The sequence below is a fragment of the Candidatus Poribacteria bacterium genome (assembly GCA_026706025.1).
Classification (GTDB): Bacteria; Poribacteria; WGA-4E; order WGA-4E; family WGA-3G; genus WGA-3G.
Genome location: JAPOZO010000030.1, coordinates 1 through 57,671, shown reverse-complemented (window position 1 = coordinate 57,671; position 57,671 = coordinate 1). Strand labels below are relative to the sequence as shown.

The 57,671-nt window shown below is 47.3% G+C and carries 49 protein-coding genes (1 of these 49 running past the window's edge); 11 read left to right on the top strand and 38 right to left on the bottom strand.

The annotated features are described in order from the left end of the window. Positions 1-314, bottom strand: partial view of a cyclase family protein gene (locus OXH00_06560; GenBank protein ID MCY3740662.1) — the start only. 643 nt of this gene lie to the left of the window's left edge; the window shows 314 of its 957 coding nt (coding positions 1-314); it begins with the start codon at positions 312-314; the stop codon falls past the left edge of the window. A 172-nt stretch (positions 315-486) separates the two neighbouring features. On the opposite strand from OXH00_06560, the gene OXH00_06555 reads away from it, so the two are divergent. Then, entirely contained in the window at positions 487-1,377 is an 891-nt protein-coding gene (locus OXH00_06555; GenBank protein ID MCY3740661.1) for an EamA family transporter, read from the top strand. Between the two features lie 30 nt (positions 1,378-1,407). Here the strand turns inward: OXH00_06555 and OXH00_06550 are convergent, their stop codons facing one another. The 11 genes from OXH00_06550 to OXH00_06500 all read right to left on the bottom strand — a co-directional run bounded on the left by OXH00_06550 (position 1,408) and on the right by OXH00_06500 (position 14,089). After that, the gene (locus OXH00_06550) at positions 1,408-2,382 is read right to left on the bottom strand and encodes a zinc-binding alcohol dehydrogenase (GenBank protein ID MCY3740660.1); all 975 of its coding nucleotides are present in this window, start codon (positions 2,380-2,382) and stop codon (positions 1,408-1,410) included. Positions 2,383-2,451: 69 nt separating this feature from the next. Beyond that, positions 2,452-2,793 (bottom strand): type II toxin-antitoxin system PemK/MazF family toxin, encoded by a 342-nt coding sequence (locus OXH00_06545; protein MCY3740659.1) that lies wholly within the window; start codon positions 2,791-2,793, stop codon positions 2,452-2,454. Continuing rightward, on the bottom strand, positions 2,780-3,130 hold the full coding sequence (locus OXH00_06540) for a hypothetical protein (protein MCY3740658.1): 351 nt from the start codon (positions 3,128-3,130) through the stop codon (positions 2,780-2,782). The genes OXH00_06545 and OXH00_06540 overlap by 14 nt, the downstream gene beginning before the upstream one ends. A 575-nt stretch (positions 3,131-3,705) precedes the next feature. Further along, positions 3,706-5,184, bottom strand: a complete 1,479-nt coding sequence (locus OXH00_06535) for a WD40 repeat domain-containing protein (protein ID MCY3740657.1) — start codon at positions 5,182-5,184, stop codon at positions 3,706-3,708. A 93-nt stretch (positions 5,185-5,277) separates the two neighbouring features. After that, positions 5,278-7,773 (bottom strand): CehA/McbA family metallohydrolase, encoded by a 2,496-nt coding sequence (locus OXH00_06530; GenBank protein MCY3740656.1) that lies wholly within the window; start codon positions 7,771-7,773, stop codon positions 5,278-5,280. Positions 7,774-7,893: 120 nt separating this feature from the next. Continuing rightward, on the bottom strand, positions 7,894-8,889 hold the full coding sequence (locus OXH00_06525; GenBank protein ID MCY3740655.1) for a Gfo/Idh/MocA family oxidoreductase: 996 nt from the start codon (positions 8,887-8,889) through the stop codon (positions 7,894-7,896). Between the two features lie 18 nt (positions 8,890-8,907). Next, the gene (locus OXH00_06520; protein ID MCY3740654.1) at positions 8,908-9,681 is read right to left on the bottom strand and encodes a phytanoyl-CoA dioxygenase family protein; all 774 of its coding nucleotides are present in this window, start codon (positions 9,679-9,681) and stop codon (positions 8,908-8,910) included. Further along, on the bottom strand, positions 9,681-10,394 hold the full coding sequence (locus OXH00_06515) for an ABC transporter ATP-binding protein (GenBank protein MCY3740653.1): 714 nt from the start codon (positions 10,392-10,394) through the stop codon (positions 9,681-9,683). Before OXH00_06515 ends, OXH00_06520 begins: the two co-directional genes overlap by 1 nt. Before the next feature lie 55 nt (positions 10,395-10,449). Continuing rightward, complete coding sequence (locus OXH00_06510) at positions 10,450-11,451, bottom strand: Gfo/Idh/MocA family oxidoreductase (GenBank protein ID MCY3740652.1); 1,002 nt, start codon at positions 11,449-11,451, stop codon at positions 10,450-10,452. Positions 11,452-11,453: 2 nt separating this feature from the next. Then, complete coding sequence (locus OXH00_06505) at positions 11,454-12,674, bottom strand: carboxypeptidase-like regulatory domain-containing protein (protein ID MCY3740651.1); 1,221 nt, start codon at positions 12,672-12,674, stop codon at positions 11,454-11,456. Between the two features lie 386 nt (positions 12,675-13,060). Then, positions 13,061-14,089, bottom strand: coding sequence for a carboxypeptidase-like regulatory domain-containing protein (locus tag OXH00_06500; protein ID MCY3740650.1), 1,029 nt, complete (start codon positions 14,087-14,089; stop codon positions 13,061-13,063). A 301-nt stretch (positions 14,090-14,390) separates the two neighbouring features. On the opposite strand from OXH00_06500, the gene OXH00_06495 reads away from it, so the two are divergent. Further along, positions 14,391-16,748, top strand: a complete 2,358-nt coding sequence (locus OXH00_06495; GenBank protein MCY3740649.1) for a TonB-dependent receptor — start codon at positions 14,391-14,393, stop codon at positions 16,746-16,748. A gap of 140 nt (positions 16,749-16,888) precedes the next feature. Here the strand turns inward: OXH00_06495 and coaD are convergent, their stop codons facing one another. The 5 genes from coaD to OXH00_06470 form a co-directional block, all read right to left on the bottom strand. Beyond that, positions 16,889-17,401, bottom strand: a complete 513-nt coding sequence (gene coaD / locus OXH00_06490) for a pantetheine-phosphate adenylyltransferase (GenBank protein MCY3740648.1) — start codon at positions 17,399-17,401, stop codon at positions 16,889-16,891. A gap of 22 nt (positions 17,402-17,423) precedes the next feature. Then, a complete protein-coding gene (locus OXH00_06485) occupies positions 17,424-19,391 on the bottom strand; it encodes a M12 family metallo-peptidase (protein ID MCY3740647.1) in 1,968 nt (655 codons plus the stop codon). A 126-nt stretch (positions 19,392-19,517) separates the two neighbouring features. Then, positions 19,518-21,575 carry a hypothetical protein gene (locus OXH00_06480; GenBank protein MCY3740646.1) on the bottom strand — a complete coding sequence of 686 codons (2,058 nt, stop codon included), beginning with the start codon at positions 21,573-21,575 and terminating at the stop codon, positions 19,518-19,520. Beyond that, a complete protein-coding gene (locus OXH00_06475) occupies positions 21,565-22,857 on the bottom strand; it encodes a hypothetical protein (GenBank protein MCY3740645.1) in 1,293 nt (430 codons plus the stop codon). The genes OXH00_06480 and OXH00_06475 overlap by 11 nt, the downstream gene beginning before the upstream one ends. 10 nt (positions 22,858-22,867) lie before the next feature. Next, complete coding sequence (locus tag OXH00_06470) at positions 22,868-24,931, bottom strand: hypothetical protein (protein MCY3740644.1); 2,064 nt, start codon at positions 24,929-24,931, stop codon at positions 22,868-22,870. A 245-nt stretch (positions 24,932-25,176) separates the two neighbouring features. On the opposite strand from OXH00_06470, the gene OXH00_06465 reads away from it, so the two are divergent. From OXH00_06465 to larB, 6 genes are all read left to right on the top strand, one after another. After that, positions 25,177-25,809, top strand: coding sequence for a ThuA domain-containing protein (locus tag OXH00_06465; GenBank protein ID MCY3740643.1), 633 nt, complete (start codon positions 25,177-25,179; stop codon positions 25,807-25,809). A 162-nt stretch (positions 25,810-25,971) separates the two neighbouring features. Next, on the top strand, positions 25,972-26,652 hold the full coding sequence (locus tag OXH00_06460; protein ID MCY3740642.1) for a RecX family transcriptional regulator: 681 nt from the start codon (positions 25,972-25,974) through the stop codon (positions 26,650-26,652). A 115-nt stretch (positions 26,653-26,767) separates the two neighbouring features. Continuing rightward, the gene (gene alaS, locus OXH00_06455) at positions 26,768-29,425 is read left to right on the top strand and encodes an alanine--tRNA ligase (protein MCY3740641.1); all 2,658 of its coding nucleotides are present in this window, start codon (positions 26,768-26,770) and stop codon (positions 29,423-29,425) included. A 90-nt stretch (positions 29,426-29,515) separates the two neighbouring features. After that, positions 29,516-30,073, top strand: a complete 558-nt coding sequence (locus OXH00_06450) for a hypothetical protein (GenBank protein ID MCY3740640.1) — start codon at positions 29,516-29,518, stop codon at positions 30,071-30,073. Between the two features lie 236 nt (positions 30,074-30,309). Next, entirely contained in the window at positions 30,310-30,720 is a 411-nt protein-coding gene (locus tag OXH00_06445; GenBank protein MCY3740639.1) for a YtxH domain-containing protein, read from the top strand. 93 nt (positions 30,721-30,813) lie between these two features. Further along, entirely contained in the window at positions 30,814-31,563 is a 750-nt protein-coding gene (gene larB / locus OXH00_06440) for a nickel pincer cofactor biosynthesis protein LarB (protein ID MCY3740638.1), read from the top strand. A 10-nt stretch (positions 31,564-31,573) separates the two neighbouring features. Here the strand turns inward: larB and OXH00_06435 are convergent, their stop codons facing one another. Next, positions 31,574-32,167 (bottom strand): hypothetical protein, encoded by a 594-nt coding sequence (locus OXH00_06435; protein MCY3740637.1) that lies wholly within the window; start codon positions 32,165-32,167, stop codon positions 31,574-31,576. A gap of 405 nt (positions 32,168-32,572) precedes the next feature. On the opposite strand from OXH00_06435, the gene OXH00_06430 reads away from it, so the two are divergent. After that, complete coding sequence (locus tag OXH00_06430) at positions 32,573-33,250, top strand: FtsX-like permease family protein (GenBank protein MCY3740636.1); 678 nt, start codon at positions 32,573-32,575, stop codon at positions 33,248-33,250. A gap of 14 nt (positions 33,251-33,264) precedes the next feature. Further along, on the top strand, positions 33,265-33,999 hold the full coding sequence (locus OXH00_06425) for an ABC transporter ATP-binding protein (GenBank protein MCY3740635.1): 735 nt from the start codon (positions 33,265-33,267) through the stop codon (positions 33,997-33,999). A gap of 7 nt (positions 34,000-34,006) precedes the next feature. Here OXH00_06425 and iolG read toward each other — a convergent pair whose 3' ends face one another. From iolG to OXH00_06375, 10 genes are all read right to left on the bottom strand, one after another. Continuing rightward, positions 34,007-35,026, bottom strand: a complete 1,020-nt coding sequence (gene iolG, locus OXH00_06420; protein MCY3740634.1) for an inositol 2-dehydrogenase — start codon at positions 35,024-35,026, stop codon at positions 34,007-34,009. Between the two features lie 36 nt (positions 35,027-35,062). Continuing rightward, on the bottom strand, positions 35,063-35,956 hold the full coding sequence (locus OXH00_06415; protein ID MCY3740633.1) for a TIM barrel protein: 894 nt from the start codon (positions 35,954-35,956) through the stop codon (positions 35,063-35,065). 90 nt (positions 35,957-36,046) lie between these two features. Next, positions 36,047-37,816 carry a DUF262 domain-containing protein gene (locus tag OXH00_06410; protein MCY3740632.1) on the bottom strand — a complete coding sequence of 590 codons (1,770 nt, stop codon included), beginning with the start codon at positions 37,814-37,816 and terminating at the stop codon, positions 36,047-36,049. Between the two features lie 74 nt (positions 37,817-37,890). Continuing rightward, positions 37,891-38,469: an HNH endonuclease gene (locus OXH00_06405; protein MCY3740631.1), complete on the bottom strand. Its 579-nt coding sequence runs from the start codon at positions 38,467-38,469 to the stop codon at positions 37,891-37,893. After that, positions 38,450-39,253 (bottom strand): site-specific DNA-methyltransferase, encoded by an 804-nt coding sequence (locus OXH00_06400; GenBank protein ID MCY3740630.1) that lies wholly within the window; start codon positions 39,251-39,253, stop codon positions 38,450-38,452. Before OXH00_06400 ends, OXH00_06405 begins: the two co-directional genes overlap by 20 nt. 146 nt (positions 39,254-39,399) lie before the next feature. Continuing rightward, entirely contained in the window at positions 39,400-39,978 is a 579-nt protein-coding gene (locus OXH00_06395) for an HNH endonuclease signature motif containing protein (protein ID MCY3740629.1), read from the bottom strand. After that, positions 39,962-40,339, bottom strand: coding sequence for a tetratricopeptide repeat protein (locus OXH00_06390; GenBank protein ID MCY3740628.1), 378 nt, complete (start codon positions 40,337-40,339; stop codon positions 39,962-39,964). The genes OXH00_06395 and OXH00_06390 overlap by 17 nt, the downstream gene beginning before the upstream one ends. Before the next feature lie 44 nt (positions 40,340-40,383). Then, positions 40,384-42,360 (bottom strand): tetratricopeptide repeat protein, encoded by a 1,977-nt coding sequence (locus tag OXH00_06385; protein MCY3740627.1) that lies wholly within the window; start codon positions 42,358-42,360, stop codon positions 40,384-40,386. 20 nt (positions 42,361-42,380) lie between these two features. Next, positions 42,381-42,587, bottom strand: coding sequence for a hypothetical protein (locus OXH00_06380; protein MCY3740626.1), 207 nt, complete (start codon positions 42,585-42,587; stop codon positions 42,381-42,383). A gap of 21 nt (positions 42,588-42,608) precedes the next feature. Then, positions 42,609-43,079: a hypothetical protein gene (locus OXH00_06375; protein MCY3740625.1), complete on the bottom strand. Its 471-nt coding sequence runs from the start codon at positions 43,077-43,079 to the stop codon at positions 42,609-42,611. Between the two features lie 458 nt (positions 43,080-43,537). Between OXH00_06375 and OXH00_06370 the strand changes: the two genes are divergently transcribed. Continuing rightward, complete coding sequence (locus OXH00_06370; protein ID MCY3740624.1) at positions 43,538-45,430, top strand: hypothetical protein; 1,893 nt, start codon at positions 43,538-43,540, stop codon at positions 45,428-45,430. Positions 45,431-45,452: 22 nt separating this feature from the next. Here OXH00_06370 and OXH00_06365 read toward each other — a convergent pair whose 3' ends face one another. The 10 genes from OXH00_06365 to uvrA form a co-directional block, all read right to left on the bottom strand. Next, positions 45,453-46,913: a CoA-acylating methylmalonate-semialdehyde dehydrogenase gene (locus OXH00_06365; GenBank protein ID MCY3740623.1), complete on the bottom strand. Its 1,461-nt coding sequence runs from the start codon at positions 46,911-46,913 to the stop codon at positions 45,453-45,455. Positions 46,914-46,938: 25 nt separating this feature from the next. Next, positions 46,939-48,384, bottom strand: a complete 1,446-nt coding sequence (locus OXH00_06360) for a S41 family peptidase (protein ID MCY3740622.1) — start codon at positions 48,382-48,384, stop codon at positions 46,939-46,941. 93 nt (positions 48,385-48,477) lie between these two features. After that, positions 48,478-48,993, bottom strand: coding sequence for a hypothetical protein (locus OXH00_06355; protein ID MCY3740621.1), 516 nt, complete (start codon positions 48,991-48,993; stop codon positions 48,478-48,480). Between the two features lies 1 nt (position 48,994). Next, a complete protein-coding gene (gatA, locus tag OXH00_06350) occupies positions 48,995-50,470 on the bottom strand; it encodes an Asp-tRNA(Asn)/Glu-tRNA(Gln) amidotransferase subunit GatA (protein ID MCY3740620.1) in 1,476 nt (491 codons plus the stop codon). 143 nt (positions 50,471-50,613) lie between these two features. Next, positions 50,614-50,946: an Asp-tRNA(Asn)/Glu-tRNA(Gln) amidotransferase subunit GatC gene (gene gatC / locus OXH00_06345; protein MCY3740619.1), complete on the bottom strand. Its 333-nt coding sequence runs from the start codon at positions 50,944-50,946 to the stop codon at positions 50,614-50,616. 21 nt (positions 50,947-50,967) lie between these two features. Then, positions 50,968-53,169 carry a DNA helicase PcrA gene (pcrA, locus tag OXH00_06340; GenBank protein MCY3740618.1) on the bottom strand — a complete coding sequence of 734 codons (2,202 nt, stop codon included), beginning with the start codon at positions 53,167-53,169 and terminating at the stop codon, positions 50,968-50,970. Between the two features lie 688 nt (positions 53,170-53,857). Continuing rightward, positions 53,858-54,025: a hypothetical protein gene (locus OXH00_06335; protein MCY3740617.1), complete on the bottom strand. Its 168-nt coding sequence runs from the start codon at positions 54,023-54,025 to the stop codon at positions 53,858-53,860. Between the two features lie 42 nt (positions 54,026-54,067). Continuing rightward, positions 54,068-54,430 carry a type II toxin-antitoxin system HicB family antitoxin gene (locus tag OXH00_06330; protein ID MCY3740616.1) on the bottom strand — a complete coding sequence of 121 codons (363 nt, stop codon included), beginning with the start codon at positions 54,428-54,430 and terminating at the stop codon, positions 54,068-54,070. Between the two features lies 1 nt (position 54,431). Next, the gene (locus tag OXH00_06325) at positions 54,432-54,665 is read right to left on the bottom strand and encodes a type II toxin-antitoxin system HicA family toxin (GenBank protein ID MCY3740615.1); all 234 of its coding nucleotides are present in this window, start codon (positions 54,663-54,665) and stop codon (positions 54,432-54,434) included. 16 nt (positions 54,666-54,681) lie between these two features. Further along, complete coding sequence (uvrA, locus tag OXH00_06320; protein ID MCY3740614.1) at positions 54,682-57,552, bottom strand: excinuclease ABC subunit UvrA; 2,871 nt, start codon at positions 57,550-57,552, stop codon at positions 54,682-54,684. Between the last annotated feature and the right edge of the window lie 119 nt (positions 57,553-57,671).

Below are 57,671 nucleotides of genomic sequence, written 5' to 3'. Positions count from 1 at the left end.
CACGTTGTTTTGTTTTCACCGAGAGGTCCTGACATCGCCGGAATTCGTAAACTATAGTGCCGCGTCCCAAAGACAGGAATACCACTCTCATAAACTCTACCGAGTTGAAAGACTTCACCGGTTTTAATCAGACTCGCTGCTTCCAATACTTTCTCTGGTGTTAGACGGTTGACGGCACCGCGCCGATCATCCGCCCCCCATTCGGAAGGGAACCACGATTCTTGTGTGAGGGTAACGGTTGCTGTGAGGGCAAGTACGCCAAAGACAAGCCCAAACAGAATAAAAGGCTGGTATTTTTTCCATTTTTTGAACATAATTACCTCCTGAAATAGTAGTCAGCAGTCAGGGCGGATTTTTTCAAAAATCCTTTCAGCAGTCAGTTTCAAGAGATTAATACTAAACGAACTCCTCTTAACTGATTACCGGTGGCTGACAGTTATTAACGAACAGATACAGACCCTGTATCTACAAATAACGAAAGGTCCCATGGCATTTACTTCAATTGCTTTAATTCTGTTGTCAGCATTTTGCCACGCTTTATGGAATTTCTATAGCAAATCCAGCAGAGACACACGCATCCTCTTTTTTTGGTGTGGGTTTTACACCGTAGCGATAGCACTCGTTGCCTTTGGTATCAAGCAACCGGTAATTCCCAAATCCGTATGGGTCTATATTGCTGGTTCCGCACTGGTTCATCTGTTCTACCGTCTGTTTTTGACGCATGCCTATACAGTTGGCGAGATTTCGTTTGTTTATCCGATTACGCGCGCTGCACCAGCATTCTTACCACTATTTGCCTTTATTTTTCTCAACGAACGCATTTCCGCACAAGGCTTGATAGGTATCCTATGTGTGATGGCATCCATAGTACTCTGTCAACAACGCGAAGCACGTATCCAATTCAAAACGTTCCTTCGCTTCCTTCGCGAACCGGATGCGCTCTGGGCTTATGCAACCCTGGCAAGCGTCATTGGATATTCACTGATAGACAAGCAGGGGATGTCCGAATTTCATCGCTATTCTACGGATGTTCCTTTGTGGCGAGCCGTGACCTACTATTTAATGGAGAACAGTATCTCGCAAGTCTTTTACGGTCTGTCCTGCCTCGCCCGGTTTCCACACCAGCAGATTGCAGAGATTGGACGAACAGAATGGAAGCGGAGTCTTGTTGTTGTTGGACTTTCATTGACCTCCTATTCGCTCATCCTCTACGTTTTGATGACAGAAAAGGTTAGTTATGTGACCGCGGTTCGGCAGTGTTCTGTCATCTTCGTTGTCTTGCTCGGTGGGTACGCCTTGAAAGAGGCGTATACAAAACGCCGCTTGATCGCAGCTGTCGTGATGGTACTTGGCATTTTTTTGATTGCATATCAGTAGCCCATCAACGGACAGGCTGCTTCCGTATATCTACCCAAAGGACACTCCCAATTTGACACTCCGTTCGGGGTGATTGTCCATCTCTATGTATGCTTCAACGGAATCTTCAAACGGTACGACCGGGTCAACGACACCTTCACAGTCAAATCGCCCTTCTTCAAGCCATTTCCAGCAAGTATCAACAATACGTCTGAAATTCCAACGTGGATGATCGCGGTTCGGGTCGCTGTTAGCACGCGCAAAGATGATATTCGGAATGTTAACGTGCGCGACAGCACCGAGGTCGAGTCCACCTGTGCATTCTTTTGCGCGTCCAGCGTAGACGATTGTTCCTTCAAAAGTGACGCTGCGGAGCGCGTCATCAAGTGCTGGGTAGACTGCACTGGTTTCTACAGCCACATCAACGCCAAGCCCACCCGTCGCTTCTTTGAGCACTTCGCCAGTATTGGAGGCAGTGGGATCAATAACAAGTTCCGCGCCGGTCTTTTCGGCGACTCTCCGCCGTCTTTCGAGCGGGTCCACAGCAGCGACGAAATCAGCCCCTGCGACCCGTGCCATCTGCACCGTCATCAATCCAATGGCACCCAATCCAAAAACAGCGACCCGCTCACCAACGCGGACTTTTCCATCACGAATCGCAGACATGGCAAAGTGTAATGGATCATAGCAGACCGCCTCTTTCCATGTCATGTGGTCGGGCATCTTGAGGACGCTACCTGCGCGCCAGGTATGCGTTTCTTTGAGGTGCCCGTGGCTGGTGATGCGTTCCCCAATCTCAAAACCTTCAACCTCGTCCCCGATTTCAATAATTTTTCCGACGCACATATTCCCCAGTCCCATCGGAAAATTTGCGCTGTTGTATCCGTAGTATGCTGTCAGTTCGGTGCCGCGTTTGGGTGCGCCGAATTCGACTTGAACGCGGACGCTATCCGCGGGGACGGGACCATCCTCGTACTCCCTCAAGACGGGTTGCCGAGGGGCGATAGCTACTAATTCTTTTGGCATGTTGGTCTCCTATGTTTCAATCAGCACGGTTAAGAACAAGGTCATAATCCAAGTCTACCAGGCTATCCATCATTCGCTCACTTCTTCGAGATAATCGCTCAATTTTTTCAACAGCCGTTTGTGCCGTTCCTCCGAAATAGAGCCGATGTGTCCTACGATCTCATCCATCTGTATTTGACTTAGAAAGCCAAGTCGAATTAGGGAGGTTTCCCTAAGCCTCTCGAGATTATCGTCTTGAGGCGTGACAATTTCGTCGAAACCTTCAACACAATATTGTAATCTCGTCGTTAGGCCACAAGCAATGAAAGCGTGATAATTGTGTGGCAACTGTCGTAGGCAAACCGCTGGTCTCAGCTTTAGCTGGCCCTCGGTATCCTTTAAATAGACAACAATTACATCACGCTCCTTCATTAGGTTTCCTTTCTGTTGTACACTCGCGTTTCTCGGAAGCACATTTCTTATCAGTGCCTTCATAGTCAGGGTTTAGTGCAGCGATCATATCGAGTGTATATTCGGGTTCGTCATCATCATAAGCACCTTCCAAACCACGCGCGGGGAGGTGTGATGTGGCGTTACACTTCTCGGGAGAGCCTTTATAGTCAGGATTTACTGCGATGAGCATATCGAGTGTATATTCGGGTTCGTCATCATCATAAGCACCTTCCAAGCCGCGCGCAGACGCGCGCTCCTCAAGGGGCTGTTTTGCTTCAACTTCCTCTTTCTTCAACTTTTTAGTAGGGGTACCCATATCAAATTCCTCCGTATAGGTCTCAATTCGTCCGCTTGTGTAATCTATCAATGACACCGAAACGTGGTTTTCACTGCCACACGTCGAGCATACAAGGACCACGAAACCTCAGTTATTATACCATACACAGAATTTAGATAGCAAACGGTATCATCTTGAAGGTCAGGACGATTTAGTTTTCTGTTTTTGAGTCCAATTTTGGACACCCAGGCCCGGTAGGTTCGGTTTCCTAACCGAACCGGGCTTGAAAAAGAAAAATCAAAAATTTAGAGAATCCGATAATTTATTTAAAACTAAATAACCCTGTCTTGAAGGGTGTCAGGTAATACCAACACAGAACTGGTAGAAAATAGGATTTATGCGGCGGACAGAATGCCCACCGCATAAATCCACCTCTGTATCAACACTTTGCCGGTAGCCGTGAAATCACCTGCCGTGAGGGTATAGAAGTAGATACCACTGGCGATAGGTTCACCCACTGCGTTCTTGCCATCCGAATACGCCGCACGGCTCCGAGATTCATATATCCTGACAGGTTAATACTCTAATGTCAACCTTGGAACCAGTCTTTTCTCCTACTCCACGAGTGTCGGCGCGAGTTCCCACAGCAGCACGGTTCCGTCCCTACTCCCTGATGCGAGCGTATTTCCATCGGGACTAAAGGATACGCTATTGATATCATCCGTATGCCCAGTGAGTATCAGTATCTCTCTGCCAGTGGCAGCGTCCCATAAACGAATAGTGTCGTCATCACTCACCGAGGCGAGTGTGTTTCCATCGGGGCTAAAGGATACACTATTGACATCATCCGTATGCCCAGTGAGTGTTTTCAGTTGCTGCCCCGTGTCAACGTCCCACAAACGGATCGTACCTTCCGAACTCCCGCCTGCGAGCGTATTTCCATCAGGGCTAAACGACACGCTCAAGACTTCACCTCGGCCCGCATGTCCAGTGAGTGTCAATATCTCTCTACCAGTAACAACGTCCCACAAACTAACGGTAGGCTCAAAAGGCAATAGGTCGTCAAGAAGAGAATATTGTGAAAATGGTATTTGCGAATAAGCCGCGTCAAAATGCCACAGCCGCACGATATCAGACTTATACACTGATGCGATCATCTTGCCATCAGGACTGAACGCTACGCTCTCAACATCACTCGTATACCCTATAAGAGTTTTTATCTCTCCACCGGTATCAACGTCCCACAGACGGATGATATCGTCCTCATTCGCGCTTGCGATCATTTGTCCGTCGGGGCTAAACATCACGCTCCTGACCCTATCCGTATGCCCAATGAGTGTTTTCAGTTGCTGCCCTGTGCCAACATCCCACAGACGGATCGTGTCGTCCTCACTCGCGCTTGCGATCGTTTGTCCGTCGGGGCTAAACGATACGCTATTGACCGCACTTGTATGCCCAGTGAGTGTTTTCAGTTGCTGCTCTATGTCAACGTCCCACAGATGGATCGTGTCGTCATCCCAATCCCCTATGCTTGCGATTGTCTGTCCATCAGGACTAAACGACACGCTCCTGACCCTATCTGCATGCCAGATGAGTGTTGTTTTCAGGTTCCGCCCTGTAGTAACATCCCACAGACGGATGGTACCGTCCTCACTCGCGCTTGCGATTGTCTGTCCATCGGGGCTAAACGATATGCTATTGACATCACCCGTATGCCCAGTGAGTGTTTTCAGTTGTTGCTCTATGTCAACATCCCACAGACGGATCGTGTCGTCATCCCAATCCCCTATGCTTGCGATTGTCTGTCCATCGGGGCTAAACGCCATGCTACTGACCTTATTCGTATGCCCTGTCAGCAGCGACACCTCTTCACCACTCTCGGCATCGTAGAGCCAAATTCCGATACTACTCGCTACTGCCAGCGTGGCACCATCTGGTGAATACTTAATCTCATGTGTGCTTCCTTTCCCGAGTCGTGCTTTAGCCCCTTCAGGTAAAGGCCATTGCGGCGAATCCTGGACACAACCGATATTTGTGAAGGAAAGTGTCATAAACAGGGTTATTAAGATTGGGTAGAAGCGGTTTTTCATCATATTACTTTTGAATCGCGGATGATCGCGGATTAGTTGAAGTGTAGACTTTTCTCATACATCCGTCTAAAACGCCTATTTCGCAAATTCGGTTAACTAATGCGGGATACCCAAGTGATGCATCCGGCGGTGGATTGCCTCTCGTGCCTCTTGGAACGGACGAGAGAGGAATTCCAGATGGTCATCCTCGCCGTGGTGGTGTGTCACAGTGCCGTGTTCATGATGGCGTGCTGTCTGCTGAATATAGGACAATCCACCTTCAATCAAGGTCAGCATATAGTTTGCTGTTTCTGGGTCAAACATCCACCATTCACCGCCAACAGCAATATAGACCGGCGAGGTATGCGCAATGATACCGCGTCCCCATCCGTCGTGGTGTGGAACCGCTTGGGCGTAGTTAGGTCCACCGCATCGCGCCGCAATCCAGGAGTGTTTGTCCACTTTCAGATTCGCTTTCAGGCGTAGATGCGCTTTGCCATCTTTCTCCTCAGTGGAAGCGACGACCTGCCCTGCCTGAATAATCTGCAAGGTATGGATCGGGAAGATAGAATCCGCGGCGGCTTCCACTTCCACAGTGCCGCCGTTACCGGGTAGGTTAATCGTGCTACCGATGGGTTGTCCATCAACAGTAAGCCGTATCATGGGACCGCCGCTGAGGAAAGTGTTTCCGGCACTCATGTATTTGCACCAGTTATCGTAATTGAATTCTTCGTTGTCAGGGATGTGAACGTAGGTGCGATAAACACCTACCGGGACATCGCTACTCATTTTATCCGTGCCACCGACGAGCGGCAGTTTATACCCACAGTTGAGATAACGATAGTACTCAAGGTGCCCATACATGGCATTGGTGAGGTATTCGACGGCATCTACACGTCCAGTAGCGATGAGTGTTGCTGGTTCGCAATTTGGGTTCGGAATGTGCGGTAAGACGACGGTGCCACCCTGCGCGTGACATGCATCCGCCCAGTGCGAGAGTGTGACTTCCATGTTCCCACCGAGTTCGGCTTCTCCGGGACCATCTGAACACCACGGTGCGACCTGTTCTTTTAAACCGAGGAGCGTGAGATGCCCGAGAAGGTGCTGACGGTTTTCCTGCGTCGCATAGACAATGCTTCGTCCATCGGCGGAGGTCGTAGGTCTTCCGATAAATTCCTCTGTATTCGTGAAGAGATGCCCCCATTGCGAGAGGAGAAGATTCACAACGCCGAGGTCTTCGCCTTGCGCTTCGGTATGCGCGCCCTGCGTAGAAAGAAAATGGACGTGTGTATCGCCGCTGAAATAGCGTTCGGCGTTCATATTGCACCACCGCTTTAAGCGGAGCGTCAACTCACGTTGCCCCGGTTTTATGTTGACGGTGGTTCGCAAAGGCGTGTATTCAAAACCGCGGGCGACATCAACAATAACGTCTCCGCGAGGCAGCCATCCTTGACACGTGCCGTCAATGTAGGCGTAGCTAATCTGTCCGAGTCGTACATCACCGCCAACATCGACGTGCCATGTGCCCATGTTTGAGTTGACGTGTGCGTGGTGTCCATGTGGTGCGTAAGGCACGCCGTGTGGGGAACGGAAGTGGACGCGACACGGCACGGGTTCGCCTGTGTCTTCATCAATCACGGTGGTATGCACCCAGTTCCTGCCAGAGTCGATAACCTCTACCTTGACGCGTTCGTTGGGTTGAACGACACCCTTTTCTTCTACTTCTCCCCAATTGACCGTGCCGAGTGTCTCACCTTGGTTCTTAACTTCAACACTGGCGGAGGGAGTCGCGGACACTTCAACATAGGCAGGGCTGCTTTTGTTGTTTTGGGATTCGCCCCAGCCTTTGAAATCATCGTTGATAAAGGCATCCGGGGCGTTCTCCGGTAACGGATACGGATAAGTCGCAACGCCCCGGTCAACATTGACTTCCATATCAAACGGTTTGTCGGCATCATCAGACTGAGGAAGCGTGATCTTGACTTCGCGGCGGGGACGACGCGGTATCGGGTCTTCGTCGAGAGAACCGAGCGTGATTGCCGCAATAATAAAACGCCGTTCCTGCGGTTGGATTTCAATTGAGGCGACCTCAACGCCGTCCCTCGGATTCTTCCAGATCCACAGATAGTAGTCGCGCGGTGTTCCTTGGCTCACCTCGGTTTGCCGGTTGCCCGCGGATCCCCAAGGTCCCTCGTGCCGAGATGCCAAACTTTCCTGCCGGTCAGGTATCGCAAGGAACGTCTGTTGTCCCCATCCCTGTGGCACACTGCCAATCTCAAAGCGTTCGCGAATCGGTACACTCTCGGTTTCACCATCGGTATAATGGAAAACATAATTGGCAATGAGCCTACCGATCGGTTCGCCTTCAGGGATGCGCGACTCAAGCAGCCGATGCACAAAAATCACCCGCTTCGGACTTGCACTGACAGAGACTTGAATGGGGTCGGTGTTAACACCTTCGCCGAATCCTAAGAAACAGGTTGCCCCTTCAGCAATTTCAAAAGGAAGCCCGTGGAATGTCTGTGCCCCGACACTTGGCGTTGCGTTCTCGCCGATAATCTCTGTACCGACATTGCACAAAGCAGAAAGTGAAATAGGTTGGTAGTCTTGCATAATGCACCTCAATTTTGGCCATCAGCGGTCAGCCATCGGCTGTCAGTAAGAACCGTTCGTGGCGGCCAAAACGATAGCAACAGCCACACGTCCTGCTGAAAGCCGATGGCTAATGGCTATTTAGAGTGGGAAATCGACTGACTCTCCCTGTTCAGAGGAGATGTAGAATGCCTGCATTAACTCCGTGAGGTTACGTCCATCTTGGATCGTAATCGTCATCGGTTCGTCGCGAAGGATCGCGTTGATCCACTGTTGCATCGGTTCGGGAGGTGCAGCTGGTGCGTTGGCGATGTATTCTGCCTTTTCTTCATCAGAGAGTTTTCGGGTTTCAAAATGCATTTCGCCGTGCCCTGCAGCAAACGAACCTTCTGTGCCGTAAATCTCAAGCATATTTGGACCGGAGCGGTGCGTCCACGCAACATCAATCACACCGAGTGCTTTGTTGGCGAATTCAACAACCGAAACGCTGTTGTCGTCGATCGGGAAATTGCCTGTAAAGTTGTTAATTTTGGCGATAGCACTCTTAGGTTCACCCATTAACCATCGGATAACATCAACGCGGTGACACCCTAAATCGAAAAGTGCGCCGCCACCGGCACGTACTGGATCTGCGAACCATGCGCTCGTGCCGCTGAACCAACTGTCCAGTGCAGCGGAATGTGCAATCCGTCCTCTACCGAATGTGATGTCACCGAGGAGTCCGTCGTCGATTGCCTTTTTCGCAAACAGGATTTCGGGGTTCGCGCGAGAAGGCAGCGAAATCATGAACTTTACACCGGCTTTCTCAACGGCTTCAATAATCGGATCGCACTCCGCGACGGTAATCGCGAGTGCTTTCTCGGTGAAGATGTGTTTACCGGCTTCAGCTGCGGCGATCATTACCCGCGGATGGTCGGATGTGATTGCGTCAACAGCGACTGCGTCTATGTCGTCGCGGCTGAGCATCTCATCAAGATCGGTGTAGAATGGAACCTCGTATTGTTCCGCTGCACTTCTACCGCCGTATTCTTCTTCGTCCCAGACAGCGACAAGTTCAGTTTCAGGGTTTTCGTGGATTCTTCGGGCGTAGCCACCAGCGTGGACATGCGCCATACTAATCTTACCCACTCTAATCATTTATTAATTCTCCTTTTGTTATATAATTCTTCCAACAGAGGATCGGGTTGCGAGATGGTTCCAGCCACGAAGCACCAGTTTGACATTGGTGTGTCGGTTTTCACCTTCAATTTCATCGTCACCAGCGAGCATCTGAACGAGTACACTTTTTCGGGTTTTGTTGGAATGGTTCGGCATCGAACCGTGGAGCGTGAAGTAACTAAAGAAAAGCACGTCTCCGGGTTCCGCCTCCAAAACGGTTGCGTTCTCAATCGGGTATCGGTCCGTAACTTCAGCGTTTTTCCCACTGCCCATCATGCCATCTGTGCGTCCGAGCTGCTTGTGGGAACCGGGATAGACGCGTACACACCCCATTTCATCGGTAGCCTCCGAGACGTAGATAATCGCGGCTATCATGCTGTCTTTGACAGACGGAAAATATTGCCAATCTTGGTGCATCGGGAAGGGCGCGCCTGTTTCCGGTGGCTTACAGAAGAGTTTGGAATGGTGGAGCATAATATCCGGTCCGAGGATGGCTTCTGTGGCATCAAGAAACTTCTCCTGCAAGAACGCCTGCATCCAGACCCCAGAGAAACTCTGGATATTGTGGGTATGGATGATAACAGATTCGCCACCGTCAAGGGCATCCATCAATCTGCCACCCCACCGTGCGTTGACATTCTCATCGCTTTTGAGGAGCTGGTCCACGACCCGATCAAAGTCGCTTTCCATCGCCTGAATTTCTTCGGCGGCGTAGACCCCTTTGGCGAAATAGTATCCGTTTTCCTGAAAGAATTGTCCTATATCTGACATTACGGTTTTGTAACCTCCAAGTAGAATTCGTAAAACCAATTTGATGAGAGGGAATCTGCGGTATCGGCTTCAGCATTCTCATTGCGCAATTCGTTAAATTTCTTGAACGCAGTAAATTGTCCATCTTTCAGTATTCCCACAAACGTCCCGTCTTGTGAACCCGTATCGCACAACCGATGAACATCTTCAAGACGATTGGTAGCAATTACGACGGTCTTGCCCATCGCTTGGAGTTCACCGATCAATTCTAACATCTCGACCTGTCCGCCGGGATCAAGAGGGGCGAGCGGTTCGTCGAGCAGCCACAGTTGCGGTTCATGAAGAAAAGTTTTGGCAAATAAGAGGCGTTGCCGCTCCCCAGTTGACAGCACCTCAATTTTGATGTCGCGCAGGTGTTGGATGTCCATTAATTCAAGTACAGCATCAATTGCTGAGGCACGTTCGCGTTTCTCTAATTTGTATGCAGCTGCGAAAAAATTGAGATAATCTACGACAGGTAACTCAGGGTATCCTTGAAATGCTACCGGTATATATCCGATCAACGGACGGACCTGTTTTGTATTTGCAAGCGCATCAACACCATCAATAGAAACGCTACCCGATGTCGGCTCAACTAAAGTTGCCAAGATGTTGAGCAGAAGCGTTTTACCTGCGCCGTTTCTGCCGAGCAGAATGAGACACCCACCGGCTGGCACCTGAAACGTAAGTTCCATGAGAAACGGCTTTTTTCCAAAAGACTTGCACAGGTTTTGGACATCAAACATTAGCTTAACTCAGATCCACCTTGACGGGTTTACCGAGTTCGGCAGACTGCCAAGCGGCTTCAGTTAATTGGATGACACGTAACCCGTTTTCGACACCGATCGGGTTCTCCGTCCGTTCACCGCGAATCAGCTCGATGAAGGCAACATCCTTGTTCCCTGATGCCGGCAGTTCAGATGCGTCAACAGGTTCTGGCGATCCTGACTGTTCCTGACGAAGGAGTTTGCCTTCGCGAAGGTGAAGCGCGCCTTCCTCTAACCAGATAGAAAATGCTTCTTGCACGCCACCGTAGGCATGTCCGACAATGCTGATATTGCACAAGGCACCCGTATCAAACTTGATTGACATTGCCGTGAGGACATCCACTTCAATGTCTAAGTTATCTATCATCGCGAAGACGGTATCCGGACTCGCTTCCAGCACCCAGAGCAAGATGTCAATAAGATGGCTGCCAGAGTCGTTCAGTTGACCGCCACCACCGAGGAATGGGTCTTGTCGCCATTTTCCCTGCTGATTGCGATACCAATTCTGCGATTGATGTGCGGAGACGAAGTTGACAGGTCCAAGTTCACCACTCTGGACAACTTTGCGGCAGTATTGGTAGGTAGGACTTAGATGGCGTTGGTAGCCGATCATCAGGTGCAAGCCGGTTTCTTCCACCTTCGCCATCACCTGCTTAGCATGATCCACCGTGCAAACCATCGGCTTCTCGGTATGAACATGGCATCCGGCATCAAGGGCATCCATGATATGTTGGAAATGTAGACCGTGCGGCGAACTAATGACGACAGCGTCGGGTTTGGCAGCGGCTAACATCTCAACATGGTCGGCGTAGGTCGGTACCGAATCGTCTAAACCGACAGTCTCTTTGAACGCATTGAGTGAACCCGCGCTCGGATCTGCAAGCGCAACAATCTCCACGTCTTCGACGCTTGAGACGCTGCGTCCGTGTCCACGTGCATTGCCACCGCATCCTATGAACGCAAAGTTTAATTTCTCTTTTGCCATATTTACTCCCAACTGTGTTTTGGTTGACGTTTGTTTAAATACCTTGAAATAAAAAAGCTTAATATACCACTGATGATTGCTCCGAAAAGCGCGCCCTCAATCGTTTTTCCATATTTCTTGAAAAAACTTTTTCTCGATATGCCGTGTTTAAGCGCAAGTACATTCCCTTTCGCAACTGTCTCGTAAACAACGAACATGCCTTCTTTAATCACAGTGACACTGCTTTGCCTAATCTTAACAGCTACTTCAGTACGGACACTTGCGTCCTCCTCATACCCATCTTTATCAAGGAAAATGCTGTAGTGCTCTGGAAGCAAGCCAAACTCATATTCGCCATCCGCATTGGAATAAGCAACTTTAGGGTGTTTCAAGTTGCTACCCCTAATCCGGACTTCGACATCGCTTACTGGCGTTTGTTGGAAGTCGATCTCAAAAATCTTACCACGAATCACCCATTTTGTTTCTGTCTCGTGTGGAGGTAAAACGTTGATGTCCGCGGTCCCATTAGAGATAGGAAATTCTACAGCAGCAGTCACCATCCGATTTTCTTCGACAGGTATTGGAAAAGTAGTATGATAACTGTCCTTACGAACGGTAACGAAGTAGTGCCCTGATGGTAAATTGTCGTGCCGATACTCTCCGCTCGCGTCTGTGATTCGGATATTATTTGTTGGGAAGCTGCCTTTGCCACGAATTTGCGAAATTGTAACTTTAGCATTTTCAATCGGAACAGATTGCGGAGATGGTGTTGTAACTTGTAATTGAAGCGTGCCGCCTTGCTGTTCTTCAGATCTGAACAAATTCCGGAATTTGGTAAATATATCCTCTTGTTTGTTCATTGTAAGTGGAACAGAATGAACACCACCGCTTGTGACCACCAAAGGCTTTCCCATTCGACTCTGGTATCCAGACTTGTGGATATTAATCAGATAATCATCCGCGGGTATATCTGTGTATACGAATACACCTGTTTCGGCAGTCGTTGTTTCAAAAATATGCCCTTCTCCGTTGTCAATCTGAACACGCACACCAGCAATAGGCAGCTGCGCGGGAGTTGTATCTATAATATATCCACGGACAATGCCTTTTTCATCCAGTGTGTCTGATTCCTGCGCGGTGGCTCCAGCGATATACAGAGCTATACACACAACTAAAATGAGGGTCCCCCTAAAATGTACCATAGGTGTCAATTTAGCGATTTTTTGCAGCACTTTAGCATACATAATATAAACATGCCACCCTTACAGGGTTGAATACTTCTTTCAAACGTCCTTCTATAAACATAACCTCCCTACGGGACTGAAGAGGGTTTTGAAGTCTTCAAGGTTTCCGCGTCGTATCCGGTTCGGTTAGGAATGCAGATCGCATTTGGGGTGTTTTTGTTTGGGTATTTCTGCGTATTGCAAACGCTAAAATCCAATGCGAAGAAAGTGTTTCTTCGCGTACGCCGCAAAACCGAACCTACCGGACCTGGGTCTGAGACGGTTGTTGTTTCTAAAATTGACACTTATGAGGGTCCCCTAAAATGCCCCATCTTTTTTCTTTTTTAAATCCCCCAGTCAACCTATCATCGGTAAGGACGCTTTGAAAGCGCGTCCATTTAGCAATTCTATTTTTTCCGCATTCCATGTGTGAGTTTAAAGGTGCTTCCGTCGGCAACCACGGCATAACTGACAAACATACCTTCTTCAGTAACCCCCAGAGCATGGTTTCCATTGTTCGTAACAATTAGGGGCATCCCTTCTTTCTCAATATATCCGTCTTTATGGAGGCTAATGAGATAGCGACCTGCTGACAAACCCCGACACTCGTATTCACCATCGGCATTGGATGTGTCACTAAACACAATCCGGTTTGCGTCCTCAATCACAACCTTAACATTACTCAACAAAGTATAAGAAGGCACCATTTCAAAAATCCTGCCGTGGATAACATTTTTTGCATCTGCCCACTCCGATTCCTGTGCTTGTGGAACATTGGCATCCGTGTTTTTATCGGGAATTGGGAGGAATATACGGGCATCGGTAATTCTGCCCGCCTGAACAGTCATTGGGCAAACAAGAGAATAATCATTTTTGATGAGCGTTACGATGTAGGTTCCCGGAGACAATTTGTCACTTTGAAATAGTCCGTGTGCGCCGGAAATACCAGTCACTACTGGTGAATCAACGCCAACAGTTCCGGTAATTATAATCTCAAGCCCCTCCATTGGCCCTCCGGATTTAGTGCGATTGTAAGCCCAGAACCGAAGGACACCGCCCCCGTTGCTGTTACCGTTGGGGTTCTTGGATATGTTCATCGTTAGTGGGACATAATGCCGTCCATCATCAATAACTGAAACAGGTTTTCCTACACGGTCTTCGTATCCGGGCTTATAGATGTTGACAACGTACTGACCTGCGGGTAAACCTGCACGTTCAAAATGTCCGTCTTTATCAGAGTGCGTTTCAAACTCTGCACCGTCTGCGTTTACACATACAACCCGAACCCCGCCCAGGTAATTTTCACGAAGTGTTGTGTCTTGAATATCCCCTATGATTGTACCGCCCTTTGACGTATCTTGATCTTCCGGCACAGCGATCCCCGTATACAGGATCGCGAATGCCATTAAAACGAAAGCCAACCTGAAATGTGCCATTTGTTGAACCTCTTTTGGGTTTACGGAGTTATATAATGTGTAACCTATCACAAACTATGGCAAAACGCAAGCGTTAATTTTTGACGCGAGATGCGGATATGCCGGACCGCATCTGATAAAAATTGTTCAAAAAATGAACACCATAGCACAAATTATGACGAAAATGGGTTGAAATTCACCAATTTCAAGCAAAATTTTGGGTGGCATGCAATTTGCATATTATAACATTGATAGAGGTTGGTTGTAGATGGCATAGGATGCCGAGGACACAGAAAAGTAAATTCCGTAGGAGAAAACTACTATGCAAAAATCGCTTTATTTTTTTATTATTCTAAACTTAATGCTATTCACAATTTGGATGCCATCTACGGTCGCGAGAAAACATGCTGATAAAAAAGCCGACAAAAAAATTGTGGACGAGGAGAAAGTTGTGGAGGTGCCGGAGGTGACGGTAACAGCCATACGTGCTGAGAAAGAGCCTTTCAAAACCCCTAACGCCATTACAGTTCTGGATTTAAAACAATTGGAACGGTCCAACGTAGAACACGCGCCGAACCTACTTCGTGATTCTGTCGGCGTAATCGCTCAGGAGACGACAGTCGGACAAGGTTCACCGATGCTCCGAAGCTTAACCGGTTACCAGACGTTGATACAGGTTGATTGGGTCCGTCTCAATAATTCGACATTTCGCTCAGGACCAAACCAATACACAGCAACCATCGCACCAGAAATGTTAGAACGCGCTGAAGTATTACTCGGTTCAAGTTCTATGCTATATGGTAGTGGTGCAATGGGAGGTGTTGTTAGTTTCTTTACAAAAGCAGTACCGATCAATCCATCGCAAGAAACTTTGGCTATACATCCACGACTGCTTGCTCGCTACTCAACTGCCACACAGGAAAAACTCGGTCGGTTAGAGGTAACAGGGAACCGAGGTCGATTCGGATTCATCGTTGGTGGCGGCGTGCGAGACTACGGTGACGTAAATCCCGGAAGTGGATATGACCTCCACTACAAGAATCGGAAGTATGAAATAGTGGACGATATGCCGAGTGGGGTGAAGCTCTATGATTATGATGAGGTGCGTGAACTACCAAAGGATAATATTCCTGACAGATGGCTTATTGACACTGAAGGTCCGTTAGGTTGGAGTGCCTTTAACACCGATGCAAAATTTGGGTATCAACTTAACGACACAAGCACTATCAACATTGCTTACCAGATGTGGCGGCAGCCGCAAACACCGCGGTATGATAAGATCGCACCGCAGGAGTTTGCCGAGTTCTTTTTTGAACCGCAAGATCGTGACCTCGCTTATGCCAACTATATAGTTAATCCAGTAGAAGCGAACATTGACACGTTCCGAGTGACAGCCTCTTATCATCGTCAAAAAGAGGGACGAAACGAGGTGGTACGCGGTGCAACAGCTCGACGGCAGCGATACGATACTGTTAACACCCTCGGTTTGAGTACGCAAACGGTCAGTTCGATCCTTCCGCGTCAACGTTTGGTCGGTGGTGCTGAATTCTACCTTGATACGATACAGAGCCGTACCGTCAAAACTGATGCGGGCAAAGAAGATATTGACGAAGAAAAGGGACGCTTTATTAGCGGATCTCAGTTTTGGGATGCAAGCCTGTATCTTCAAGATGAAATTCAGGTTCATGAGCGGGTAGAACTCATACTGGGTGGACGCGCGACGTTTTATCAAACCAATGCAGACCTCTCCGTCCGAGATCCGGCTTTTGACGAGTTCAATGTATTCGACAGCAGTTTAACAGGAAGTGCCGGGGTGGTCGTCGGTTTGACGGAGTACTTGAATGTCGTCGGCAATTTTGGCACAGCCTTCCGTGCGCCTTCGTTGAACGATACAACGGCGGTGGAAGTCACCAATGAGGGTGTCACGGCACCGAGTCCGGACCTGAGACCTGAGACTTCATGGACAGTTGAAGGTGGTCTCAAGGCACAACATTCCTACTTCCGTGGTGCCTTAACACTGTTCTACAGTCGAGTTAGTGGTTTAGTTGCGCGCAAATCTGTTCAAGAAGCGTATCAAGGGAAAACGCTACCGCAACTCCACCAAGACCTAATCAAGGAATACGATGGTATTGATGTCCTCGTGTTTGATAACGTTGATGAGGCACAATATCAGGGGGTTGAAGTCGCCGGACGCATCCCAATTCTCCCCGCTTGGTCGGTTTTTGGTAATGCAGCACTCCTACGTGGCGAAGTCCTCAAGATTGGTGGCAAAGCACCCGATCCGGAGAAACCGTGGGAAGCACGTACTCGAAGAGAACCGCCGTTGAACGGTATTGTCGGTATCCAGTGGGAACCGTTGAACACCCAGTTTTGGGGAACGTTCTATGTACGGGGTGCAGCGGAACAGCGGCGACTAAACCGGAGCGACATCCGCGACCCGCGGATACAAGGAAAGACACGCGATCCGGCGGAAGTTGAATTTGACGCTAATGGCAATGCTATAGATGCCGGTACACCGGGATGGTGGACGCTCAATATTCGTGGCGGGGTCAAACTCTTTGAATCCACACGTTTGACATTAGCACTTGAAAACCTGCTCAACCAGCGGTATCGTCCGCACGGTTCCGGCGTAAACGCGCCCGGCTTTAATGTGAGTGTGAGTTTGGACAATCGGTTTTAATAGTTTTCAGTTATCGGTTATCAGTTTTCAGTTAAGAGGACTCTGTAACAATTTACCCCTCCGTGGTGCCCTCCAAGTTTGGTATGATTGTCGCTAATCATCTCTTAACTAATAATCGGCCTCTGATGCGTGATAACCCTTTATAATACATCAAATTTCTTCTTGATAAATTCGACCACAATTGCTGGCACCATCTCTTGTAACTTCTTCTCGCTTAACTTTTGCTGTGCCATCTGGACGACCTCCATCACGAGCGTTGAACTAATGTGCGCATATTGTGTATTTGCCATCATAAAGACGGTATCAATGTCTGGTGCGATCTGCTGATTCATCCGTGCCATCTTGAATTCCCATTCAAAATCGGAGATTTCGCGGAGTCCTCGGATGATAGCACACGCGCCACGTGTTTGTGCATAATGTACCGTCAACCCGGTATAACCATCAATTGTGGCTTGCGGATACGGTTCAATGACGGTTTTAAGCATCTCAGTGCGCTCCTCAAGCGTAAAACGCGCTGGTTTTTCTGGATTTACACCAATAGCAACGATGAGTTGGTCAAAGACATCAAGGTTGCAAATACGGTCAATGAGGTCAGCGTGTCCGTTGGTGACAGGGTCGAAACTGGCGGGGAAGATAGCGATTTTTTTCGGCATTATGATTTCCTTTCTGATGAAACTAAGGCTCTTCAGACAGTTGTGCTGAATCCTTGCTGAGGTCAAATTCTCTCCATACAATGTTTCCGTGCAGGTCCATCATCCAGAGTTCAATTTCCTTGACAGAAGTTTTTGGCAATTCAAATGTAACTGTAGCCTTTTCCGCTCCATTTAGCGATTGACAACTGTGCAGCTTGAAACCTTGTTTCGTGACGGGGTCGCGCCGGGTTGTTGGCACAATCAGTTGGACTTGATGAAGCCCATCTTCATCAGTAACCTCAAATTGGAGGGTGGGGGCATCAGAAGCATTGGAGAGTGAGAGCATCTCTATTGTGGCGCGTTTATCAAAAAAGGGTTGATTCGGATTAAAGAATCGGTTTTTATCCAACCATTCAGCAGCACATTTCGACAATTCATACCTTCCACTTGCGTAAGACATAATGCTGCGATTACGTCCACGAAAATCGTGTTGTAAACCAAAAGCGTGCCCGAGTTCATGGGCAATCGTATCCCACTCTAAATCGTTATGGGAAGCAGAAACGAAAGCACTCCCACCATGGAGTGATCTGTTCAGTTCATTGTCGTATGTAAAGGGTGTAACACCACCTACCCCAGATGTTGTGCTATCTTTGCCAAAAAATATACCACTTTTAATATCTACAGCAATGAGCAGGATGTTTTTTGAGCGATCAAAATGTTTGGTGACCTCTGTTCTGATCTTTTTAATAGTATCTTCGTGATAATAATCGTCAGGACGTTGTGCTTTGAGGAGATATACCTTTGCTTTACGATGGGCATCAGTCTCAAAAGTAAAGGTTTTTCTCTCAAACCCATGGCTTTTCATCTGAATGGCGTAAAAACGTTGGGCTTGTCTTATCAGTCTATCCAATTTGACAATGATGCTGCGCTGCGGTGGACGCTCCTTGGAAAGAAAGTAGATCAGTCGAACGACATCGTGTTGGGTGGTGTCAATCCTTGTTAATTGCTGTGCTGAAACATTCCACAAACGAAGCGTCTCATCTTTACCACCACTGGCAAGCATATTCCCATTTGGTGAAAAATCAATAGATCTGATTGCGCCTGTAGTACTTTCAAGCGAAACAATTCGCGCACCACTCGTAGCGGAACGGAGGATCACTCCTCTGAGATTAGGGGTCGAGTACATTTTGCCATCAGGAGAAAAATCGACATCTACGCCTATCCCTTCGCCAATTATCTTGCCGTGAAGTTGCCACTCTGGTAAACGCCATAGCGTATGGCTATATAATCCAGTACTCGCGAGAAAGCGACCGTCAGCAGAAAATCGAACAGATCGGATTTCATCGGAATTTGCTTTCACGGATCGGACAAGTTTCTTATGCTGTATATCCCAAACTTTGAGTCTGCCATTTTCATCTCCGCACGCGAGCCACTTCCCATCGGGTGAGAAGTTAACCGTCCAAAGTAGCACCGATTTATCGTGTGGGAACGTCTCAACCTCCGCTATCTCCTTTGGATTACGAATGTCCCAGAGTTTCAAGTGCCTACCGGCAGTCGCCAAATAGTACCCATCCGACGAAATAGCGACTGCTATGGCGGGAGTCTCAAGGGAATTGATTTTCGTTGCCGAAAGCACATCCCATAATATAACCCGACTATAAAAGAAACCCGCACTCGCGAGCAATTTCCCATCAGGTGAGAAAGCAATTGATTTAACCGGACCAATGTGCCCCCTGAGAATTGCTTGAGGTGCTACAGTGTTGGCGAAGTGCCACAACTTTATTGTGTTATTATCGTCGGCACCCGCGACAAGCGAGGCATCCACAGGCGAAAAAGCGACATCGTAAATCCGAGCTTCGTGGTTGAACTCGGCAATCGGCGTGAGTTTTTCTGGTGGTTGCGCAAATTTTTGGTTCGATGGGTCGATTTTCCAAAAGATATAGAGACCGATGAGACCAGAGACAAGAAGCGTGATTAACACATAGAAAGGTAAAAGTTTTTTGGAACGCAATTCATTTTCCTTTTAGCATTAGAAATAATGAAATAGCAGATGTTAGCGATTATCTCATAATAGTATTTTATTTTATGAAATCCTCGGTGCTCGTTATACAATCTGTTTATGATATGATTTTTGAAGCTAAAGGTTTTCTGGTGATTCCGATGTCTCGTCCTTAATTTGGAATTTTCTTGACGCAATGTTACCAAATATATCAATCATCCGAAGTTCAACATCTTTGACAGCGGCATCAGTTATCCTAAATTCAACCATAGCCCTCTTTTTACCGTTTAACAGATGACATCCTTCATGAAACTCCCTTTGCCATGTCATATATCGATTCTGAACTTGTCTTGATACAAACAGTTGTGCTTGATATATCCCATCTTCATCTGCAATCTCAAATTGAAAACGTCGCGAATTTTTTACATCCGGTTCGGACACACTCATTTCAATTTCGGGGCATCTATTAAAGAAGGGTTGGTTTGGGTTAAAGAAACGACTCTTATCCAACCACTCGGCTTCACATTTGGACAATTTTTCCCTGTCTATTTCCCAAGGCATCATACTGTTTACACGGGACAAGAAACGTTTCAAAGCGTCTGGCTCATATACAAAATCATCATAGGACAAACCGAATGCCTCCCTAAGTGTATACGCGATAGTTTTCCAATTGAAAACTTTAGCGGCATAAAATATAAGTTTACCATGAAAGGCACCTTCAATTCCGTCCATCCAGATATTGTCTTTAACACGGTCCACATTATTTTTTGGGTATGCAAATGTCTGGTTATGACCGGCATCGATTATTTTCGGTCCCCAAGCAATAGATCCTGAGAGGTCCTCTGCTACTGCGAGCCAGATACCGTTTGACATATCATAATGTATAATTTGTCCCTCTTTAAGAAAATAAATCTTTACCCTGCCATTTTCATCCGTTTCAAACCCAAAAGTTTTTCTACCGAATCCGTGGCGTTCCATCTCTTTGGCATAGAAGTCTTGAACCTTTCTTATTGATTTGTCCAGTTTCTTCGAGATACCTATCCGTGGTTCTTTATCCTTTGGCAGGAGGTAAACTATCCGTATAACATCAGCAGGCGCAGTGGTATATGTTAATTGCTGCGGTGTAAATTCCCACAACCGGAGAATACCCTCTTCACCAGCAGTCGCGAGCATTTTTCCATCGGGTGAGAAGGCAACATCCCGCGCCTTGGTCGGTAGTGAGGTAATCGTTGCTCCACTTGCAGTTGACCAGATTTCTACTCCTCTACGAGAAAGAAACCCAAGATATGTATTTGCCCGGGCACACATTTTCCCATCAGGCGAAATGGTAAAATTTTCAATATATCCATTTTGCACCTCGTTGTGGCGTTGCCACTCAGGTAATGACCACATAATGTAGCGCATAGCGGTGTTCCCTTTATAGCGGATACCGTCACGCATGTAACCCTCAGGGCCGCTACATACCAAGAATCTGTTGTTTGGTGAAAACTTGAGAATCTCCATCTCTGCAAAAGTCGTTTTCAATGTTTTTACATGTTGTTTCGTCTGTAGATTCCAAACGTTCACCGTTCCGTTCGCGTATCCAATAACAATCAATTTTCCATCTGGTGAAATGTCTACTGTACATGTATAACTATTGACTCTTTTTGCTTCATCGAAGGGTAGGGTAGCCACCTCAATGATTTTCTTTGGATTCCGAATATTCCAGAGTTTCACTTCCTTTCCATACTTATAGGATGTCGCCAATTGATCTCCATCTGGCGAAAAGGCAAAAGATCCAAAATTGCCCTTAATAGTGTTAACTTTGTTTCCTGAGGCGACATCCCACAAAATGAGTTCCTCACCATTGCCTGCACTCGCCAGCAATTCTCCATTTGGAGAAAAAGCAATGAATGTATAATTTGCGGGGTGATTGAGGATCCTCAATGGAAGGTCTGTGTTATTTATGTTCCACAACTTTATGATTCCATGAATACCTGCACTTGCGACAAGAGAAGCATCGACTGGTGAAAATACCACAGAGTTAATAGGACTGGGCCCGTGGTTAAACTTAGCAAGGAGCGCAGGCTTTTCGGGAAGTTTCGCGAACTCCTGCGGGCCCAAAGCTTGATACTGTGGACGCACCTTAAAAAATACTACGCCGCCAACAACTATAGCCAAAATCACGAACAACAGGAACAATCTTTTACTTTTCATTTAGCCCTCCTACACCCCAAAGCCGGACAATGCCATCAATGCCTCCACTGACAAGTGTGCTACCGTCCTGTGAGAATTTCACTACGTCTAAAAATCTGCCACCGTTCAGTAAGGCGATAGGGGTACCACTTTCAGTTGAGTAGAGGGTTACTGTCCTACTCTCTGCAACTGCGTACATCTTACCATCAGGTGAAAATGCCAGATCTTTGAAGAACTGAACTGGTTCACCGACACCGGTGCCGATTTGTGTCCCATCATCAAGTAAAAAAAATATCGGTTCGCCAGCGGTTTGCGCGCGGACATTGCAGTGGATATACCACCCTGGAAGTGTCCATATCGTGTATCCGTACGAACCTACACTCGCAAAAAAACGGTTGTCCGGAGAGAATTTAATGGATTGGATATCGGTGTAATCCGTTTTGGGTTTAATTTCGACACCTTTCGGCAGTTCTCTTGGAAAAATTTTGACAAGTTGCCTGTGTTGTAGATCCCAGATTTTCACCACACCTTGCCCTATGTTATTAAACTTGTTCATGCTTCCACCAGCGGCGATCCACTTTCCATCTGATGAAAAGTCAACCAAATCATATCTCTCGTAGATTGTCTCATTGTGATGACGGGCTGACCGTGCCTCTTCATGTGACAGCGGCTGTCCGCCCATCTTTGGTGGTAATACGACTATCGGTTTTATCTCTTTGAGGTTGCGGATATCCCAGAGTTTGATGTCGTTAGAGGCAGTCGCGAGGAGGTGTCCGTTGGGTGAAAAAGCCGCTGTGCCATAGGGGATATCAAAAACATCAATTTTAGCACCTGAAGCTGCATCCCAAAACACAAGTGTGGAAGCATTTCTACTGATAAGCCGTTCACCCATCGCCGAAAACGCGATATAGTCAATCATGTTGAAACCCCGATCGTCTTTGCCGCGGTGGTCGATCAGCGTTAGGACTGGAGTTTTTGTGTTATTGCGATTCCATACTTTTATGCTGCTACCCTTATTGTCACGTGGATCCCACGCTTTTAGGACGCTACCCTCACCGTTGCTTGTAAAGGTGTCTGAAGTTATAGGACCCACACTCGCGATCAGATCTGAGTTGACAGGTGAAATTGCAACATCTCCAATCTGAGGGGATCTGTGATTAAACTCGGCACTCGGTGTCAGTTCTGGAATTCGTTGTTGCGCTAATTTCTGATCGGTGTTCCACCGATACCAGATGGAAAATCCCAAGATACCGAGAACAAAAACAGACGCGATGAACAGCAGTAACGGTTTTTTGAATTGCATATTAGGCTCGTTATTTTTTTCTGCTTATCTCTTTGAGATCAAACCTCCGATAGGTGATATTGCCGTGTACATCAATAATCCGAAGTTCAAGACGGTTCTCTCTCGGTTCTGGTAGGTTAAATTCAACAGTAACCTCTTTCTGGGCATCCAGAGACCGGTAGTCATGTAGCACAAAGGATTTTCCTCTCTGCTGCCTTTTCCAACTTCTCTTATTGTCTTCTGGGTTTTTGTCCCACTGGTACCCTGGCGGTGGCGTATCCGCAGTCGGAGGGATTAGCAACATTGCTTGATGGAGACCATCAACATCTTTGAGATGAAATCGGAGGTTTTTCAACTTAGAAGAATTGACCGAGAAAGGGACTATCTCAATTGCGGCGGGTTGATTAAAAAACAGTCGACCGGGATTAAAGTAGCGGCTTTTATCCAACCATTCAGCATTGCCTTCGGACAACCGCTTTTGGGCTTGACCGTAGGACATCAGGTAGCTGGCATCCCGAAAATCGTGTTTTAACCCAAAGGCGTGTCCGAGTTCATGGGCAATCGTTTCCCAATTGAACCCATCATCGCCGGACGCTGGCACAATAGCACCGCCTGCTCGTGCGCTCCATAAGCCTTTTTTATAGTCGAGTCCAACGGGTGTGAGACCACCTACGGCGATTACGCCTTCACGCTGAAGGTTAATTCTTTCACTACTGATATCCACAGCAATAAGATGGACATCTTTTGACGCATCAAATTTCTCATTAATTTCTTTTCTGATTTTTCCAGAGGTTCCCTTAAGGTAGTATTTATCAGTGTACTGACCTTCCACAAGATACACCTTCGCGCGCCCGTCCTCATTTTTCTCAAAAGTAAAGGTTTTTTTTCCGAATCCGTGGTGCGCCATCTGGTCGGCGTAAAACTGCTGCACCTCTTTTATCAACTTGTCCAACTTCTCGGTGATATCCGGCTGAGCGGCGCGGTCACTCGGCAGAAAATAGATTAACCGTACGACATCTTGGGAAACTGATTCCTGTAGGTTCAGATACTGCGAAGTATTCCAGACGCGCAAGACGCCATCACTCCAACCACTTGCGAGTGCGGTTCCATCTGCTGAGAAGTCAACAGCATTAGCCCAACAACGGGTGGGGCCTTCTATAAAGGCGATACGCTCACCACTCTCCAAATTCCAAAACTCTACATCTCCAATACCACCACTGACAAGTATCTTTGCATCCGGTGTAAAGGCAAGATCCTTGACAGGTGCTGTTGTGATTGTGGCGTGGAGATGCCAGTCCGGCAAGGTGTATAGTTCAATGTTTCCGTTATTGTCTGCCACGGCAAGCAATAGATTCTCCATGTTCGGCGAAAACTTGAGAGCCCGCGTCCACCTTGCATCTTGCTTTAGTGTTTTGATAACCTGTTGACTCTCAATATCCCAAATAGTCACGTCGCCACTGATTCGTTTCGCGATGGCCAATAACTTGCCATCGGGTGAAAAGGCAAGTTTCTCCACAGAGCCCCCACGCGACAAAACAACACCTGCTGTTACCGCTCTCGGCGTGCGAGCGTCCCACAACTTCACCCCGATACTATCATTTGCAATCCATCGTCCATCTGGCGAAAAGGCGATTTCATAAGCACCTGAACCAAAGTTACTGATAGATTTCTTCGTATCTATATGCCACAACCGACTCGCCCTCACGCCACTTGCAATAGCAAGGGATCCGCCATCCGGAGAAAAAGCGAAAGTATTACCACCGAGTACTTCCACAGGTTCGCTCGTCCCGTTTAAATTCCACAACTTTACTGTCCGTGCTGCACGACCCACCACAGATGAACTGGCAACAAGTGACGCATCCATAGGTGAAAATGCGACAGCGTCAATAGAACTACCGTGCTCTGACGTTGCGAGCAGCTCAGGTTTGTGTGGTGGCTCTGAGAATTTCTGACGAATTGCGCTTGGGATTTCAACTGTACGCGGTGTCAGTCGCGGGTGATCGATGTTCCACCGGCGCAATGAAAGTAGAACAAATATGCCGATGAGTACAGCAACTACGATAAGGGATCGAGATAAAACGCTTCTTCGTTCCATTTTAATTCCTTTAGAGATACCGAGGCAGTGGGTGTTTCTAACATTCCTTTCATTATATCACAAGACCTCTTATGGTGCAAATTAGAGAGGCAGTCAGCCGTCAGCAGTCGGCAGTTAGTGGAATCGCTCCTACAAGGAATCGGAACTATGGTGGAACTGAGTGATGCTGTTAATGCCAAAAAAAGTTTGCCTGCATTTTTGCAGGTGTGCTATAATAGCATATCATTTAGCAAGGAGGCTAACTCATGGGAAAAATCAACACACTTGTTTTTGCGGGTGGCGCAATTCACGATTGGAAAGGTTGTAGCGACGCAATCGTGAATGTGCTTTCACAGCGAGATGAATTTGAGATCACGAGAGTCGAGGAAGACCTTGACGCGCTTGTTTCACCGAACTTGGATCCGTATGATCTCATCGTTTTCTATTACACAATAGGCGAGATTTCGGACGCACAGAAGAACGGTTTGCTCAATCATATTGCTTCGGGTAAGGGATACGTCGGTATACATTCGGCGGCAGACTCGTTTCGCGGCTGCCCAGAATACCGTTCAATGGTAGGTGGCTATTTCGTTACACATCCACGTTACCGCGACTATCAGGTTAGCATTGTTGATAGTGAACACGAAATTACGGAAGGGCTCGACGAATTCGTCGTGACGGACGAGCAGTACATCCTCGATTATGATCCTCGGAATCATATACTGGCATCAGCCTTGTGGAAAGGTGCCGCAGCCCCCGTGGCATGGACAAAGAATTGGGGTGAAGGTAAAGTTTTCTACCTTGCACTCGGTCACGATGCCTCAGCATGTCAGCATGAGATGTTTGGGACGCTGTTGGAGCGCGGTGCCCTCTGGGCCGGCAGCAACGGCGGTGAATAGACGAATAGCCGTCAACAGTCGGCTTTCGGCAAAGAGGAACCTGTGGCAGCGGCAGAAATGTTAACTGCCACAGTCTACCTGCTGAACGCCATATATGCATTCGGCGTTGACTCAGATTTCTGACCGCTGACGGCTGATAGTCTCCGAAAGCCGAGAGCCATTATGAAACAAAAAATTACTGATATTCAGGCATCACCTGAATTGCCTTCACATCAACAACTCTTTCTCAACGGTGCTCCGTTTCTTGTGATTCATGCAGCCCTAATTGAAAAATTTGGGCTGCGTATCGGTTTAGAGATTGACCCCGAAGCCATCGAAAAGATAATTGCAGCGGATGAAGTGATGCGCGCGAAGAACCATGCGCTAAGGTTGCTCCGTGAAGCGAAAGATAATACCACAGCGGATGAACAAGAAACCCCGCGCCCCACACTTAAGCCGAAAATATATACCAAAAGTGAAATGAAACGGCACCTCGAACGGGAAGGTTTTTCGGCAACCGCGATTGAAACATCTATTACGGAATTGATTCGTTCAGGGCATATTCGCGACCGGAAGTACGCAGAGAATTGGATAGCCCGCAGACAAAAATCAAATCCGCGAGGGAAAACGCTGCTCAAGCACGAATTGGTTGACAAAGGTATAGACAAAGAAATAGCGGAACAGGTCATAGCAACAGTAGAGGTTGAAGACGAGACAAAAGTCGCACTTGAAATCGCCCAAAAACGAGCGAAGCAGTATAAAAGACTGCCGACCCATGTCGCGAAGCGACGACTCCACGGATTCTTGGCGCGGCGCGGGTTCGGTTCTGACATTGTTCGGCAGGTACTTGAGGAGATCTTTTAACCTTTTAGCACATCATACACAAGCTACACAATCGATTTTTGTATCTGTTTTATCTTGATTTATCTATAAGATATAGATTATAATGAGAATAGGCGTGATAGGAGAAAATTCACACATGACATCAGATGAAATCAGAGATAGTTTCTTAGAATACTTCCGCAAACACGGACACGCGATCGTTCCGAGTGCATCCTTGATACCAGCAGATGATCCGACGCTGTTGTTTACCAACGCCGGTATGAACCAATTCAAAGATGTGTTTCTCGGTATCGGGCAGCGGGAGTACACGCGTGCTGTGGATACGCAAAAATGTTTACGCGTCAGTGGTAAACATAATGATCTTGAAGAGGTCGGTTATTCGCCAAGCCATCATACCTTCTTTGAGATGTTAGGAAACTGGTCATTTGGCGATTATTACAAACAGGAAGCGATCGCCTTTGCATGGGAACTGGTAACCGAACTCTGGCAGATTCCAAAGGAACTCCTCTGGGCAACAGTTTATCTTGAAGATGACGAAGCAGAGAAACTTTGGCTCCAAGAGACAGACATCCCGCTCTCGCGTATCCGTCGCTGCGATAAGGACAATTTTTGGGAAATGGGAGAGACGGGCCCTTGCGGCCCCTGCAGCGAACTTTTTGTTGATATGGGTGTTGAAGCCTATCCTGAAACCGCGAATGACCCGAACACCGGTCCGAACATCAGCGATCGGTTCCGAGAAATCTGGAATCTGGTGTTTATTCAATACAATCGCAACGAAAGCGGTGCGCTTGAACGGCTGCCTGCGACACATGTAGATACAGGCATGGGCTTTGAGCGGATTACCTCCATATTGCAAGGTGTCGATTCAAACTACAAGACGGACCTCTTTACACCGCTCTTGTCAACTATTGCTGATATGACAGACACCGCCTATTTTGATGATGAACGTGGCTTACCCCATCGAGTTATCGCGGATCATATCCGGTGTCTGACGTTCGCAATCGGGGACGGTGTGATGCCCTCTAACGAGGGACGCGGTTACGTCATCCGTCGAATTTTACGACGTGCCGTGCTTTACGGCAAAAAATTAGAGATGGACGAAGCCTTTATCTACCGACTCGTTGATAACGTTGTCGAACTGCTCGGCGATGTATTTCCTGATGTTCTACCACGGCGTGAATTTATTACCCGAACGATTCAGGGTGAAGAAAACCGCTTTCATCAGACAATTGAACGCGGCTTAGAACTCCTTGATCAATCGTTTGATACACTCACAACGGAAAACAACACCGAACTTGATGGCAAGCGTGCCTTTGAGTTGCACGATACGTTCGGTTTCCCACTCGATTTGACCCAGATGCTCGCCCGTGAACGTGGGTTTACTGTAGACGATGCCGGCTTTGCCGATAGCATGGAAGAGCAACGGGCGCGTGGACGGGCAGTATGGGAGGCGAGAGGCGGTACTAAAGACGAAGAGATTTCTATCTATGCAGAAGTCCTTAAAGAGCATGGTGAAACGGAATTTGTTGGTTACACGCAAGACCACATTGATGCAGAGGTTGTCGCTTTAATTGCCGACGCGGAATCGATAGGTAGTGCGCAAGCGGGCAACGAGGTGTTCGTGCTGTTGAATCGCACGCCTTTCTATGGCGAGTCTGGTGGACAAGTGGGCGATGTCGGTACAATTGAGAGCCAAAACGCGAAATTGGCTGTGCAAGACACACTTAGACCTTCTGCTGATCTGGTTGTCCATAAATGTAAGGTGCTTTCCGGTGAAATTATACCTTATACCGCTGTGCAGGCAAAAATTGATACCGAACACCGAAGTGCCGTTGCAGTGAGCCACACCGCAACCCATCTCTTACACAGCGGATTACGGCAAATACTCGGAACACATGTCGGGCAGGCAGGTTCACTCGTTGAAGCCGGTAGACTCCGATTTGACTTTTCACACTACGAATCTGTTTCAGCGGAGCAGCTGCGCGACATCGAGGAATATGTGAACGCTAAAATCCGCGAGAATGATGCACTCTCTATTAATGAAATGCCACTGGATGACGCGAAAGCGAAAGGGGCATTAGCCTTCTTCGGGGATAAGTATGGAGATATTGTTCGCGTCGTGCAAGCTGGAGACTATAGCGTTGAACTCTGTGGTGGCACGCATGTCGGTGCAACTGGCGAACTCGGTTTCGTGAAACTTATGAGTGAGAGCAGTATCGCCGCAGGTGTCCGACGCGTTGAGGCACTGACGGGAAGCGCAGCAGTGGATAATATTCAAGAGGAGACTGCGCTGCTTTCCGACGCAGCGGGCCTGTTGAAAGCACCGAAAACGGATTTGCTTGAACGGATTGAACGGCTATTGCAAGAACAACGGGAATTGGAACAGGAACTTCAACAACTTAAAAGCCAACACGCACTTGGGAATGTTGATGCCTTAGTGAAAAGCGCGACACTTGTAGAAGATGTTCGGGTTGTCGCTTCGTGTGTTGCGGACACAGATAGAGACGGGTTGCGTCGGCTCGTTGATGAACTCAAAACCCGCTTAGAATCCGGTGTTGTCGCACTTGCTGCTGTGACTGGAAATGAGGTCGCTTTTGTGGTCGGTGTAACCTCAGATTTGGTGAAAAATCGTGGTTTGCAGGCAGGCAAAATTATCTCTGAATTAACACAGTTAGCAGACGGTCGCGGTGGTGGTCGCCCTGAACTCGCGCAAGGTGGCGGTAAAAACCCAGACAAAGTGAACGCGGCAATTGATGCAGCGGGTGAAATCGTGAAAAAACAACTTCAAACTTAAGTCTGTAGGTTGTGGCTTTTTAGTGTAAACGCGCTTGAAGAGTTATTCACCACAAAACAGTCTCTAAAGCGAATGTGTAAAGGAGGAATTATGGATTGGAACCTTATTGGTTCAATTTTCTGGAAATTTAGCCTCGGTGTTTCGTTACTTGCGCTCACAGCACTTGCGGGGTATCTCTGCGCGGCAGTCGGTAGTCTCCGCAATTCGCTGAATAGCATCCGAAACACGTTGAACTCCATAGAAAACATGGTCAACCAAGAAATCGGTGAATTGATCACTGATGTGGATAAGACTGTGAAAGAGGTAAACGAGGAGCTACCCCAGCTGCTACAAAACCTAAACGGATTGACAGCGTCCTTACAAGGGATCAGCGAGTCGGAAATTCAACCGACTGTGCATAATATCCAAGAAATGAGTAGTGCCTTGAATCAAAGCATCCAACAACTCGAAGAATTGGTTCAGAAAGTGAGTGGTTTTTCTGGTCAGACGATTGAACAAGCGACGTTTTTCCGTAACCAGATAGCGGTCTCACTGGCTGATGTTGTAAGTTTGTGGCAAGGCATTAAAGCGGGTTGGGATAGTTTCGCCACCGGACAGTCACAGAACTTAGAAGAAGAGACAAGGGTATCCGAAGCGTCTAACGAGTAAGTGAATCAGGCAAAATTTGAATGTCATCTTTATGAAGCATTAAAACGTTCAATCATGATAGAACCGCACTTTTAAATTACAGTAAGATATAAATGTGAGAATTGAAACTTTTAACGCTGATTTTCGTAAACTTTAACACTAAGTTTGGCTTGCAAGTAGCACCATTTCTGTAATTCATAAGTTTTGGCTTGTAAGCGACATGAAAATAGATTTAACCGAGTAGAAAGGATAAAAAAATGAGCAATAATGGACAGAACAACGGGCTAACAATGGTTTTCGCTTTTTTCACAGGCTTTATGGCAGGAGCTGTCATCAGTCTGCTCTATGCCCCCAGTTCGGGTAAGGAGACTCGACAGAAAATTCGCGACACCTCAGTAGACGCGAAAAACCGGACGGTTGAATTAGCGCAACAAGCTGCCAGTAGTGCACGAGAAGGTGCTCATACCCTCGTGGAACAGGGTAAAGAGAGCGTTCACGGCATCGTAGACACCGGAAAAGAACGTCTCCATGAAGCAGGAGAACAGGTAAAAACTGCTGTGGACACCGGTCGTAAAGTTTCTGCAGATGTTCGCGCTAAAATTGCTGAATCCATCCCGGGCGTTGGCGGCAATGACGGAACCGAGGAAGAGACTTCTGAGAAAGCCTAAGCATCCCTTCTTAGAATACTAACTTTAATTGTGGTGGGATCCGTCCCGCCCTTACGAATGTAATGCGCAGCGGACGTACGTATCGTTAAATGAATGGACATTGAAAAGTTAAGAACCCTGCTTGAAGAGGTTAAAGGTGGAGAGATTGCAGTGGATGACGCGCTGCAATCTCTTCGCACACTTCCGTTTGAAGACTTAGGGTTCTCAAAAATTGATCACCATCGTCAACTTCGCACCGGGTTCCCGGAAGTCATCTTTTGTCAAGGGAAGACAGTTGAACAGGTCAAACAGATTAGTGAACGTATCCTCTCCGCCGGGCACCCCCTTCTCGCAACTCGCGCCACCCCCGACATGTATGAAGCGGTGAAAACAATCCAGTCCGCAGCACGCTATAACGACCTCGGACGTACGATTACCGTCAGGCAGTCTGAAGATGAAGGCGCGCCGGGGATTCTCGTTGTTTCCGCTGGTACGTCCGACCTACCTGTTGCAGAGGAAGCGGCTGAAACAGCACTGATGATGGGAAACCTACCGGAACGCCTTTATGATGTCGGCGTGGCAGGGTTACACCGCCTCATCAGCAATCACGAGAAACTTTTAACAGCCCGCGTTATCATCGTTGTTGCCGGGATGGAAGGCGCGCTGCCGAGCGTTGTCGGTGGGTTAGTGAACTGTCCCGTCATTGCTGTACCTACGAGTATCGGTTACGGCGCAAGTTTCGGAGGACTCGCTGCGTTGTTAGGCATGCTCAATAGTTGTGCCTCCGGTGTCACCGTTGTAAACATCGATAACGGTTTCGGCGCAGGTTACAGTGCTTCACTCATCAACCGACTCACGGCATAAGTTCAACACCCTATCCCTCTCCCTCGCTCAATCTTCTCAGGGCAACAGTCGCGCTTACACTTTTCGCTGCGCCTTGCGAACTCAAACCTATTTTAGACGGCGTGTGTTCCGCCTTCAATTGAACGACTTCACTGTCAATGCTGAGAGTGACGACATCTGCTCCAATCTTGCATCGTATCTGATACGGCACCGATTCAGGACGACGCTGTCCATAAGACGGTGGTCGCCATGTCACACCAAATGCCTCAGCGTAGGTTGTGAAGCACGCTATGGCAGCATCTGCGATGTCCCCTTTCGTGTCAAGAGACTGTCGTGCAGCACCCACGGCACTATTCGTGGCGTGTTCCAAATGTTCCTGAACCGTTTTTGCATCAACTTCTTCCACATCACTATCATCTGTGCTTTTTCGCAAGGCAATGTAGACGACCGCCCCAAGAACAGAGAGAAAAGCTGCCGTGCTGAGCAGAACAGTCATTCGTAATTCGCGACGGCGCGCCATGTTCTCAAAATCCTCACGATGGTGTGGATAGAAAGCATCGTGTGCTGAAATCGGAATCCCGTAGCACAATAATAGCAGTAGAATAGAAAAAGATTTTCGGAGCATCGGTTTGTCCTACCTCGCATTCAGTATAACAGCCCAAAATTGAAAAGTCAATGCCATAGAGGCAGTCAACCAGGATCATTTAGTTTTAAGAAATTATCCGATTTCATATCTCCTATTTCATATCTCCTTTTAAAGATCCAGTGCGGTTAGAAACACGCACCTACCGGGCCTGGGGGTCCAAAATCGGAATAAAAAACGGAAAACTAAATAGCCCTGAGCAGTCAGCCATCAGTGGTCAGTGGGAGTCGCGATCCGGAGGTCGCTCCTACAGTAAACACCTATTTGTGGAAGAAGAAAATTAAGGGAGAACTGGGTGAGGCTATCATGTATGCATGAAAAACTTGACTTGAAATTGTAAATTTGATACAATACTTTTATAGACAGAAAAAATAAGGAGATAGAGATTTGCAGCAAAGAACACCCATCGAAGAACAGATTGATCTGCCTTTCGTAGAATCGCTACGGATTAGTTTTCAGAGTTTGAAAATCCGTTTTGGTCGTTCAATAATCACGACAGCCGGTATTACATTGGGTATTGCGTTTCTGGTTTCGGTATGGACAAATAACGAAATCGGAGTCGCGCTACAGGAGAGCGGACGACAATCAACAATCAACACTTTTGAAGAGACAACGGAACAAGGCATTTCCACAAAAGATATATGGCTCATTGTTATGTCATTGATTGTCTGTGTGGTAGGTATCGCCAACTCAATGTTGATGGCAGTAACAGAACGTTTTCGCGAGATTGGCACAATGAAATGTCTCGGTGCGTTAGATGGATTCGTGGTTAGACTGTTCCTACTTGAATCAGGGTTCCAAGGGTTTTCTGGGGCACTTATCGGTGCGCTCATCGGAACATTAGGTGCAGTGCTTTTAGGACTTAAAGACTATGGGTTAGACTTATTTTTTTATTTCCCGTTATTACCGGCACAGCCTGAAAACGGACCGATGCAGCTCGGCGTGATCGTCGTCATTTTGCTTGGGTGCATACTCGGTATGATTTTGGCAGTGATTGGTTCATCGTTCCCAGCGTGGCGTGCTGCGAAACTCCCACCCGCTGAAGCGATGCGTACCGAGGTATAGGCACGGAGGAATTTATGAATGATATCGTTGTGAAAACTGAAGATGTTGTCAAAGAATATCGTATGGGTTCAAATATTCTTCGTGCTTTGGACGGCATCAATATTGAGATTGAACGTGGAGAGTATATCTCGCTCATGGGTCCCTCCGGTTCCGGTAAATCCACGCTTTTTAACATGATTGGCGCGCTCGACCGACCCACAGAGGGTCAGGTCTACATCGATGGGCAAAATATGTCCCAACTTTCCCAAAGACAGATTGCAGCGTTTCGGTGCCACCGCGTGGGTTACATTTTTCAGAGTTACAACTTGCTGCACGTGCGGAGCGCGCACGGTAACGTAACGCTGCCTATGATTTTCGCAGGGATTTCTGAGAGAGAACGCAATGAAAAAGCGGAAAAGTTACTGGATATGGTCGGCTTAGGGGACAGAATGTATCACCTACCCGATGAACTCTCAGGCGGTCAGCGTCAACGTGTCGCTATTGCCAGAGCACTCGCGAACGATCCAAGCATCGTCCTCGCCGATGAACCGACAGCGAACCTTGATACCATTACGGGACGCGAGATTATTGATCTCATTAAACGTTTGAATACAGAACAAGGCGTTACTGTAATTTCAGCAACACACGACCTGAAGATGCTCGATGTATCTGATCGGATTGTGGACATCCGCGACGGTCTCGTGGAGCGTATCAGGAAGCGCGATGAGATTGAAATCGAAGTCGGTGAAGTCGGTGGTGAGGGGGAGTAAAGAACGACTAAATTTCTGACAAGAGGACAGGACGATTTTCGCGCAGCGATTTCAAGGCTGCGATACCAATCACAACAGGTGCGCGACCATCCGTCCCTGTAACGGGTGGCAGTGTATCATCCCGAATGGATGTAAAGAAGGCTTGTAATTCCGAGAGAAATGCCGGTTTGTAACGTTCGAGAAAGAAATATGGAGGCGATGCGGCACGGCTCCCCTCACTGCCGCTGAAGGTAACAGTATCCGTCGGTGGATTCGCCGCCGTAACCATCCCCTTTGAACCGAAAACCTCAACCCGCTGGTCGTAGCCGTAGACAGCTTCTCTGCTGTTATCAATTGTCCCGATAACCCCATTCTGGAATTGTAAGGTGATAACCGTCGTATCAATGTCGCCTGCCTCGCCGATTTTCGGATCAACACGTACCCCGCCTGTTGCGTAGACTTCAACAACCTCGTCCCTAATCAGATAGCGTGCCATATCGAAATCGTGGATCGTCATGTCAAGAAAAATGCCGCCGGAGACCTTGACGTATTCAATGGGCGGTGGTGCTGGGTCTCGGCTCGTAATACGCATGATGTGTGGTTCACCAATCTCGCCAGAGGCGACAGCTTCACGGATTCTCTTAAAACTCGCATCAAATCTACGATTGAAACCGACCTGAAACTTCACGCCAGCCTTTTCTACAATCGCCAAGGTTTCGTCAATCTGTTCCAAGTCAAACGCGATCGGTTTCTCGCAAAAGATGTGTTTCCCTGCCTTCGCGGCGGCTTGGCTGATTTCGACATGTGTATGCGTTGAGGAGGTGACAAGCACGGCATCAATTCGAGCGTCTGACAAGAGCGTGTTATAATCGGTTGTCACCATCGGGACATTATACTGTTCAGCAACGGATTCAGCAATGGGACGGTTCAAGCTGCAAATCGCGACGAGTTCGGCTTCTGGTATATTCTGGGCGAGGTGTTCAATGTGAAGCTTGCCGATGCGCCCTACCCCAATAACACCCACACGAATTTTTGAAGAACTGTTCATCAAAAGTCTCCTAACTCCGATGCTGTACGTTTATTGTCATAGAATCGAATTCAGATACCGCAGATTCCGCGCTGCGCTCTCGTAAGGACTCCCCATGCCTGGCAGGACATCCTGCTCTACAACGATCCAACCGTCGTAATCTCGATTTCGCAATTCAGCAAGGAACGCCGGAAAATCGACATCTCCTTTGCCGAGTTCACAAAAAACACCGTTGCCGACAGAGATAAAGTAATCCCACTCATTTTTCCGAGAACAGGCAGCGATGTCTGGATGGCAATCCTTGAAATGGACGTGCCAGATCCGGTCCGCGTGCCGAGCAAATGCTTCAAGCGGATCACCGCCACCGAATCGGTAATGCCCGGTATCGAAACACAACCCGACAAGGTTCCGATCCGTGCGTTCCATGAGTGTGTCAATCTCTGCTGCTGTCTCTATGTATCCGGCGCAGTGCGGATGAAAAACGGTGCGAAGTCCAGTTTCGTCTTTCACCGACTGCGCGATACCGTGCACACCCTGTACAAACGTATCCCACTGTGCTGGTGTTAATCCGTGTTCAGGTCGGACGCGGCCGGCATAGTGGGTGCGGAGTTCTGTCGTAGCGTTGTCGTCTGAAAGCACGATGAACGGCGTTTTTCCGCCGACATCCGCTAACAAGCGGGCGTGACGCAATGCTGTTGCTTCCCCCGCTGTGTGCGTTTCCGCATCTGCGAGTGCGACACTTACAAATGCACCCAACAGTGTTAATTGTCGCTTCGCAAGTTCGTCGCGGAGCTGCCCTGCGTTCGTCGGCATAAAGCCCCAATCGCCTAATTCGGTGCCGATGTAACCGATGGCTTGCATTTCGTCTAACACCTGTGTATAGTCGGGTGCTTCGCCGTCTAATTCAAACTCAAGCACGCCCCATGAACATGGGGCATTTGCTATTTTCATTAAGCTAGTTATTCCTTCCTATACAACGCCTTGAAATTGATTGGATAGGTTCAGTTGTATCATCCATCATTTAAATCTTCTGAACTTATACTACAAGGAATAGTAGTAACTCTTTATCTTTTCAGCCATAAGTTCTCTACGTTTCTTCAGAAACTCATCGTAGTCTTTAAAGATAGATACATCTACACCATCAAAGGGAATACAGTGGTCATCAAAATTTGCTTTTAGATCCCCAAGATTGTCTACCGCTCCGTACGGAGGTTCACCATTTCCACATCCTGCTTGCAGCTTTGAAAAGTACACTACCGGTTCTGTATCACGGATCGCTTTATTGATTTCTCCTTGCATTACTACCTTATTCGCAAGTTGGTTGTGAAGGCTCTTTTCAACATCTAATCTCTGCAAATACTTCTTCGGAAAAATGTGGTGCATATCCTTCTGACCTTTAAAGAGACCTTGCACCGTAATATCGCTTGATAGAAATCCTTTGTCATTTCCCTTGACTTGGCTTGCCAGAAACACATTAAGATGCACACTTTTATTTCCTGACCTGTTCAATCCATCTGGAATTTGAACCTTCCAGAATGTGTCAGAAAGTTCAGCTTCTTCGATTTTTTCAAGATATGCTCCTGCTCCCTCTTTTGAGGTGAACCCACGGATATCGTCACCGAAAGTAGATTGTGGTGCTCTACTGTATCGCCCTATAAGAACTGTCATAACAAACCATCGTCGCACCAACTTTTCAATTTGCCCAGAGTTAACATTTTTGGCACGTAATGTTAAATACAAAATATAAGCACAGTTCACCGCATTCGTTGCTGTAGTCATTGAAGCATCTATGAACCCAGCCGAGTCCAATATCATAATGAAACGTTTGAAATTGGTTTCATTTATGTACTGCTTAATTCCGTCCTCAAGTTTATGAAACGACTCCTCCATAGTTTTCCCCGAAAGACGATCTACCAACTCTTTTAAGTTCCCACGCTCAAACTTCATTGTGAAAACTACCCGAAGCATGTCTTTGTAATCAGGAACGTAGATTTTTTTATTATCCCACTTCCCTAACCATTTCATTCCGCGAAAATAATCTGTTTGGACAAATGCATCATCTTTCAACAATTCATCATATGCTTGTCGTTTATTTGCAAGATGACAGAAATAATCAATGGATTTATGCAATAGATGCCCGTTAAACTGTTCACTAGCGGCCATTTTGGACATAATAAAGTCAGCAGAATCAAGTGCTACTCCCTTCTGATTGATGCGAGCAAAAATTTCAGCAACAGTCTCCACATCCAGATGCTCACTTAGCTCTATAACACCTAAAAGGTTGCTACGAATCCCTTGGAGGTGTTCTATACTTTCGGCGACTTTATCTTTGTTAACCTCTTGATTTTTCTCACAGTAATCATTGATTAATCCGTAGCTCGTGTTAGCATTGAAGATAGTAGAAATATCAGAAATCCATTCCGAATCGTTTTCAATATCCTTCTTAAACACTTTAAATTCACCCTTAACAGGATGAAAGGAAATACGAACTTTTTTAGGTTCATATCTATCGTCTAAGATACTTTTTCCTTGCAACGCAGTCCCCAGAGCCATTGTCCGTTGCTGTCCGTCAATCAAAACGAATTCACGGATGGATTTAGAACCATCCTTGAGGGTGACACCTGATTTCGGCCAGGTAATAATATACCCAATAGGATAACCACGGTAAAGTGAATCTATGAAATCACAAACTCTGGGATCTTTCCAGACAAAAGGTCTCTGGATAGCAGGAATAGCAATTTCATTAGACTCTAATTTCTCTAGTAAACTACCAATACTAAGGGGACGTAACGAGTAAAGTTGGCTTTTCATTCAATTCTCCTTTCCAAAGTGTTCTATCTATATTGGATTGAAGTAAAATGTTAAACATTAAACACATTATTCTTCTAGTCAGGACGATCAATATGGCCGTTAACATTATGCTCATCGTAAACATCAAAAACCGCCTGGCAAAACGCTATTATCTTTTCGTCTTGATTTTCCAATGCTGTCTCGTACATCCTAATAAAATACCTTTTGCCTGCCTCGGTCTGCGAATAGTTACGCTTGCGCAAATTATGTTCATAACAGAGAGTTTGACCGTTCCCAATCGTATTTGTGCCCCCCCTATCTTTGGGTTTGATATGGTCAGCAGCAAGCGCAACACCATCTCTAGGTCCGCGTCCACAGACAACACAACGATGACCATCACGTTCAAAAATGACTTCTCTGTCCCGCGGAGAAAATTCAAATAACACAACCTCATGTTCGTAATTCGGGTCGTACTTGTAAACGCCCTGCCGTACCTTGATCAGTTTCCCCTCCTGATGGAGTTGTCTAATGGTTCGCCACGGATCCCTCGGTGGGCTACCGTGTTCTTGGACATACTGTTCCGTCACCCAATCAACCACAGGTCCATGAGAAAGCTCTTCGTTCGGATGATTGACGAAATACTCCATCACAAGTTCACGAATTGTCTTCGCCATGCGATACTTCCTCTCCTTCAAATAGATGTAATTGATCCGTAGCTTGTCCTATCCGATCTTTTGCGAGTTTGCAGTAATCCCGATCAACCTCAATTCCGATACCATAGCGTTCGTTTAAACATGCAGCGACTAATGTCGTTCCACTTCCCATAAACGGGTCAAGGACTGTGTCCCCTACGTAACTAAAGAGTTTGATACAGCGACGCGGGAGCTCTATTGGAAAAGGCGCGGGGTGCCCAATCCGTTTTTTACTCTCACCGGGGAAAGTCCAAAGACCATTTGTCCATTCCATGAACTCCTCTCGATTTATATCGGATTCACCGCTTCCGCTTGTTTTTTTCCACTGATCTTTGTAAAGGACAACAATCAACTCAACAGGGGCAATGACATAGGGAGCGGATGCTCTCATCCAAGATCCCCAAGCAGTTCGTCTGGAAATGTTACCTTCGTTCCAAACGATGGTAGAGTGGTACTGAAATCCAACAGCAGTCGCGAGTTTCGTCAGATCTGCACCAACGTGTTGTTGACCACCTTTATTTTTATCTAATGGGATATTAAGGCAGAAACGTCCATCAGACTTAAGCCATCTAAAACAACGCGTGAACCATTTCTTAGAAAAAGCAAGATAGTCGGCATAAGAAAGGTCATCGTCATTTGAGTTATATTCTATATCAACGTTATAAGGTGGTGATGTAACGATGAGGTCGATGCTGTCTTTTTTAATAGCGCGTGTCGTTAGCACATTCTCATTGATTATTGTAAATTGTTCGTCGGTAAAAGTCACATCTATCTCCTATGTACTAAGGTAGGTGTTGGAAGGTTCTATAGGTAAGACCGTGCTAATGTATTCTACCGAATTAATATACCACACCAACATAAAGTATGTAAAGAAAAATCGAGAAGGCAGAAGTAGAAAATCGAACCTTTCTCCTATTTATCAGGACGCTCTATGTGTCCGTTGACATGGTGTTCGTCATACGCGTCAAAAACAGACTGGCAGAATGCGATCATTGGCTGGTCGTTACTTGCCACTGCGGTGTTGTATATATCTATGAAAACCCGTTTGCCAGCTTCCGTCTGTGAGTAGGTTTTCTTCAAGTTGTTGTGTCTGGTGCAGAGGATTTGCCCGTTTTCAATGTCATTTGTGCCACCTTTTTCTCTTGGAGTCTTGTGGTCAACAGCAATTTCAACACCGTCCTCTTTCCCTTGACCACAGACAGCACACCGATAATTGTATTTTTTGAGAATATCCTGCTTAACTGCTGGCGAAAAATCCTGCAATTTTCTCTCGTTGTCTTGGTTTGGGACATACATATAGATGCCGCGTCGAGGTCTAAATAATCTTCCTTTTAAACCAAGCTCTCTGAGAGCTCTCTTAACGTCTTCGGCGGGCTCTCCTATTTTTTCTCGTTGTGCTGTTACCCATTTGTCAACGTCCCCCGGTTTGAACTCTTCATTCGGATTGTTCATAAAGAATTCCATTATGAACTTTTTAATCGTTTTTGCCATACAATGTCCCTTTCAGATTTAGAACAACGAGAGGGCGCGCTTTGGGCATTCTCCATGTCCGTTCAGTAATTTCCATATCAAAATCTTCCGCCCCTGGATTTGGATTTTCCCCATAGAGACTTAAGGAAACTTTGGAATAACATTCACGTTCACCGCGATAGGTGTAGTCTGCGATGGCTTTATCACAATCAACCTCATCGCAATAAGCATTGCCGCGATTGTAATAGGCATCGGCATGATCGGAGTTGCGCTTTATGACCTCGCTAAAGTCTGCGATGGCTTTATCATACTCACGTTTTTCGTAGTAAGCGATGCCACGATTGTAATATGACTCGGTATCTTTAGGTTTGTGAGTTACCACTTCATCAAACTCCCTGTTAGAAAAGGCAGATTTGGGTTTCAGATTCACCGCTGCCTCAACATTGCCTTGATGTCTTCCGGTAACTGAACATCATTTCTTTTCTCAAAGTCTTCAACGCTTTCGTAGTCATTATGAAATGAAGCGATAATATCGACACCATTCTTCTTGGCAAAAGTTAGGTCTGCTCTGACTCTTTCCCATTCTTTCAGGTGTAACCATACTTCACCGCGTTTGCAGTAGGCCAATGCAAACTTGGGATCTAGTTTTATACTCTTATTAAAGTCTTCAATAGCCAAATTAGTTTTTCCTACACAGAAGTAAGATAGAGCACGATTAGTATAAGCTTCGGAGAGGTTTGGTTTCAATTTTATTGCCATGGTGTAGTCTTGGATAGCTCTATTATGTTCACTTTTTGCATTGTAAGTGATGCCGCGATTGTTATAGGCATAGTAATCATCAGTATCTAGTTCTATCGCCATATTATAGTCACTGATCGCCGCGTCATGTTCGCCCTTTTTGCAATAAGCAATACCTCGATTATTATATGCTTCAGCAAAGTCCGACTTAATTTCTATTGCCATATTATAGTCTTGCATTGCTAGATCAACGTAGCCATTTTCGCTGTAAACAACACCGCGCTCGTTATAAACTTCGGCAAGATCCGGCTTTAGTTGTATTACCGTGTTATAGTCCTTGATAGCAATATTATCCTTGCCTTTTTTTCGATAAGCAATACCGCGATTATAATATGCCTGAGCAAGCTCTGGGTCGTGTTTTATAGCTTCGCTGTAGTCAGCAATTGCCTTTTCAAGAGCATCTTTATCATAGTAAATTAGGCCTCGGCTGCAATATGCCTGAGCAAACTCTGGGTCGTGTTTTATAGCTTCGCTGTAGTTAGCGATTGCAAGATCCTGCTTACCTATGCTATCATAGGCAAAACCGCGTCTGAGATATGTTTGAGAGTGATCTGGAGTCAGTTGTAAAACCTGATCATAGTCTCTGATTGCTTGGTTATAGTTCCCTTGTTGCTCGTAGGCAGCAGCACGTCGAGAGTAGGACCAAGCAGATCCTGGTTTCAATTGTATTAATTTAGTACAGTTTTCAACAACTAGACTGTACTCGGCTTTATGGTAATAGACAATAATGCGATTAACATAGGCTTGGGCAAGGTCTGGTTTGAATTGTAAAGCCCTATTATAGTCTTGTATAGCAAGGTCATGTTCGTTGATATAACGATAAGAATTGCCACGATTGTTATAGGCCTCGGGATATCCTGGCTTGAGTCGTAAAGCTTCGGTATAATGTTTAATAGCATCTTCAGAAAGTTCTTGTTTTTCTTTTTCAGTATTAGCTTCATCCACCCTAGTTTGACAGGATAAACCTTTAAGAAATTCCGCGTAAGCACTCCGCCTAATAAATCCGTGGAGGTCGTTATAGACAGTTTCAACTGATATTCTGTGATATTTTCGCAGGTAGTTTAGTAAAAGGTCTTTAAGCTTTGCTGGGATAACAATTTGATTGCTGGGTTCAATAAAACCTTTGGGTGATTGAACAAAGATACTTTTCTGAGATTCAACACGATTAATCGTCCTCCGAGGTTTCTTAATTTCGTAATCTACCGATTCCGTTTTGAGCAAAATAACTCTACCGGATTTTTCATGGGCACCATCACAGGCAAAAAATAAGGCAATGAGATAGTCTTCTGTAAAGTCAATTAGGTTAGTTTTTCCCCCAAAGTGCTGGAGTTCAGTTAGAATTTCAATTTCGTCTGTTTCGTCAATTGGGTCTGTCTTGCCGATATATGTTTTCACTTCTTCCAGAATTTTTGCCTGAGAAATCTCTATCTCAAAATCTTCCGCTTCTGGACGCGGGTGCTCGCGATAGAGATTTGAAGAGATTTTAGGATAACATTCAGGTTCACCGCGATAGATGTAGTCTCCGTCAGCAGATTTTTCAACTATTTCTTGAATTTTTTCCAAAACCCTATTGAGTTCATTTTGAGAATCGGATTTGTCGTTCATTATGTGCTGTGTGCTCCTATTCACTGATTATCAATTAAGGACGCAAGTATCCACTCGCAAACCGCGGGTCCCAATTCCGCAAGGACTTCTATCAACATGCCGAATTCATTCTGCGATGCAGCTTCATCTTCAGCGACGGCTTCATCTTCGGTCTGATTTTCGTAATAATCAATGACGCTCTGCACGCGTTCTTCATTCCAGCCAGGTGGAAATTTATTCTGTTTCATTGTCTGGCTCTCCATCACCCGCTAATCGTGTGGTTCGGTTGTTGGCACCTGTTCAGTCTGTGCCAAACTAATATCATTATCTGACTGGGGCTGCGGCTTGTCAATAGGTTGATCACTATTGAGTTGTTTGAAATGCTGCGTGATGAACTGCAACAACCCGTAAGCACCAAGGTCATCGGCAAGGATTTTAAGCCCGAGTTCATAGACCTCAATATCGGTGAGTTCTAATAAACCACTTCGCCACGCGGCAATTCTTTCAGCTTTAACGCGTTCTTCCTTTGCTTGCAACACTTTTGTCTCTTGAATCTGCTTTGCCATCGTGAGGATATCCGGGTCATCAGCTAGCCATTTATGTCGCTCAGCAGTGTAATCATAGTCGCGTGGTTTGCATTTCTGGAGAAACTGCGTGGTATACGTCGTACCCATTTGCTCTGTAAGTTTTTTAGTCCCAAGCTCATAAATCTCAGGATCTGTCACCTCTAAGATGTCCATTCTCTGTCTCCGGGAACCATGTATATGGCATATCCGTTTTCACATTTACATCCAAACCCTATTTGCTGGATAATTACCTACACGCAATTATACCATAATACACGTTGAAATCGCAAATTGTTTCTGATAGACACAGAGCCATTCAGTTTTAAGAAATTATGGAGTTTCTCGTCCTTTTTCAGGATCCGGTGCGGTTAGGAAACCGCACCTACCGGGTCCTCTTTCCAGTAACGGGTGGGGACCCCGGCGTGCTAGTGGAGCGATGATAAGACGTTCAACCTTGTCCTCTTTCCAGTAATGGGTGGGGACCCCGGAGGTCTAAAATTGAACGAAAAAACCGAAAACTAAATAGCCCTGCTGATAGGCAAAACATAAATTTCACGAACACATAAAAATATGATATACTACAACCAACTGCAACCTAAAGACTTCATACTTCTATTAGGAGCAAAGAGACGATGTTCCCAACGATTGAAGCACAGACACAACTCCAGACACCACCAACGTGGGCCGTCCTTGAACGTGAACTGATTAATAAAATCAATGACGCGGCTCCGCAGGTTTTGAAGAGATACACACGTCCAGATGGAACGTTGTATTGGCCAACACATCCAGATTTTCAGAGCATTGACGGACTTGATGATGCTTATGAGAGTTTCCATAACTGGCCGCTTTTTTATATCCTCGGTGGCGATGCGCAATTCTTGATTGACGCAGACACGGAATTCGATGTCATCACAAACGATATGGCGCGGTATGGTTCCGGTCACGGTTACCCGATGGTGGTGAAAGAATACCAACCCGGTTATGACTGGTTTCATCAAGGCGAAGGGAACTACCTCTTTTACATGCTCTGCATGGCAGACCCGTCAAACGCTAAGCACCTGGAACGGGCAAAACGGTTTGCTGGGTTCTTCATGAACGAAGACCCGGACGCACAAAACTATGATGCAGAACATAAAATTATCAAGTGCGCTATGAATGGGAGTAAGGGACCAGCGTTCTGGGCTTTTGCTGGACATCCATATTGGCCCTGGGACGGCTACAACATGCCGTTTTACGATATACCGGGAGGCAGGAGCCATGAAGCCGTCAGGGAAAATGAGGCACTGCGCACGCGCATGGGACAACGCATCCGTGAACGGCAAGGCGCAGGAGACACAATCGTCAACCTCGCTGCTACGACCCTTGCTACCAATGCATACTTATTGACTGGTGAAGAAAAATACAAAGCGTGGGTACAGGAATATGTTGATGCATGGATAGAACGTACAGCGGAAAATGGTGGTATCGTCCCCGATAATGTCGGACTCTCAGGTAAGATTGGTGAACATATAGACGGTAAATGGTACGGCTCTTACTACGGATGGAGTTGGCCGCATGGATGGCATAGCGTTGGGCAAGCGGTAGGTATCGCTGCGCAGAATGCGATGTTGCTCTGGCGAGATTTAGCGTATCTCGATTTTCCGCGCTCACAGATTGATGTTTTAATTCAACGCGGTATTGAGAAGGATGACCTGCTTTACGTCCCACAGAAGTACGGGGATCCGGGTAAGGTTAATTACGTCCCGGGGGCGTGGTTACAATACCCGATTACAAACGCGGATGGAACGGCTCTGCAAGTAGACGGTTGGTTTGAATTCATGCCGATGCACGCCTCAGATGTCGCGCATCTATGGGCAATGTCAATGGCTTCAGCGGATCAAGAACGCGCAGCGAAAATCTCGAAAAAGACGGGATCGAAATTCGACATCAACGCGTGGCATCATATCAAGGATAGCGGTGGACACGACGGTGCGTGGTTGGCGTATATGCGGGGTGAATATCCCGAATACCCAGCAGCAATCCTTAACCACAACATCTCCCAAGTTCAGGCACGGCTCGACTTCATGGCAAACGATGATGAAGATCCAGCAAACTATGGGGATGCCTATTTCCAGCGGCGCAACCCCGTTACATGTGAAGGACTCGTTCAGCTGACGTGTGGCGGTCCGTTGCCGCATTACAACGGCGGTTTACTCGTGGCACGGCTGCGGCACTTTGACGTACAGCAGAAACGACCCGGACTCCCACCGGATGTCGGGGCATTGGTTACCAAGCTGACAGCGGATACAACGGGGTTGCAGCTTGTCAATCTTAATAAAACAACATCAAGAGAGGTTATTATGCAGGCAGGTGCGATGGGTGAGCATAACTTCACTTCAGCACGCGTCAATACCGGTGAGACGGTGCAAACAGTTCCAGTCAATGGTATGTATCTCCGCGTCCAACTGCCGCCGAATACAGAGATTGATTTGGAATTGGGGATGGAGCGTTTTGTGAATGCACCGTCATACAAGCATCCGTGGTAAACCATGCCAGTGAAAATCGGCGTTACGCCCAGCGTTCAACGACGACTTTCTTCTGCGTGAAGAAATCTACAGCATCCCAGCTCTGACCGTGGAGGTCTCCAAAGAAACTATCCTTCCAACCACTGAACGGGAAGAACGCCATCGGGGCAGCGACCCCGATATTAATGCCGATATTTCCGATTTCTGCTTCATAGCGGAACTTCCGGGCAGACGCGCCGCTACTCGTAAACAGACACGCCATATTGCCGTAGCTGCCGCTATTGATAAGCGCGATAGCATCGTCAATCGTTTCAACATGGATAAGCCCTAAAACGGGTCCGAAGATTTCCGTCTTCGCGATCTCGCCTTCCGGGTTAAGCCCGTTGAGGATCGTCGGACGGATGAAATTACCGTTTTCACCACCGGAGATGCTCGGATACCTACCATCAACGAGGATCTGCGCGCCTTCATCTGTGCCTGCCTGAATGAGTCCCTCAATTCGCTTTCTGCTTTCGGCAGTGATGACAGGTCCCATTTCAACCCCTTCCTCCAATCCGTTTCCGACAACTCGATCCGTAGCAGTGTCAGCGATGGCTTCTGTAAACCAATTGCGTGCGCCCCCGACAGTCAGTGCGAGGGATGCAGCGAGACACCGCTGACCAGCACACCCAAACGCGCTCTCCGTTGTCGCGTTGACAGTGAACTGCGGCTCAGCATCAGGAAGAATAATTAGCGGATTTTTCGCGCCGCCTTGACACTGGACGCGTTTCCCGTTAGCGGCGGCTTTCGCATAGATGGCTTTTGCAGTCTCAGTGGCACCGACAAAACTTATGCCGCGGATATCCGGATGTGTCAAGATGGCATCTACCGTCTCGCGTCCACCATTAACGAGGTTAACCACACCTTTCGGCAGCCCTGTTTGCTCAAGCAGTTGGAACACCTTTTGCATGGTGAGCGGTACTTTTTCGGAGGGTTTGACGATGTAGGTGTTACCACAAGCGATTGCATACGGTAAAAACCAGAAGGTAATCATTCCGGGAAAGTTAAAAGGCGCGATTGCAGCACATACGCCAACAGGTTGACGAATCATAAATTCATCAATACCGGTGGCGATATCCTCTAAGTTCGTGCCTTGCATGAGCGTCGGGATCCCGCACGCCACCTCAACGTTTTCAATGGCGCGTCGCATTTCACCCTTTGCCTCGTCAAGCGTCTTCCCACACTCCAAGGTAATCGTTCTCGCGATGTCGTCAATATTTTCTTCCAAGAGATTTTTTAAGGCAAAGAGGTATTGAATGCGTTGGACGGGTGGGGTACGTCGCCATTCGTGGAGCGCAGCGGCGGCAGCAGTGGCGGCTTGATGCACTTCCTCAGCAGGTGAAAGTGGGACTTGGGCAAGGACTTCCCCAGTTGCTGGATTCGTAACATCAATCAGTTCATCCGTCGCTGATTTTTGCCACGTGCTATCAATATAGTTTGATAGCGGTGTTTGGACTTCAGGCATCAGCTTATCTCCATTAATTTTGGCATTAGTTTAGGTTCCCGAAGAGCTCAAGTACCTTTAACTGATTCATAGCGGCGACGATCTGCGGATCGTGCATCAGTTCATCACGGGATGTTTCCGTGATCAAAGCAAGCGCGTATTTAACACCGAGATCACTGAGAACAATCTGCTCTTCGGTAAGCGCATCGCTCAAGCGTTGGTAACTCCGTAGAAATTTTTCGGCTTTCAGATCATCACGAGCGGCATGTTCAGCAGCGGCGAGTTTCTCTAACACATCGTCGCCATTCTCTTCTATGAAGGTTTTAAGCTTCTCGTGATCTCTGAGTTTCGACTGCATCTGTATTTCAGATCGACTAAACGATGCCGACTCGACATCCGGGATGATACCGACGTTGTCAATATCAACGTCGTTCGGTGTATAGTAACGTGCAACGGTTAATTTCACGGCAGCTTTTGAATTACGCAACTGGAACACGCGTTGGACAGATGCCTTGCCGAAGGTCTTATCGCCCATGACAAGCCCGCGCCCATGATCTTTTACGGCACCCGCAACGATTTCAGAAGCACTCGCGCTGCCACCATTAACAAGCACAATTAGTGGAAAGTTTTCTCTTTTTATCCCTTCCGCTCGGAAATCCTCACGGGACTCCAGTCCTTTACTGTAAACAACGAGTTGACCGGGTGTCAGGAAATCGCTCGCGATATTCACAGCCGAAGAGAGTAACCCCCCCGGATTTGAGCGGAGGTCAAGAATAACGCCACGGGTACGCTGTGCCTTGAACTCAGCAAGTGCCTCATCAACATCATTTGCTGTTGTCTGAAGAAACTGATTAATTTTGATGTAGCCGATTTTATCTCCGATAATATCGTGTTCAACACTCGGGATCCGGATGACATCACGGGTAATCGTAAGTTCAATCGGACGGCTTTCGTTCTCACGCACAATTGTAATAGAAACAGAGGTACCGGGTTCACCGCGGAGCTGATCTACAGCATCGCTCAAGGATAGTGGTGCTGTAGATTCACCTTCAATGTGACTGATAATGTCCCCGTTTTGAACGCCAGCCAGCGCAGCCGGATTATTTTTAAAGGGCGTAACCACGGTCAACATATCTTCTCGAACACCGATGACCATACCGAGTCCGCCGTACTTACCTTGGTTCTGGGTCTGAAATTCAAGGTAATCCGGGATAAATTGACTGTATGGGTCTAATTCGCGAAGCATTCCCTTGATCGCCCCTTCTATGATCTCTTTACTGTCGGGCGTATCAAGATGTAACTGTTGGACATAAGCCAAAACATCTGAAAAGAGAGCGAGGCTCTCCAAAATTTTATCATCAACTGTTTTTCCGGTATCTTCCGAACTCCAACCGAGTGGCAGTGACATGCAGACCAGAAATACAGATAATAAGATGAGAAAAGAGATTTTGGTTGAAGTTGGCAAGCCAGAACGTATGAGTAGCAGTTTCATTTTTTCTCCCTCCTGCAGGCATGTTCCGATCCGCGCTGAAAAGGCACGATTGGAATTTGAGCTGCAGCGCCATAGAATCTATGTAAGTCCGAGTTAATAAAAAAGGTTCCGTAATCGTTGAATATTTGGAATGCGAAAAGCGACGAAGGCCGCGACTGCACCGTAAAACAGGTCAAACCAACTCATCCGTGTCTGCATCAATTCCCAAACAGACTGTCCCTTGAAAAGTGTTGTCGCAATAGGCATCGCTTGTTCCAATGATATATTATTCTCCTGACGGAGCTGCTCGGCGATTTGCGCGACCGCATTCCACTGGACATCCAGATACTTGCCAATAAAGATACCGAGTATGGCGAAAACTGCAGCCCCCATACCGACGACACGCCATGTCGTTTTCGGCGCAGCTTGCAAGCCGAAACTTGCTGTTAACGGCGCGTCTTGTGGTAGACCTCGGGTGCTCGTCAGGAGCATCCCTGCTCCCGTTAAGACACCGATCCCGATGGCAATGAAGCCCGCAGTGTGTCCTGTCCACTGGATATATTTTGCCCAAAGCACGCCACCAAACATCGCCCCAAGGAGTCCGCCAAACGGGACTATCACAGTGTTCATTTCAAACAGCTCCATTGGTTTGGATTTGTGGTTTCTGCCGATGGTGTTCGGTATTCTGTTCAAAAGTATAAGCGACACGCAGTACTTTATCTTCTGCAAAAGGCGCGCTGAGCAGTTGCAATCCGACCGGCAGCCCACTTTGGACAAAACCACACGGCAGCGAGATACCCGGTAACCCAGCGTGACTTGCAGGGGTTGTCATCACATCGGAAAGATACATCTGCAACGGATCTGCGGTCCGCTCTCCTATTTTGAACGCCGGTGTAGGTGAGGTCGGTGTTGCGATAACGTCAACTTTCTCAAACGCGGCATCAAAATCAGATTTGATCAGTGTCCGCGCCTTCTGTGCTTTCTTATAATAGGCATCTTGATAACCTGCGCTCAGCGCGAAGGTGCCGAGCATGATCCGACGTTTCACTTCTTCACCGAACCCCTCACTTCGTGTTTTCTTGTACATTGTGATTAGGTCTTCCGGGTCAGCGTTCCGGTATCCATAGCGGACACCGTCGTATCTCGCGAGATTTGCACTCGCTTCAGCGGGAGCAATGATGTAATACGTGGCAATGGCATACTCCGTATGTGGCAACGATATTTCCTCAACAGTCGCTCCGAGACCTTCAAGAACAGCAATAGCACGCTGGATGCTATCCGCAATTTCTGTGTCTAATGCGGGTGTGAAATACTCTTTCGGGACACCGATTTTTAAGCCACTCACGTCGTTGATGAGACTCTGCGTAAAATCCGGCACAGGTACATCAACAGAGGTTGCATCCATGGCGTCGCTGCCACAGATGGCGTTGAGTAACAAGGCGCAATCGGTGACATCTTTGGTAAAGGGACCGATCTGATCAAGTGAAGAAGCGAAAGCGACAAGTCCATAACGGGAGACACGTCCATACGTCGGTTTCATTCCGACGACCCCACAGAGTGCTGCGGGTTGGCGGATCGAACCGCCAGTGTCAGAACCGAGTGAACAGACCGCGGTATCCGCGGATACAACTGCGGCAGAACCGCCACTTGAACCGCCAGGGATGGTGTCCAGATTCCACGGGTTATGCGTTATCTGATATGCCGAGTTTTCAGTAGAAGAGCCCATCGCGAACTCGTCCATGTTCGTTTTGCCGACCATAACAACTCCCTGCGTGTGGAGTTTTGTCATGACAGTTGCATCGTAGGGCGGCACAAAGTTTTCAAGGATTTTAGAACCGCAGGTTGTCCGGACACCTTTGGTGCATATCACATCTTTAATCGCGATCGGGATACCCGCGAGCGGCGGCATCTCGTCGCCTTTTTGAAATCCGGCATCGGCATGACTCGCCTGTTCCAAAGCCAAGTCTTTCGTTAGTGTCAAATAACCTTTGACATGCGACTCCACAGCATCAATACGCGCATAGACAGATTCCGCTAACTCTACAGCGGTGATTTCCCGATTCTTGAGTTTCTCGTGCAAGGCATGCGCCGTCAATTCATAAAGCATTTTTAACTTTCCTTGCGGTTCGGTCAGGTCGGTTGGTGACTTCAACCGCCTTTACGTAACCCGTCCTCCATTTCATTACGGACTATCGTTCTTTGTAACTTTTTTAATTTTCCTTGCGGTTCGGCGCGTTGCCTGGGTTTTGATTAAGAATCCCTATCAACTACTCTGGGAACGCCGAAGTATCCTTCTTCAGGTTCAGGCGCGTTAACAAGGACTTCTTCGCGCGGATAGGAAGGTTTGACGACATCTGGTTTGGCGACATGCGCTGCACCGTCTTGCGAGCCCATAATGAAAACCTGGTGCGGATGGATGTGCGATGTCGGCGGTACATCATCTGTTTCGAGTTCATTCAACTTCCCGATATACTCCAGAATCCGGGCGAGCTGCTCGGTAAAGTGCTCTGTCTCTTCATCGTTAAATTCGAGGCGCGCCAAGTTTGCAACATGGCGTACGCCTTCCGTAGTAATCGTTGCCATTTTTCGTAATGCGTCTCCTTATTAATCAGACATTGTCAGCGGCGCAAGCGAAGCGGCGAATCGCCTTGTCATGCCAGCACGGCTAAACCGAACGGTGATATAAACATCCTGCCCTGCACCACTGATTTTTGTTATCTTACCCCTTCCGAATTGCGGGTGATGAACAATCTGGTCAACGCAGTAATCATCTGCATCCTCAGATACTTCTTCATACAAGCCTACCGATTCGTGAAATGGAGAGCGGTAGCGATCAACATGCTTGATAAGATGTTCTGGAATTTCAGAGATGAAGCGAGATGGTGTGCGATATTCTGTTTCTCGAAAAGTTCTCCGCGATCTGGCGTGCGAGAGATACAGCTGCTCCATCGCGCGCGTGATGCCGACATAACAGAGGCGGCGTTCTTCCTCTATTGCTGCCTCCGTTCCCTCATCAACGGAACGTCCATGCGGTAGATACTTTTCTTCCGTACCAACGATAAAAACGAATGGGAATTCCAAACCTTTTGCACTGTGTAAGGTCATCAACGTCACCAGATCGGTGCTATCGGTATCCATCGTATCTATATCGGCGATGAGTGCCACGTTCTCTAAATAATCCGAAAGGCTCGGTTCCGGTTCGTTCTGCTCATATTCGATGACGGCGTTAATGAGTTCCTCAATGTTTTCGACGCGATTCTGCGCCTCAATGGTATCCTGTGCCTCCAAATTTTTGAGATAGCCGGTTACTTTCAACACATAATCAAGAGCATCGGCAGGCAGCACAGCAGCATCGAATTCATCAAAAATTTTAGCGAAACGTTCCACCTTTGACTGGAGGCCACGGTTAATCGTGGTGATTTCATCGACACGTTGGACAGCCTCAAAGAGCGTAATATCTTCTGCCGCAGCAAAATTGATGAGTCGATCAAGGGTTGTCGCACCGATGCCGCGACTTGGCACATTGATAATACGTCGGAGACTCATGGAATCGTTGGGATTGCACATCACGCGGAGGTAAGCAAGTAGATCCTTGATCTCCATCCGATCATAGAAACCGACACCCCCGACAATCTGATACGGGATGTTTGCCGCTCGGAATGCCTCCTCAAAAATTCGGGATTGTGCGTTGGTTCGATAAAAGATAGCAAAATCTTTGTAGTCTACGCCTTCCGCGTGCCAATCCTCAATTTGTGTGCCGACGTAACCCGCCTCGTCACTTTCGTCCATCGCCTCGTAACAGGTAATCAATTCACCATCTTCCTGTTCAGTCCAGAGTTTTTTCGGTTTTCGTGCTTTATTGTTTTGTACAACGCTCCACGCCGCGTCCAAGATGTTTTGCGTGGAACGGTAATTCTGCTCCAAACGAAGGACATGGGTGTTCGGGTAATCCTGCTCAAAATCGAGGATATTCCTGATGTCGGCACCGCGAAAGGCATAAATAGATTGGTCGTCGTCCCCAACGACACAGATATTCTGTTTCGTGCCAGTTAACAAGCGCACCAGTTCATATTGACAGCGATTGGTATCTTGATACTCATCAACGAGGATATACTCAAATTTGTTCTGATAAAATTTGCAGACCTCGTTTTTTTTATCAAGGAGTTCTACCGTGAAAAGCAGTAGGTCATCAAAATCAAGGGAGTTGTTCAGCCGCAGCGCATCTTGATAAAGTGGATAGACTTCGGCAACAACTCTCTCAAAATAGCCATCAGCAATTCCCTGATACCTCCGCGGCGAAATGGATTCATTCTTGGCACGACTAATGAGGCTGAGGATCGCGCGCGGGTTGTAATCCTTATCGCTATAGTTGAGCTGCTTGAGCACATCTTTGACAAGCGTGGCCTGTTCACCTGTATCAAAGATGGTAAAATCGCGGGTGTAAGCACGTTTTTTGGATCGGGATATGCTTTCAGCCCCAGAGCTCTCGCCTAACTTCTCAATATCCCGACGCAGGATACGCGCACAGGTCGCATGGAAAGTCGACACCCAGAGCTCTCGGCTCACACCGCCTTCTACGAGCGCATCTAACCGCTCCTTCATCTCGTTTGCGGCCTTGTTTGTAAAGGTTACAGCGAGAATGCGGAAGGGGGAAACTTTGTGGTGTTTAATGAGGTGAGCGATGCGGTGTGTGATGACGCGCGTTTTGCCGCTGCCCGCACCAGACAAAATGAGAAGCGGTCCATCGGTATGCTGGACTGCTTCGCGCTGGACATCATTTAAGGAATTTAAAAGCGTATCGGTCAAGTTCTACCCCTTGTCTTGCAGTATTTAAAGAGGGACACACCGGGGCACCGTAACAGACTTACAAACAGCCGGTACAGTACTCTAATTTCATGCTATAAAGTATACACAATTTGGGATTAATTTTGCAAGGGAAAAAATTTCAGCAGCATCTGGTTTACTGATGTAAAAAGGAGAGATAAAAAGGCAAAGGTGCCGCTGCTTTTGAAACAGCGATACCTCATTCATTAAGTATTTCGTAATGCCTTGTAAAAAATAAAGCTACCGGTCGTTGTCATTTCGCAGTCATTTCGCAAACGATTCATGATAATTTCCTTTAGAGGTGGCGGGGATCGAAGTCTCCTCTCGGAGATGTTAGGAAAATCGCAACCATCTTAAGCGTTTTAGTAGATGCCGCCCCTACGGGGCTTAGTTCTGTGAGGTAGCGTTTTTCTACAAAGATACTTAAAGAAACACCCAAGCAAATAAACCCTACGGGATTCAAGAAGGTTTTGAAGTCTTCAAGGTTTTTGTGTAAAATCCGGTTCGGTTGGGGGATTTAGTCTGGGAATAGACTAAATCCATTCCTTGTATTACATTCCGAACCTACCGGGAAAGTGCGTAAGCCCTATTCACGAAAGTGTAAATTATTCGGTCTATTTCTCGCTTTTGACAATAACCTATCTTTCCCCTCATAAAGATCAGACCAATTTCAGATAAGATATTCCTTCAAGAATTGTCCGGTGAAGGAGGCTTTGACTGCTGCAATCTCTTCAGGGGTGCCGTGTGCTAACACCTCGCCACCTTTATGTCCGCCCTCAGGACCGAGGTCGATGACATAATCGGCAGTTTTGATGACATCCAGATGATGCTCAATCACAAGGACAGTATGCTCATTATCAACAATAGGATATGAATTGCTTTATCCTTCCAATGGTTCTTGAACGGAGGAAACAGTTGACTTCAATCTTTGCGTCACGAAAGCGTAGAGACTCATTCCTGATTTCGAGGCTTCGCGTGCCAAGGCGCGATAAAGCTGCGGATCAACAGGGATATTGACGGGTGTCTCATGCTCTTGCCGAGCAGGTGCTTTTGGGACAGGTTCGTGATGTTTTTGATAACTCTCTTTAACCCCTTTCCAAGCAATCGCGAGTTCCCTCAATGCCCCCTCTGGTGTATCCGAAAATGCCGATATATTGGGCATCTCAACAAAATGTGCTAAATAATCACCGTCTTCGTCAAGAAATATGTTGATATTGAATCCGTCAAATACATCTTTATTCATTTTACGTCTCCTGGTCGTATTGCCTGAGAAATTCTTTAACCTGATAGCCTTTTGCCTGTCCTTTTTTAGACTGAATAGGCAGACGGTAACCGACAGGGGAATACCAGATACGATGGCTACCCGTCTGATGGTCAAAGGTCCATCCACATTGAGAAAGCAAAGTTTCAAACTCACGAAAGTGTAAACTATTCGGACTATTTCTCGCTCTTGACAACAACCTATCTCTTCGCCTCATAAAGATTACGCCTATGTCAGACAAGATATTCCTTCAAAAATTGTCCCGTGAAGGAGACTTCGACTGCTGCAATCTCTTCAGGCGTGCCGTGTGCTAACACCTCGCCACCTTTATGTCCGCCCTCAGGACCGAGGTCGATGACATAATCGGCGGTTTTGATGACATCCAGATGATGCTCAATCACAAGCACCGTATGTCCGTTATCAACGAGACGATTGAGACTGTCCAAGAGTCTCTGGACATCTGCGATATGAAGTCCTGTGGTGGGTTCATCTAAGATATATAGGTTATGTTTGCCTCGCTTGAGTTTGCCGAGTTCGCTCGCTAACTTTACCCGTTGCGCTTCACCACCGGAGAGGATCGTCGCAGGGTGTCCGATCTGGAGGTACCCCATACCGAGTTGGTTGAGGACGTTGAGTTTGTGGTGAATCAATCGCTGATCGGCGAAAAAATCAACGCCTTCCTCAATTGACATATTAAGGATCTCAGAGATATTCTTGCCGTTATAAGTAACGTCAAGCGTATCTTCATTATAGCGTGCCCCTTTACAAGTCGGACAGACGACCTCAACATCTGGCATAAAGTGCAGCTGCGTGGTGATCGTGCCTTCACCGTGGCACTCTTCACAGCGCCCGCCTTTGACATTGAAACTGAACCGTGAGGCAGTATAACCTCTTGAGAGCGAGAGTGGTGTGCTGGCAAAGAGTTTGCGGATATTATCGTAAAACTTGATGTATGTGGCAGGATTAGAACGCGCGGAACGCCCAATCGGTGATTGATCAATGTTAATCACATCACTGACGTGTTCGTGTCCTTCGAGTTCATCGTGTGCCCCGTAAAGCGTCCGACTGTCATGATAGATAGAGTGCAGCCTCTTGTAGAGAATCTCGTTGACGAGGGTACTCTTACCGGAACCCGAAGCACCCGTAATGCAGATAAACACGCCAACCGGTATATCTACATCAATGCTTCTGAGATTATTTTCTCTGGCACCGATAACACTTAGGAATTTACCGTTTAAGCTCCGGCGTTGCTTTGGTAGTGGGATCTCTCGTCTTCCACTCAAATAGAGGCCCGTTAAAGATTCGGTGCAGTCAAGAATCGTTTCAAGTTCACCTTGAACGACGACCTTCCCACCGTGGACCCCCGGTCCTGGTCCGAGCTCAATGATATGATCTGCGGCGCGAATTGTGCTTTCATCGTGTTCAACGACGATAACGGTGTTGCCGATGTCCCGTAATTTTCGTAGCGTTTCTATCATCTTGGCGTTATCTTTCGGATGGAGACCGATACTCGGTTCATCAAGGACATAGAGCATACCCATTAACCCTGAACCGATCTGCGTAGAGAGACGGATACGTTGGGATTCACCGCCGGAGAGTGTTGCGGAACGGCGATTCAGATTCAGATAATCGAGTCCGATGCCGAGGAGGAGGTTAATCCGCGTCACAAGTTCATTAATGACGCGATTGCCGGCTTCACGCTGTTTTTCGGGAATATCTGTGATAGTTAACAGGAAATCTCGCAATTCCTCAAAATGCAGTTCGCCAACTTTGTGGATGGTTTGACCGTCAATAGTGACAAGCAGCCGCTGTCGTTTCAGTTTTGCACCGTTGCAATCGGGGCAGGTACGTTCTACCATCACTTTTCGGAGATATTCTTCCATGCCGGAGTGCGCCTCACCCTGTTTCCGATAACGGCGATAGTGTCTATCAATCCGGGTAATGATACCATCAAACCGGATTTTTCGACCGAGATGACGTTTCTCAACAGGTCTTGCCCCTTCTGGTTGTCGGATCGGAAATTCTTCGCCGTGTGTGCCGTGATAGAGGACATCAACAACTTCTTCTGGTAGATCGGCAAAGGCCGTGTCCAAGTCAAAACCGTAGTGTGCAGCGAGACTGAACATAGTTCTGCCATCCCATCTATCGGGATCATAGTTGAAGGCTTGGTGGACGAAGGCACCGTCGGCGATACTCCGCGTCTTGTCGGGGACAAGCAAATTCGGGTGCACCTGTAAGTAGGTGCCAAGCCCTGAGCAGGTTACACATGCCCCGGTCGGTTCGTTAAAGGTAAAGTGATGCGGTCCGAGTTCAGCCATGATTATGCCGTGCTTTGGACATCCGAAACCTTCTAACCGCTCTATTGCGTCCGCCTCGGCATCCTCTGGAAACTGAACATCAAATCGCATAAAGCCCTCCCCTACGAGCATCGCGTGTTCAAGAGAGGCAAGCACCTGTTTATCAATATCCTTTTTAACAAAGAATTTGTCAACAATCACTTGGAGGTCATATTCTTGGTCTGGATCAAGTTCAATTTCCTCGCTGATGTCGTGTTCAATGCCATCAATTTTGACGTGCCTACACCCTTTCGTCCGGATGTCGTCGAAGAGGTAGTCGTAATCTTCGCCGTAGATTTTGAAGACCGGGACATGAATTTCAACTTCAGTGTCTTCTGGCATTGAGAGCATCCGCTCCAAGATCTGATGGTGCGTACGGGTGGGAATCTCAATTTCACAATACGGACAATGCGAGACACCTATCGTTGCAAAGAGCATACGGAGATAGTCCTGCAAATCGGTCATCGTTCCGACAGTGGAGCGCGGGTTCATCGTGATTGTTTTCTGTTCAATAGAAACAACGGGGGACAAACCGTCAATGAAATCAACATCTGGTTTTTTGAGTTGTGTAATAAAGCGTTTGGCGTACGTGGACATCGATTCGAGGAATCGGCGCTGTCCTTCCGCATAAACAGTATCAAATGCCAATGAAGATTTACCCGAACCGCTGATACCCGTAACGACGACGAGTTGGTCTCGTGGAATCTCAAGTTCAATGTTTTGTAGATTGTTTTCTCGCGCCCCTTTAACAGCGACAGTTTGTCTCATGCGTTTCTCCTTTCAAACTATGAATCGGTCATTTTCACAATCATCTAATCTTCGGGCAGGAGACCCCATCCTTTAGGTTTGGGAGGAATGCCCGCTCCTGTAGTTAAAGTTAAGGCGTC

What these genes read in the sequence shown, in the direction of transcription:
- OXH00_06360 (MCY3740622.1), bottom strand. Translation starts at nt 48,384, where the DNA reads ATGAAACTGCTACTCATACGTTCTGGCTTGCCAACTTCAACCAAAATC.
- OXH00_06385 (MCY3740627.1), bottom strand. Translation starts at nt 42,360, where the DNA reads ATGAACGACAAATCCGATTCTCAAAATGAACTCAATAGGGTTTTGGAA.
- OXH00_06535 (MCY3740657.1), bottom strand. Translation starts at nt 5,184, where the DNA reads ATGATGAAAAACCGCTTCTACCCAATCTTAATAACCCTGTTTATGACA.
- iolG (MCY3740634.1), bottom strand. Translation starts at nt 35,026, where the DNA reads ATGAACAGTTCTTCAAAAATTCGTGTGGGTGTTATTGGGGTAGGGCGC.
- OXH00_06405 (MCY3740631.1), bottom strand. Translation starts at nt 38,469, where the DNA reads ATGGCGAAGACAATTCGTGAACTTGTGATGGAGTATTTCGTCAATCAT.
- OXH00_06520 (MCY3740654.1), bottom strand. Translation starts at nt 9,681, where the DNA reads ATGTCAGATATAGGACAATTCTTTCAGGAAAACGGATACTATTTCGCC.
- OXH00_06470 (MCY3740644.1), bottom strand. Translation starts at nt 24,931, where the DNA reads ATGGAACGAAGAAGCGTTTTATCTCGATCCCTTATCGTAGTTGCTGTA.
- OXH00_06480 (MCY3740646.1), bottom strand. Translation starts at nt 21,575, where the DNA reads ATGAAAAGTAAAAGATTGTTCCTGTTGTTCGTGATTTTGGCTATAGTT.
- gatA (MCY3740620.1), bottom strand. Translation starts at nt 50,470, where the DNA reads ATGCTTTATGAATTGACGGCGCATGCCTTGCACGAGAAACTCAAGAAT.
- larB (MCY3740638.1), top strand. Translation starts at nt 30,814, where the DNA reads ATGGACATTGAAAAGTTAAGAACCCTGCTTGAAGAGGTTAAAGGTGGA.
- coaD (MCY3740648.1), bottom strand. Translation starts at nt 17,401, where the DNA reads ATGCCGAAAAAAATCGCTATCTTCCCCGCCAGTTTCGACCCTGTCACC.
- OXH00_06525 (MCY3740655.1), bottom strand. Translation starts at nt 8,889, where the DNA reads ATGATTAGAGTGGGTAAGATTAGTATGGCGCATGTCCACGCTGGTGGC.
- OXH00_06425 (MCY3740635.1), top strand. Translation starts at nt 33,265, where the DNA reads ATGAATGATATCGTTGTGAAAACTGAAGATGTTGTCAAAGAATATCGT.
- OXH00_06505 (MCY3740651.1), bottom strand. Translation starts at nt 12,674, where the DNA reads ATGTATGCTAAAGTGCTGCAAAAAATCGCTAAATTGACACCTATGGTA.
- OXH00_06380 (MCY3740626.1), bottom strand. Translation starts at nt 42,587, where the DNA reads ATGAAACAGAATAAATTTCCACCTGGCTGGAATGAAGAACGCGTGCAG.
- OXH00_06475 (MCY3740645.1), bottom strand. Translation starts at nt 22,857, where the DNA reads ATGCAATTCAAAAAACCGTTACTGCTGTTCATCGCGTCTGTTTTTGTT.
- OXH00_06370 (MCY3740624.1), top strand. Translation starts at nt 43,538, where the DNA reads ATGTTCCCAACGATTGAAGCACAGACACAACTCCAGACACCACCAACG.
- OXH00_06555 (MCY3740661.1), top strand. Translation starts at nt 487, where the DNA reads ATGGCATTTACTTCAATTGCTTTAATTCTGTTGTCAGCATTTTGCCAC.
- uvrA (MCY3740614.1), bottom strand. Translation starts at nt 57,552, where the DNA reads ATGAGACAAACTGTCGCTGTTAAAGGGGCGCGAGAAAACAATCTACAA.
- OXH00_06510 (MCY3740652.1), bottom strand. Translation starts at nt 11,451, where the DNA reads ATGGCAAAAGAGAAATTAAACTTTGCGTTCATAGGATGCGGTGGCAAT.
- OXH00_06550 (MCY3740660.1), bottom strand. Translation starts at nt 2,382, where the DNA reads ATGCCAAAAGAATTAGTAGCTATCGCCCCTCGGCAACCCGTCTTGAGG.
- OXH00_06395 (MCY3740629.1), bottom strand. Translation starts at nt 39,978, where the DNA reads ATGGCAAAAACGATTAAAAAGTTCATAATGGAATTCTTTATGAACAAT.
- OXH00_06410 (MCY3740632.1), bottom strand. Translation starts at nt 37,816, where the DNA reads ATGAAAAGCCAACTTTACTCGTTACGTCCCCTTAGTATTGGTAGTTTA.
- OXH00_06365 (MCY3740623.1), bottom strand. Translation starts at nt 46,913, where the DNA reads ATGCCTGAAGTCCAAACACCGCTATCAAACTATATTGATAGCACGTGG.
- OXH00_06460 (MCY3740642.1), top strand. Translation starts at nt 25,972, where the DNA reads ATGAAACAAAAAATTACTGATATTCAGGCATCACCTGAATTGCCTTCA.
- OXH00_06450 (MCY3740640.1), top strand. Translation starts at nt 29,516, where the DNA reads ATGGATTGGAACCTTATTGGTTCAATTTTCTGGAAATTTAGCCTCGGT.
- OXH00_06355 (MCY3740621.1), bottom strand. Translation starts at nt 48,993, where the DNA reads ATGAACACTGTGATAGTCCCGTTTGGCGGACTCCTTGGGGCGATGTTT.
- OXH00_06530 (MCY3740656.1), bottom strand. Translation starts at nt 7,773, where the DNA reads ATGCAAGACTACCAACCTATTTCACTTTCTGCTTTGTGCAATGTCGGT.
- OXH00_06325 (MCY3740615.1), bottom strand. Translation starts at nt 54,665, where the DNA reads ATGAGGCGAAGAGATAGGTTGTTGTCAAGAGCGAGAAATAGTCCGAAT.
- OXH00_06415 (MCY3740633.1), bottom strand. Translation starts at nt 35,956, where the DNA reads ATGAAAATAGCAAATGCCCCATGTTCATGGGGCGTGCTTGAGTTTGAA.
- alaS (MCY3740641.1), top strand. Translation starts at nt 26,768, where the DNA reads ATGACATCAGATGAAATCAGAGATAGTTTCTTAGAATACTTCCGCAAA.
- OXH00_06330 (MCY3740616.1), bottom strand. Translation starts at nt 54,430, where the DNA reads ATGAATAAAGATGTATTTGACGGATTCAATATCAACATATTTCTTGAC.
- OXH00_06445 (MCY3740639.1), top strand. Translation starts at nt 30,310, where the DNA reads ATGAGCAATAATGGACAGAACAACGGGCTAACAATGGTTTTCGCTTTT.
- OXH00_06545 (MCY3740659.1), bottom strand. Translation starts at nt 2,793, where the DNA reads ATGAAGGAGCGTGATGTAATTGTTGTCTATTTAAAGGATACCGAGGGC.
- OXH00_06465 (MCY3740643.1), top strand. Translation starts at nt 25,177, where the DNA reads ATGGGAAAAATCAACACACTTGTTTTTGCGGGTGGCGCAATTCACGAT.
- gatC (MCY3740619.1), bottom strand. Translation starts at nt 50,946, where the DNA reads ATGGCAACGATTACTACGGAAGGCGTACGCCATGTTGCAAACTTGGCG.
- OXH00_06540 (MCY3740658.1), bottom strand. Translation starts at nt 3,130, where the DNA reads ATGGGTACCCCTACTAAAAAGTTGAAGAAAGAGGAAGTTGAAGCAAAA.
- OXH00_06515 (MCY3740653.1), bottom strand. Translation starts at nt 10,394, where the DNA reads ATGGAACTTACGTTTCAGGTGCCAGCCGGTGGGTGTCTCATTCTGCTC.
- OXH00_06375 (MCY3740625.1), bottom strand. Translation starts at nt 43,079, where the DNA reads ATGGACATCTTAGAGGTGACAGATCCTGAGATTTATGAGCTTGGGACT.
- OXH00_06500 (MCY3740650.1), bottom strand. Translation starts at nt 14,089, where the DNA reads ATGGCACATTTCAGGTTGGCTTTCGTTTTAATGGCATTCGCGATCCTG.
- OXH00_06435 (MCY3740637.1), bottom strand. Translation starts at nt 32,167, where the DNA reads ATGCTCCGAAAATCTTTTTCTATTCTACTGCTATTATTGTGCTACGGG.
- OXH00_06495 (MCY3740649.1), top strand. Translation starts at nt 14,391, where the DNA reads ATGCAAAAATCGCTTTATTTTTTTATTATTCTAAACTTAATGCTATTC.